The 44,185-nt window shown below is 68.0% G+C and carries 41 protein-coding genes, 1 tRNA gene and 1 pseudogene; 21 read left to right on the top strand and 22 right to left on the bottom strand.

The features are described from left to right. Positions 1–1,020, bottom strand: a pseudogene (locus MOQ72_RS35745) (hypothetical protein); the annotation flags it as partial. A 491-nt stretch (positions 1,021–1,511) separates the two neighbouring features. Here MOQ72_RS35745 and MOQ72_RS35740 point away from each other — a divergent pair. Further along, complete coding sequence (locus MOQ72_RS35740; protein WP_242190260.1) at positions 1,512–2,315, top strand: SGNH/GDSL hydrolase family protein; 804 nt, start codon at positions 1,512–1,514, stop codon at positions 2,313–2,315. A gap of 735 nt (positions 2,316–3,050) precedes the next feature. Here MOQ72_RS35740 and MOQ72_RS35735 read toward each other — a convergent pair. Further along, positions 3,051–5,897 carry an AfsR/SARP family transcriptional regulator gene (locus tag MOQ72_RS35735; protein ID WP_242190259.1) on the bottom strand — a complete coding sequence of 949 codons (2,847 nt, stop codon included), beginning with the start codon at positions 5,895–5,897 and terminating at the stop codon, positions 3,051–3,053. Between the two features lie 327 nt (positions 5,898–6,224). On the opposite strand from MOQ72_RS35735, the gene MOQ72_RS35730 reads away from it, so the two are divergent. Then, positions 6,225–7,259, top strand: coding sequence for an ADP-ribosylglycohydrolase family protein (locus MOQ72_RS35730; RefSeq protein WP_242190258.1), 1,035 nt, complete (start codon positions 6,225–6,227; stop codon positions 7,257–7,259). Positions 7,260–7,307: 48 nt separating this feature from the next. Here the strand turns inward: MOQ72_RS35730 and MOQ72_RS35725 are convergent, their stop codons facing one another. The 5 genes from MOQ72_RS35725 to MOQ72_RS35705 all read right to left on the bottom strand — a co-directional run bounded on the left by MOQ72_RS35725 (position 7,308) and on the right by MOQ72_RS35705 (position 11,842). Further along, the gene (locus MOQ72_RS35725; RefSeq protein WP_242190257.1) at positions 7,308–7,817 is read right to left on the bottom strand and encodes an ion channel; all 510 of its coding nucleotides are present in this window, start codon (positions 7,815–7,817) and stop codon (positions 7,308–7,310) included. Positions 7,818–7,872: 55 nt separating this feature from the next. Next, positions 7,873–8,751 (bottom strand): metal ABC transporter permease, encoded by an 879-nt coding sequence (locus MOQ72_RS35720; RefSeq protein ID WP_242190256.1) that lies wholly within the window; start codon positions 8,749–8,751, stop codon positions 7,873–7,875. Beyond that, positions 8,748–9,593 (bottom strand): metal ABC transporter ATP-binding protein, encoded by an 846-nt coding sequence (locus tag MOQ72_RS35715; RefSeq protein WP_242190255.1) that lies wholly within the window; start codon positions 9,591–9,593, stop codon positions 8,748–8,750. The genes MOQ72_RS35720 and MOQ72_RS35715 overlap by 4 nt, the downstream gene beginning before the upstream one ends. 3 nt (positions 9,594–9,596) lie before the next feature. After that, the gene (locus MOQ72_RS35710) at positions 9,597–10,550 is read right to left on the bottom strand and encodes a metal ABC transporter solute-binding protein, Zn/Mn family (protein WP_242190254.1); all 954 of its coding nucleotides are present in this window, start codon (positions 10,548–10,550) and stop codon (positions 9,597–9,599) included. Between the two features lie 197 nt (positions 10,551–10,747). After that, positions 10,748–11,842, bottom strand: coding sequence for an ABC transporter ATP-binding protein (locus tag MOQ72_RS35705; protein WP_242190253.1), 1,095 nt, complete (start codon positions 11,840–11,842; stop codon positions 10,748–10,750). A gap of 187 nt (positions 11,843–12,029) precedes the next feature. Here MOQ72_RS35705 and MOQ72_RS35700 point away from each other — a divergent pair, with 187 nt between their 5' ends. Further along, the gene (locus MOQ72_RS35700; RefSeq protein ID WP_242190252.1) at positions 12,030–13,130 is read left to right on the top strand and encodes a LacI family DNA-binding transcriptional regulator; all 1,101 of its coding nucleotides are present in this window, start codon (positions 12,030–12,032) and stop codon (positions 13,128–13,130) included. A gap of 49 nt (positions 13,131–13,179) precedes the next feature. Here MOQ72_RS35700 and MOQ72_RS35695 read toward each other — a convergent pair whose 3' ends face one another. From MOQ72_RS35695 to MOQ72_RS35660, 8 genes are all read right to left on the bottom strand, one after another. Continuing rightward, a complete protein-coding gene (locus MOQ72_RS35695) occupies positions 13,180–14,832 on the bottom strand; it encodes a polyamine aminopropyltransferase (protein ID WP_242190251.1) in 1,653 nt (550 codons plus the stop codon). Positions 14,833–14,839: 7 nt separating this feature from the next. Continuing rightward, positions 14,840–15,265, bottom strand: a complete 426-nt coding sequence (locus MOQ72_RS35690) for a DUF350 domain-containing protein (RefSeq protein WP_242190250.1) — start codon at positions 15,263–15,265, stop codon at positions 14,840–14,842. 33 nt (positions 15,266–15,298) lie between these two features. Beyond that, positions 15,299–16,264 carry a hypothetical protein gene (locus MOQ72_RS35685; protein ID WP_242190249.1) on the bottom strand — a complete coding sequence of 322 codons (966 nt, stop codon included), beginning with the start codon at positions 16,262–16,264 and terminating at the stop codon, positions 15,299–15,301. After that, positions 16,261–16,698 (bottom strand): DUF4247 domain-containing protein, encoded by a 438-nt coding sequence (locus MOQ72_RS35680; protein WP_242190248.1) that lies wholly within the window; start codon positions 16,696–16,698, stop codon positions 16,261–16,263. The genes MOQ72_RS35685 and MOQ72_RS35680 overlap by 4 nt, the downstream gene beginning before the upstream one ends. 3 nt (positions 16,699–16,701) lie before the next feature. Then, positions 16,702–17,313: a DUF4178 domain-containing protein gene (locus MOQ72_RS35675; RefSeq protein WP_242190247.1), complete on the bottom strand. Its 612-nt coding sequence runs from the start codon at positions 17,311–17,313 to the stop codon at positions 16,702–16,704. A 159-nt stretch (positions 17,314–17,472) separates the two neighbouring features. Further along, positions 17,473–20,022: a trehalose-phosphatase gene (gene otsB / locus MOQ72_RS35670; RefSeq protein WP_242190246.1), complete on the bottom strand. Its 2,550-nt coding sequence runs from the start codon at positions 20,020–20,022 to the stop codon at positions 17,473–17,475. 136 nt (positions 20,023–20,158) lie between these two features. Further along, positions 20,159–21,598, bottom strand: coding sequence for an alpha,alpha-trehalose-phosphate synthase (UDP-forming) (locus MOQ72_RS35665; RefSeq protein ID WP_242190245.1), 1,440 nt, complete (start codon positions 21,596–21,598; stop codon positions 20,159–20,161). 142 nt (positions 21,599–21,740) lie between these two features. Next, positions 21,741–23,183, bottom strand: a complete 1,443-nt coding sequence (locus MOQ72_RS35660) for a threonine/serine exporter family protein (protein WP_242190244.1) — start codon at positions 23,181–23,183, stop codon at positions 21,741–21,743. Between the two features lie 233 nt (positions 23,184–23,416). Here MOQ72_RS35660 and MOQ72_RS35655 point away from each other — a divergent pair. From MOQ72_RS35655 to MOQ72_RS35645, 3 genes are all read left to right on the top strand, one after another. Next, positions 23,417–23,489 (top strand) — tRNA-Thr (locus tag MOQ72_RS35655). A 156-nt stretch (positions 23,490–23,645) separates the two neighbouring features. Further along, a complete protein-coding gene (locus tag MOQ72_RS35650; RefSeq protein ID WP_242190243.1) occupies positions 23,646–24,122 on the top strand; it encodes a DUF2127 domain-containing protein in 477 nt (158 codons plus the stop codon). Positions 24,123–24,182: 60 nt separating this feature from the next. Further along, the gene (locus MOQ72_RS35645) at positions 24,183–24,494 is read left to right on the top strand and encodes a DUF3099 domain-containing protein (protein WP_242190242.1); all 312 of its coding nucleotides are present in this window, start codon (positions 24,183–24,185) and stop codon (positions 24,492–24,494) included. Positions 24,495–24,515: 21 nt separating this feature from the next. Here the strand turns inward: MOQ72_RS35645 and MOQ72_RS35640 are convergent, their stop codons facing one another. Further along, on the bottom strand, positions 24,516–25,289 hold the full coding sequence (locus MOQ72_RS35640; RefSeq protein WP_242190241.1) for a VOC family protein: 774 nt from the start codon (positions 25,287–25,289) through the stop codon (positions 24,516–24,518). Between the two features lie 203 nt (positions 25,290–25,492). Between MOQ72_RS35640 and MOQ72_RS35635 the strand changes: the two genes are divergently transcribed. The 5 genes from MOQ72_RS35635 to thpD all read left to right on the top strand — a co-directional run bounded on the left by MOQ72_RS35635 (position 25,493) and on the right by thpD (position 30,019). Further along, complete coding sequence (locus tag MOQ72_RS35635; RefSeq protein WP_242190240.1) at positions 25,493–26,218, top strand: S1 family peptidase; 726 nt, start codon at positions 25,493–25,495, stop codon at positions 26,216–26,218. Between the two features lie 328 nt (positions 26,219–26,546). Beyond that, the gene (ectA, locus tag MOQ72_RS35630; protein ID WP_372495615.1) at positions 26,547–27,113 is read left to right on the top strand and encodes a diaminobutyrate acetyltransferase; all 567 of its coding nucleotides are present in this window, start codon (positions 26,547–26,549) and stop codon (positions 27,111–27,113) included. A gap of 87 nt (positions 27,114–27,200) precedes the next feature. Beyond that, complete coding sequence (gene ectB, locus MOQ72_RS35625) at positions 27,201–28,448, top strand: diaminobutyrate--2-oxoglutarate transaminase (RefSeq protein ID WP_242190239.1); 1,248 nt, start codon at positions 27,201–27,203, stop codon at positions 28,446–28,448. Positions 28,449–28,499: 51 nt separating this feature from the next. Further along, positions 28,500–28,910, top strand: a complete 411-nt coding sequence (locus tag MOQ72_RS35620; protein ID WP_242190238.1) for an ectoine synthase — start codon at positions 28,500–28,502, stop codon at positions 28,908–28,910. A gap of 206 nt (positions 28,911–29,116) precedes the next feature. Further along, on the top strand, positions 29,117–30,019 hold the full coding sequence (gene thpD, locus MOQ72_RS35615) for an ectoine hydroxylase (protein ID WP_242190237.1): 903 nt from the start codon (positions 29,117–29,119) through the stop codon (positions 30,017–30,019). Positions 30,020–30,104: 85 nt separating this feature from the next. Here thpD and MOQ72_RS35610 read toward each other — a convergent pair whose 3' ends face one another. Together MOQ72_RS35610 and MOQ72_RS35605 are read right to left on the bottom strand one after the other, a co-directional pair. Continuing rightward, on the bottom strand, positions 30,105–31,388 hold the full coding sequence (locus tag MOQ72_RS35610) for an alginate O-acetyltransferase AlgX-related protein (RefSeq protein ID WP_242190236.1): 1,284 nt from the start codon (positions 31,386–31,388) through the stop codon (positions 30,105–30,107). A 43-nt stretch (positions 31,389–31,431) separates the two neighbouring features. Next, complete coding sequence (locus MOQ72_RS35605; RefSeq protein WP_242190235.1) at positions 31,432–32,475, bottom strand: 2,3-butanediol dehydrogenase; 1,044 nt, start codon at positions 32,473–32,475, stop codon at positions 31,432–31,434. A 110-nt stretch (positions 32,476–32,585) separates the two neighbouring features. Between MOQ72_RS35605 and MOQ72_RS35600 the strand changes: the two genes are divergently transcribed. Then, on the top strand, positions 32,586–32,936 hold the full coding sequence (locus tag MOQ72_RS35600; RefSeq protein ID WP_242190234.1) for a VOC family protein: 351 nt from the start codon (positions 32,586–32,588) through the stop codon (positions 32,934–32,936). Between the two features lie 4 nt (positions 32,937–32,940). On the opposite strand, the gene MOQ72_RS35595 is transcribed toward MOQ72_RS35600, so the two are convergent. After that, positions 32,941–33,561 carry a TetR/AcrR family transcriptional regulator gene (locus tag MOQ72_RS35595; RefSeq protein ID WP_242190233.1) on the bottom strand — a complete coding sequence of 207 codons (621 nt, stop codon included), beginning with the start codon at positions 33,559–33,561 and terminating at the stop codon, positions 32,941–32,943. A gap of 68 nt (positions 33,562–33,629) precedes the next feature. Here MOQ72_RS35595 and MOQ72_RS35590 point away from each other — a divergent pair, with 68 nt between their 5' ends. Continuing rightward, positions 33,630–34,301, top strand: coding sequence for a class I SAM-dependent methyltransferase (locus tag MOQ72_RS35590; protein ID WP_242190232.1), 672 nt, complete (start codon positions 33,630–33,632; stop codon positions 34,299–34,301). 306 nt (positions 34,302–34,607) lie between these two features. Then, complete coding sequence (locus tag MOQ72_RS35585) at positions 34,608–34,772, top strand: hypothetical protein (protein ID WP_242190231.1); 165 nt, start codon at positions 34,608–34,610, stop codon at positions 34,770–34,772. Between the two features lie 220 nt (positions 34,773–34,992). On the opposite strand, the gene MOQ72_RS35580 is transcribed toward MOQ72_RS35585, so the two are convergent. Further along, complete coding sequence (locus tag MOQ72_RS35580; protein WP_242190230.1) at positions 34,993–36,228, bottom strand: tyrosine-type recombinase/integrase; 1,236 nt, start codon at positions 36,226–36,228, stop codon at positions 34,993–34,995. Between the two features lie 9 nt (positions 36,229–36,237). Further along, the gene (locus MOQ72_RS35575; RefSeq protein WP_242190229.1) at positions 36,238–36,786 is read right to left on the bottom strand and encodes a hypothetical protein; all 549 of its coding nucleotides are present in this window, start codon (positions 36,784–36,786) and stop codon (positions 36,238–36,240) included. Between the two features lie 108 nt (positions 36,787–36,894). Between MOQ72_RS35575 and MOQ72_RS35570 the strand changes: the two genes are divergently transcribed. The 7 genes from MOQ72_RS35570 to MOQ72_RS35540 all read left to right on the top strand — a co-directional run bounded on the left by MOQ72_RS35570 (position 36,895) and on the right by MOQ72_RS35540 (position 39,653). Beyond that, complete coding sequence (locus tag MOQ72_RS35570) at positions 36,895–37,098, top strand: helix-turn-helix transcriptional regulator (protein WP_242190228.1); 204 nt, start codon at positions 36,895–36,897, stop codon at positions 37,096–37,098. Continuing rightward, positions 37,095–37,277 (top strand): hypothetical protein, encoded by a 183-nt coding sequence (locus MOQ72_RS35565; protein WP_242190227.1) that lies wholly within the window; start codon positions 37,095–37,097, stop codon positions 37,275–37,277. Before MOQ72_RS35570 ends, MOQ72_RS35565 begins: the two co-directional genes overlap by 4 nt. Beyond that, positions 37,274–37,489, top strand: a complete 216-nt coding sequence (locus tag MOQ72_RS35560) for a hypothetical protein (RefSeq protein WP_242190226.1) — start codon at positions 37,274–37,276, stop codon at positions 37,487–37,489. The genes MOQ72_RS35565 and MOQ72_RS35560 overlap by 4 nt, the downstream gene beginning before the upstream one ends. After that, on the top strand, positions 37,486–37,704 hold the full coding sequence (locus MOQ72_RS35555) for a hypothetical protein (RefSeq protein ID WP_242190225.1): 219 nt from the start codon (positions 37,486–37,488) through the stop codon (positions 37,702–37,704). Before MOQ72_RS35560 ends, MOQ72_RS35555 begins: the two co-directional genes overlap by 4 nt. Continuing rightward, on the top strand, positions 37,701–38,804 hold the full coding sequence (locus tag MOQ72_RS35550) for an AAA family ATPase (RefSeq protein ID WP_242190224.1): 1,104 nt from the start codon (positions 37,701–37,703) through the stop codon (positions 38,802–38,804). Before MOQ72_RS35555 ends, MOQ72_RS35550 begins: the two co-directional genes overlap by 4 nt. A gap of 175 nt (positions 38,805–38,979) precedes the next feature. After that, positions 38,980–39,423, top strand: a complete 444-nt coding sequence (locus tag MOQ72_RS35545; protein WP_242190223.1) for a helix-turn-helix domain-containing protein — start codon at positions 38,980–38,982, stop codon at positions 39,421–39,423. Further along, a complete protein-coding gene (locus tag MOQ72_RS35540) occupies positions 39,420–39,653 on the top strand; it encodes a hypothetical protein (RefSeq protein WP_242190222.1) in 234 nt (77 codons plus the stop codon). The genes MOQ72_RS35545 and MOQ72_RS35540 overlap by 4 nt, the downstream gene beginning before the upstream one ends. Positions 39,654–39,888: 235 nt before the next feature. Here the strand turns inward: MOQ72_RS35540 and pglX are convergent, their stop codons facing one another. Continuing rightward, positions 39,889–43,248 carry a BREX-2 system adenine-specific DNA-methyltransferase PglX gene (gene pglX, locus MOQ72_RS35535; RefSeq protein ID WP_242190221.1) on the bottom strand — a complete coding sequence of 1,120 codons (3,360 nt, stop codon included), beginning with the start codon at positions 43,246–43,248 and terminating at the stop codon, positions 39,889–39,891. Positions 43,249–44,185 lie beyond the last annotated feature (937 nt).

The raw sequence follows: 44,185 nt of genomic DNA, 5'->3' as shown, positions 1-44,185 counted from the left end.
CCCGGCGCGCGGCCCGTCGGGCGGCGGGCCGGGAGCGGCTGGCGGCCGGGGCGGCGGAGCGCCCATCGGCGGCGCGGGGATTCCCACCGGAGGCGACGGCGGACCCTGCGGAGCAGGGGGACGCGGCGGTTCCGCCATCGGCGGGCCGTCGACCGGCGGCGGCCCGGCGAGCCGAGGCCCGGTAGGCGGCACCGGACCGTCGGGCGGCGGGCCGACCTGCGGCATCGGGCCGCTCGGCGGGCCGTCCAGCGGTGCAGGACCGTCGGGCCTCGGCGGCGCGGGCGGTGCATCGTGCCGTTGTGGTGGACCTGCCTGCGGCAGCGGACCACTCGGCGGGCCAGCCTGCTGGAAAGCGCCACTCGGTGGCCCGACCTGCGGCAATGGACCGCTTGGTGGGCCGTCCTGCGGTGCTGGCGCAGCTGCCGGGCGGTCCTGCGGCACCGGCGGCAGCGGGCCGTCCCGTGGTGGTGCGGGCGGCGGCGCGTCTTGCGGGGTGGGCGGCGGCAGCGAACCGCTCAGGCCGCCCGCGAAACCAGTGGGACGCTGCGGTTCTTCGAGCAGCGGCTCCGGTTCGAGCGAGCCGGAGAGCTCCGCCGCGGGTTCCGGTCCAGCGGGTCGGGGTTCCGGCGGTTCGTCGAATCCACCGAGATCGCCGGACAGCGCCGACACCCCACCGGTGGGTTGCTTCAGCGAGTCGGGCCGGTCCAGCGCGGGCGCCGATCGGACTTCCTGGACCTGCCTGCGCTGGTCCTGCTCGAAGCGGTCGGGGAGCTGCTCGGCGCGCTGCCAGAGCGCGAACGGATGCGGTTCGCCCGCCAGTGCGGCGAACTCCGCTCGTGTGTCGAAGCGCATCGGGCGCGGTGCGGGCCGGGGCCCGCCCGGCGCAGGCGGCACCTCACCGCCGAGCGAGCCGCGCATCGGCGCGTCCGCCCGGCGTCGTCCGCCGGGACCGGCGGCACGCTGTTGCGCGTCGAAGCCCGCTGGCCCCGGCGCGGACGCCGGATTCTGCGGAGACGTCACGATTCCCCCAGATATTCGGGACGGTCGGGGCACCGCACCGGATCCGGGCGGACCCGGCCGATGGGCGCATTGGAACCGACGCGGACGTGCATGCTGTCGTTCCCCAACTCAACCGACCGCGATGGCGCGAAAGGGCGGACGACGCTGCGTCTCCCCGAACGCACATCGAGCTGTCACCTGCATCGATCGCGGCATCGCGGGCCCCCTCATTGCTTCTGCTACCGCCGATGGACAGTAGCAGCTGCCGTTCACCCGTACCGGTGTTTCGGGGAATAGCCGCTCAGTTGCCGCCGCAATGCTGGAAAAGTGCGGCGCGACAACGAATTACGCCAAATTCGAGCAGCGGACCGGGCGAACCGGACAGAAAAACTAGACCTTTCAGTGCCGTTAATCACTCGGGTGAAACCAACGGTGGCGCAGGTAGCGCTTCGAGAGCCAATGTGGGTTCGAATCATCGCCGGTGCGGAGGAATCGAGGAAGGACACAGGCCGATGGAATCGCAGCGCAGCGTCGGCTCGACGCGCTGGGACAGCTTCGTCGCGATGGGCGACAGCTTCACCGAAGGACTGGCCGATGCCGATCCGAACGGCGGCTTCCGCGGCTGGGCGGACCGGTTGGCCGAGCACCTGACCGCGGTGAACCCGGAACTGCGCTACGCCAACCTCGCGGTGCGCGGCAAGCTGATCCGCCAGGTCGTCAGCGACCAGGTGCCGCAGGCCGTCGCGCTGCGCCCAGCTCTGGTCGCCCTCAGCGCTGGTGGCAACGACATCATCCGCCCCGGCAGCAACCCCGACGAGGTCGCGGAACTGTTCGACGGCGCCGTCCGCGAGCTGCGCGCCACCGGGGCCGACGTGCTGATCGGCACCGGTTTCGACACCCGGGACACCCCGGTGCTGCGCCGCGTCCGCGGCAAGGTCGGCACCTACAACTCGCACCTGCGCGCCATCGCCGACAAGCACGGCTGCTACGTCCTCGACCTGTGGTCGATGGGGGTGCTGCGGGACGCACGCGCTTGGAGCGGCGATCGACTGCACCTGTCCTCCGCAGGCCACCGCCGGGTCGCCCTGCGGGCCTGCGAAGCGCTGGGCGTGCCGGTCACCGGGGATTGGCGCGAGCCGTGGCCAGCGGCGCCCGGCGTGTCGTGGCGAGCCCAGCGCGCCCAGGACATCCGGTGGGCCAGTACCTACCTGGTGCCGTGGGTCGGCCGCCGCCTGCTCGGCGTGTCCAGCGGAGACGGCCGCGGGCCGAAGCGCCCGCAACTGGAGAAACTCTCCGCGACCCAACCATCGCAGTGATCCTGGCGGCACCGTTTCCCTGGTCGAAGCAGACGGGCGTGCCTGGACATGGACTTGATTTCGTCTTTCAAGCGGCGCCAGCCGCTTAGCCCACCCTCGCAACCGGCACCGCCGCGGGTTCTCAGAAGCCTTCTCGGAGGACAGCCACGACGTGGTGTTGGACGTACATGATGTCGGGGATCCCGGACCGAGAAGGCTTCTGAGGTTCCGCCACCCGCACCGCCACCCAAAACCAGCCTGGAAGGTCGAAAGAATGACGAAGTGCGGACCTTCGGCAGGATCACCCAACTCCCGCAGCCGAAAGCCCGCACTCACCCCCAACGTCCATCCGGGAGGAACCGCCCCGAATGTCGAACCCCCTTGCGGCCGCCCCGGCCGACAACGAGTGCCGACCGGGACGACCGGGCGACAATCCCCCCTAGGACTCCCCCCAGAGCCGCCCGTTCGTGCGGACCATGCACGGCTTGATCCGCACGCACAAAACCTCCCAGCGCGCACTACACACCCGCTAAACGTCGACTAAACAACCCGTCTTCTCTTCGAACTCGGTTTGCGTGGCGGTGCCAGTGGCGGAACCTCAGACGCCGTCTCGGTCCGGGATGCCGACATCATGTATGCCCTCACCACGTCGAGGCTGTCCTCACGACACGACGTGGGAGAACCCGCCGCAGTGCAAGCTGCGAGAGTGGGCTAAGCGGCTGGCGCCGCTTCAAAAACAAGAACAAAGCCAGGCACTCAGCGGGACGCGGCGGCTAGATCTTCCAGTCGCTCGCGAACATCGGTCACCCGCGGCGAGCCCTCCGCTTCGAAGATCGCCAGCGCGGTCTCCCAGCGGGTCCGCGCCACCTCGCGGTCGCCGCGCGAGCGGGCCGCATCACCGAGGCCGAGGTAGGCGGACGCCTGCCGCACCGCGGAACCGCACCTCAACGCGACGTCCAGGGCCTCGTGGTGGAAGCGCTCGCCGTCGGCGATCCGCTCCAGCTCGATGCTCACCTCGCCGCAGTTGTTCAGCACCATCGCCAGCGTCTCCAGGTCGTCGGCGTCCCGGTACAACGCCTCGGCCTCGCGCAGGTGCGCCAACGCCTCGGCCAACTCGCCGTTGACCTGCTCCACCATCGCGAGGTTGTTCAACGCCCCGGCCACGAAGTACCGGTCCCCCAACGACCGGTAGACCCGCAGCGCGTCCTGGCAGTGCGCCTTCGCCTCGTCGTAGCGCTTCAGCCGGAACAGCACGCTGCCCATGTTGACCTGCGTCATCGCCAGCCGAGCGGGGTCACCGGTCTGCACCGCGACGCGGTAGGACTCGTCGTAGTGCGCCAGCGCCGCGTCCAACTGGCCGGACCGCGAGTACGCCACCCCGAGCCCGGCCGACATCAGCACCTTGCCCGCCGGATCGTGCACCGCGCGGGCCGAAGCGAGCCCGTCGGTGTAGATCCGGATCCAGTCCTCCCAGGGGCACCGCACCATCAGGTAGTTGAACTGCAGGCGCACCAGCGGCCAGGCGAGCTCGTGCATGCCCTCCGCGTTCGCGGCCCGAATCGCGGCGACCAGGTTCGGCCACTCGGCGTCGAACCACTCCAACGCCTGGGACCGGTCCGCGATCTCCGGACGGGGCACCTCGGCACCGCTGGAGAAATCCAGGTCGTCCCGCGCCGGGCGGAGGAAGCGGCGCGCGTGGTCGGCCGTGACCAGGTAGTGCTTCAACAGCCGACGCAGCGCCTCGATGTCCGCGCCGCGATCCGCCGAACCGGGCGAGGCGAGCAGATCGCGGGCGTACACGCGCAGCAGGTCGTGCATCCCGAACCGGTCCGGCGCCTGTTCGGTGACCAGGTGCGCGAGCGCCAGCGCCCGCAGCCGCCGCTGCGCACTGGGCGGGTCGGTGTCGCACAGGGCCGCGACGGCGTGCGCGGTGAAGGTGCCGCCCGGCACCAGTCCCAGCAGCCGGAAGGTGTCGGCGTGCACCGGGTTCAAGCTCCGGTAGGAGATGTCGAACGCGCGGCGAACGCTGGTATCGGCGTCGTCCATGTCCAACGCGTGCAGCCGGTTGCGCTCATCGGTGAGCTCGTGCACCAGGTCGGACACGCCTCGGGCCGGGTTCGCGGCCAGCCGGGCAGCGGCGATCCGCAACGCCAGCGGCAGACCGCCGCACAGCGCGGCGAGCTGGGCCGCTGCGGCCGGTTCGGAAGCCGACTTGCCGGGCACGCCCGCGCGGTCCAGCAGCTCGATCGCGGTGGCGGTGGGCAGGGTTTCCAGCGGCAGCACCCGCGCTCCGCTGTGCACCACCAGGCCGTCCAACCGCCGCCTGCTGGTCAGCAGCACCAGCGACTCGGAGCTGCCCGGCAGCAGCGGCCGCACCTGCTCGGAATCCCGGGCGTTGTCCAGCAGCACCAGCACCCGCCGCTTGGCCAGCAGCGAGCGGTACAGCGCGGTTCGGTCGTCCAGCTCGACCGGGATCGCGTTCGCCGCGACGCCGAGCGTCTTCAGCATGCTGGTCAGCGCCTCGCCGGGGGTGAGCGGCTCGCGCTTCGAGTCGAAACCGCGCAGCTCCGCGTACAGCTGGCCGTCGGGGAATTCGTGCTCCACGCGGTGCGCCCAGGTCAGCGCGAGCGCGCTCTTGCCCACCCCAGCGGTACCAGTCACCACCGCGAGCAGGCTGGAGCCGGATTCCCGCCCGGCCAGCATCCGGTCCAGCTCGCCGAGCTCCCGGTGGCGGCCGACGAACCCGGCCGGGGCCGGGGGCAGCTCGGCCGGGATCGGCCGCCGGATGCCGAGCGCGGGTTCGATCCGGCGCTGCGGGTTGCGCAGGGTCGGGTCGTCGCGGAGCAGTCGCTCGTAGAGTTCGCGCAGCTCGGGGCCGGGATCGAGGCCGAGCTCGTTGGACAGCCGCTGGCGCAGCGCGTGGTAGCGGGCCTGCGCCTCGGCGCGATGGCCAGCGCGGTAGTTGGCCAGCATCAACTGCCCGGTGAGCCGTTCGCGCAGCGGGTACCGGTCGACCAGGATGGACAGTTCCAGCACCAGTTGGTGGTGCCGACCGAGTTCGAGGTCGGCCGCCACCCGCTCCTCCACGGCGAGCAACCGCAGCTCGTCGAGGTTGGGGGCGACCATGCGGTACAACCGGCTGCTCGCGATGTCCGACAGCACCGGCCCCTGCCACAGGGTCAACGCCTCGGCCAGCACCCGCGACCGTTCGGCGGGTTCCAGTCCGTGCGCCCGGCCGATCAGCGCCCGCGCGCGATGCGCGTCGATCCGATCGCTGTCGACCCGCAGCAGGTAGCCGGGCGCGCGGGTGACGATTTCCGGCCGTTCCGGGCCACCCTCGGCGAAGAGCTTGCGCAGCCGCGAGACGTAGCCCTGGATGATGGTGCGGGCGCTGGCCGGTGGGTCGTGGTCCCACAGCGTGTCGATGAGCCGGTCCATCGACACGACCTGGTTCGGTTCCAGCAGCAGGCAGGCCAGCAGGGCGCGGACCGGGGTGCTGCCCAGTGGCCGCGGGGTGCCGTCGACACGCACCTCAAGCGGACCGAGCAGGCGGAATTCGAATCCCGTGCTCGGTGCCTCGATCGGGCTGCCGTGCGGCGCCATGTTCCCCAAATCCGACTCTCGTTCGTGTTTTTGTTGAGCCTTCATCCAGTCTCGGTCACCACTCACACCGAGTCCACACCCCAGATCATCCGCACCGGCGAGGCCCGCGCCTCCGAAGCCCGACACACCGTAACGACCCTCCGCCGAACGTGGCGTGACCACCGGTCCACGTTTCACCCCAATGGCGCTATGTCCGGTTTCCACCAGGGCGTACCGTTCCGCGGCTCGCCGTTGCGGTGAACATCTCCCGGCAAACCGATACGGCAAGTAAAGTCTGAACTCGGCCGATCACTCGTACGAGGACACTGTGGAAGGAGAGCCCCACCCGTGCGCACGCCGTCCACAGTGGTCGATCGCGCGGTGGCCTGCCTGCTCGGCGGGGCATTGGGCGATGCGCTCGGTAGTCCGGTCGAGTACGCGCAACTGGACGACATCCGAGCCGAATTCGGCCAGGAGGGCGTCGCCGAACCGCCACCTCAGGCCCTGCTGGGCGACGCCACGCAGCTGTCGCTGTTCACCGGCGAGGGCTACCTGCACGCCTGGACCAGCGGCAACAACGGCGGCCAGTGGCGTCCGGTGGAATCCACGGGTGCCGCCTACCGGCGGTGGCTGATCACCCAGCAAGAGGACAAACCGCCGCCCGGCGTCACCGGTCTGCTGGCCGAACCCGAGCTGTACGCCAACCGGGCGCCCGGCCTGACCAGCCTCCGCGCGCTGCAGGAGGACGAACTCGGCACGCCGGACCGGCCGCGGAACAGCTCCAAGGGCTGCGGCGGCGTGGACCGCAGCGCACCGCTCGGCCTCGCGCCGACCGCCGAAATGGCTTACCAGTTGGCCTGCCAGTGCGCCGCGCTCACCCACGGCGGGGTCGGCGGCTGGGCCTCGGCCGGAGCGTTCGCGCTGATCGTGCACCTGGTGGCAGTGCAGCAGCGGCGGCTGCCAGCCGCGGTGGACCAGGCCGCGGGGCGGGTGCTCCGCGAGGACGCGGAGACCGCTTCAGCGCTGGCGGAGGCGTCCACGCTGGCCAGGTTGGGCGCGAGCGTCGGCCACATCGAGCGGCTCGGACAGGGCTGGATCGGCCCGGAAGCGCTGGCCATCGGCGTCTACTGCGCGCTCGCGCTGCCGAAGCCCGAGCAGTTCACCGACGCCCTGCGGCTGGCGGCCAACCACTCGGGGCACAGCGACTCCACGGCGGCGGTCACCGGCAGCATCCTCGGCGCCCGGCACGGTACGTCGGTACTGCCCCGCTCCTGGCTGGCCAGGTTGGAAATGGCGGACGTGATCGAGCGCATCGGCCACGACCTCGGCGCCTCCTGCGCGGGCGAGAAGTTCAACGAACGCCGCTACCTCGGCCTCAGCTGACGGGCGGCGCGCGAAATCGCCCGGAACTACCGCAAGGCGAGGTCACCGTCAGGCCCCGTCGGGGCGCTTCGCCCTGACCCGGACTATCGCGACGGCCGCGCCGAGGAATCCGATGTTGAAGGCCATGTGCAGTGCGGCGATGGCGCGGGCGAGCTGGGAAACCGCGTGCACGTCGCCGAAACCGACCGTGCTGGTGATCGACAGCGCGAAGTAGAGCGCGTCGGTCTTGGTGCGCAACACCGTGATCGATCCCGGATCGTGGTACGCGAGTCCGAAGTAGACGGTCGAGAAGAACAGCACCGCCAGGTACAACGCCGCCACCACGCCAGCGATGGAGCTGCTCCGGCGCACATCGCGGGTCCGGAACCGGCGCACTTGGAAGACGATCAGCGCGGCCACGGCGGCCAGTCCGATGGCGAACGCGACGACCCAGTTCACGGTGCCCGCGACACCGAACCGGCCGATCGGCAGCAGGTAGTACCCGACGGTGCTCAGCACCACGGCGGCCAGCGCGGTCGCCAGGTTGATCAGCACTTTTCTCCGGACGGTTCCGGGCACGAGCGCCAGCGTGGGTCACCGCCGAGCCTGCCGCCATTCGGTTCGGACGCCCGGCTCAGGCGGGGACCGGGGTGCGGGCCAGGCGGCCGAGTCGGCGGTTGCCGACGATCCGGCACACCAGGTAGATCACGAACGAGATGATAGTGACGAACGCGCTCACCGGGGCTCCCGGTGCCAGCGACAGGACGATGCCACCGAGCACCGCCACCTCGGCGAACACCACGGCCAGCACGGTCGCCTTGACCGGACTCGCGGTCACCCGCGCCGCCGCGGCCCCCGGCGTCACCATCAGCGCGAGCACCAGCAACGCACCAACGGTGTACACGCCCAGTGCGGTCGCCACGCCGACCAGCACCGCGAACAGCGGCGTCAACAGCCGCGCGGGCACCCCGCGGGCCGCCGCGACATCCGGGTCGACGCTGGCGAACAGCAGCGGTCGGTACACGAAGGCCAGCACCAGCAGCACCACCGCCGCGCAACCGGTCAGCAGCAGCACGTCCGACGAGTCGACGCCGACGATCTGCCCCACCAGCAGGCTGAACTTGTTCGCGGTCCGCTCCGGGTTCAGCCACAGCAGCAACACGCCAACGCCGAGCCCGAAGGACAAGATCGCGCCGATCACCGAATCGCGTTCGGTGCCGCGCTGCCCCAGCAAACCCAGCAGCAACGCGGCGACGACGGCACCGGCCAGCGCCCCGACCCCCACGCCGACGCCGATCAGCAGCGCGGCCGCCGCGCCGGTGAAGGCGAGCTCAGCGGTGCCGTGCACGGCGAACGACATCTTCCGCGCGACGATCAGCGGAGCCAGGCAACCGGATACGAGCCCGAGCGCGGCGGCGGCCAGCAGCGCCTGCTGGACGAACGGGTAGCCGAGCAGGTCCACCGTGGTCGAGAAGTCCAGGATCCTGCCCAGCGCGTCGATGAATGCGTTCACGCCTCGTCCGCCTCTTGCACGTGGTGGTCGTGATCATCGGTGCCCGCCACCACCAGCCGACCGCCCACCCGGGCGACCTCGACATCGGTGCGGTACAGCTCGGAGAGCGTGGCGGAGTTCATCACCTCGTCCGGCGGACCGATCCGGAACCGGCCGTCGACCAGGTAGAGCACCCGGTCGACCAGCGGCAGCACCGGGTTGATCTCGTGCGTGACGAACAGGACCGCGGCGCCGGTCAGCCGCGCCTGGTTGGCGATCAACCGGCTGACCTTGCGCTGGTGCGAGATGTCCAGGGACAGCAGCGGCTCGTCGCACAGCAGCACCGACGGGTCGCTGACCAGCGCCTGCGCCACCCGGAGCCGCTGCTGCTCCCCGCCGGAGAGCAGGCCCAGCGGCATCCGGGCGTACTCGGTCGCCTCGACCGCGCGCAGCGCCGCGGCCACCCGGCGCTTGCGCTCCCGGCGGCTGCTGATGCCCATGCCCCAGTGGTGCCCGTCCAGCCCGAGGCCGACCAGATCGCTGCCGCGCACCGTCACGGTGGCTTCGAGAGCGCGCTGCTGCGGGATGTAGCCGATCCGGTTGCTGCCGCGACGGGCCGGTTCACCGGCGATCTCGACGCTGCCCGTGGTCAGCGGCTGCAACCCCAGCAGCACCCGCAGCAGGCTGGTCTTGCCGGATCCGTTCGGTCCGAGCACGGCCAGGAACTCGCCCGGTGCCACGTCCAGGTCCAGGCCGGACCACAGGGCGCGGGGGCCGTAGGAGAGCCCGGCGTTGCGCAGCCGCACCGCAGGGGCGGTGTCGGTGCGGGTGACGACCAGCTCGGTCTCGGGTTTGGCGGTCATATCTCAGCGATTCTGGTTCAGGGCGTTCTGCAACGCAGTGATCTGGGCGTCCATCCACTGCACGTAGGTCTTGTCGGTCGGCAGCGTCTCGGTCAGCTCCACCACCGGGATGCGATTCTGCTCGGCGGCGCTGCGCACGTTGCGGGTGACCGGCGATTCGGTCTGCGGGTTGTAGATGACCGCCGCGATCTGCCCGGCGTTCACCACGTTCTGGACCTCCGCGACCGCCGCCGCCGACGGATCGGTCTCGGCCTCGATGGCGTTGACGAACGACGGTGGGGTGATGTCCTGCAGCTTCGCGGCCTCGACCAGGTAGTGCGCGACCGGCTCGGTGACGATCACCTGCTTGCCCTGGTTGGCCGCGGCGATCTCGCCGACCCGTCCCTCCATGCCGCTGATCTCCTGCTCGAACCGGTCGGCGGCCTGGTTGAACTGCTCGGCTTCGGCGGGCCGGAGCTTGCCCAGCTCGGTGGCCACCTGGTCGGCGACCTCGTGCACCACGTGCAGGTCGTACCAGACGTGCTCGTTCACCGCGTGGTCGTGCCCCGCGTGCTCGTCCGGCGCCTCGTGCGTGGCGGGCTCGCCCTCGTGCTCGTCCTTGACGGCCTCCACGGTGGGTTTGCCCTGGCCACCGCTGCCGAGGATCTGCGTCATGAACTCGTCGTAGCCGCCGCCGTTGAACACCAACAGGTCGGCGTCGGTGACCTTCGCGGCGTCCTGCGGACTGCTCTCGTAGGAGTGCGGGTCGGCGCTGGGGTCGCGGATGATCGACTCCACCTCGACGCCATCACCGCCGACCGCCTGCACCACGCTGCCCCACACGCTCGTCGAGGCGACGACCTTGATCTTGTCCCCGCCGCCGGGTGCTGCCTGCTCGCCGGTACCGCAGGCGGTCAGTGCGAGAGCGGTTGCGGCGAGGCTGGCTAACGCGGCAGCACTTCGGCGGCGAACGGTCATCGGATGCACTCCTCGGTGATCGACCTCTGGCGCAGCGGACTGAGCCCTAGTTGCGAACGGTAACGGAAACCGTTGTCAACTACAGTCTAAGCACCCTTGAGCACAACGTTCCACCGACCGGGTTATTTCGACTGCACGCACAACGACGCCCCCGCCAGGACCAGCGGGGGCGTCAGCCTTGGGGTGATCTGCGAAAACTAGGCGGTGAGGCGGACTCCCGTCTCCGGGTGGAAGAGGTGGATCTCACTGGTGTCGCGCAGCGCCACGGTCACCTTCTGGCCGAGCGCGGGCGGCGTGCGGCCGTCCCCGCGGACGACGAAGCGCTCCTGGGAGCCGTTGATCTCGATGGAGCCGTGGATGAGCGCGTCGGCGCCGAGCTCCTCGACCAGCTCGACGGTCATGGCCAGCCCCTGCTCCTCGCCGGAGGTCAGCGACAACGCCTCGGGACGGACGCCGAAGGTGATCTCCTTGAGGTCGCCCGCGGCGGAGACGGCATCGCGCGGCAGCGGGATGGTCGTCCCGTCCAGCACTGCTCCCTCGCTGCTCAGCGGCACAGTCTTGAGGTTCATCGCGGGCGAGCCGATGAAGCCCGCCACGAAGGCGTTCGCCGGGTTCTCGTACAGCTCGCGCGGCGTGGCGACCTGCTGCAGCAACCCGTCCTTGAGCACCGCGACGCGGTGCCCCATCGTCATGGCCTCGACCTGGTCGTGGGTGACGTAGATCGTGGTGGTGCCCAGCCGCTTCTGCAGCGCCGCGATGTTGGCGCGGGTCTCCACGCGCAGCTTGGCGTCGAGGTTGGACAGCGGCTCGTCCATCAGGAACACGCTCGGCTCCCGGACGATCGCGCGCCCCATCGCCACCCGCTGCCGCTGCCCACCGGAGAGCGCCTTGGGCTTGCGGTCCAGGTACTTCTCCAGGTCGAGCATCTTGGCGGCCTCGGTGACCTTCTCCTTGATGACGCCCTTGGGGGTCTTGCGCAGCTTGAGCGCGAAGCCCATGTTCTCGGCCACGGTCATGTGCGGGTACAACGCGTACGACTGGAACACCATGGCGATGTCCCGCGACTTCGGCGGAGTGTTGGTGACATCGTTGCCACCAATGGTGATCCCACCCTCGTCGACGTCTTCGAGACCGGCGAGCATTCGCAACGCCGTCGACTTGCCCGAGCCCGACGGGCCGACCAGGACCAGGAACTCGCCGTCTGCGACATCCAGGGCGAGCTGATCGACAGCGCGGACCGGCGGATTCCCCTGGTAAACGCGCGAGGCGTTGACGTATGCAACCTCAGCCATCTGTGACGCACCTTTCACCGAATCGGTCCCGAAGAACGTAACCGCAAAACGGCTCGCGGTCAGCCCCTTGAATGAACCATTTCGGAGCGTAGTTACTCTGCGTCGCTCCGTGTTCATGATTCGAACGTGAGTGGGATATGCATCATGCTCGCTTCACCCTACGGTACTGAACCGTTACGGTTCCTCCATGGCGCGGTCAACGAATGCCCGGCGGCCTGCGACGCTCGCCTCGCTCGCTGCGGAACTCGGGGTCTCCCGGACAACGGTGTCGAATGCGTACAACCGTCCGGACCAGCTCTCCCCGGAGCTGCGCAAGCGAGTCCTCGAAACGGCTCGCCGACTCGGCTATCCGGGCCCGGACCCGGTGGCGCGGTCGTTGCGGACCCGGAAGGCGGGTGCGGTCGGGCTGCTGCTGACCGAGAACCTCTCGTACGCCTTCCGCGATCCGGGCGCGGTGGGCTTCCTCGAAGGACTTGCACTGGCCTGCGAAGATGCTGGTCAGGGCCTGTTGTTGATCCCGGCGAGCCCGGAACGCGAGGACGTCGCGGCGGTGCACCGCGCCGGAGTGGACGGATTCGTCGTGTACTCGGTCCCGGAAGATGACCCGCACTTGGCGGCGGTGCTCGAACGCCCGGTTCCGGTGGTGGTCTGCGACCAGCCGCGGCTGGACAACCTGGACTGGGTCGGTCCGGACGACGGGAAGGCCATCAAGACCGTCGCCGATCACCTGATCGGGCTCGGGCATCGCCGGATCGGGGTGCTGTGCATGCGCCTGGCCCGCGGTCGCAACGACGGGCCCGCGTCGGTGCAGCGGCAGGCCAACGCCAGCTTCCACGTGCAGAAGGCCCGGTTGACCGCGCTGGCCGAGGCGTTCAGCGAGGCCGGGGTGGACTGGACGACGGTGCCGGTGGTCGAGCGCTTCGACCACACCACGGCCTCCGGTGCGTCGGCGGCGGCGCAGTTGCTGGAGATCGATCCGGAGATCACCGCCATCGTGTGCACTTCGGACATCCTGGCGCTCGGCGCGCTCAGCGAGGCCCGCAACCGCGGCCTGCGGGTGCCCGAGGACCTGACCATCACCGGCTTCGACGGAATCCCGGATGCGGAGCGGGTGGGCCTGACGACGGTGCGCCAGCCGTGGCTGGAGAAGGGGCGCGCCGCCGGACGGCTGCTGCTGGAGGCCAGCGAGCCGGGCCGACCCCGCCACATCCAGCTGGAAACCCAACTCATCACGGGCAGCACGTCAGCCCCGCCCCGCTCAGCCGAAGAACGCTGGTTCGGCCCGTAGCGGTGCCGAACTTCCCTGAAATTGGGATTTCGCCTGGACATTCGACGGGTCAGTAGTTCGTCCACTCGCCTTGGGCGTACTGGAGGATCGTCGGGTGCAGCAGGGTCGAGGGCTCCATACCGGGGATCCGCGACCGGTCCGGTGGGAACGTCGCCGCCGCTTGCAGCGTCGCCGCGTCCAGCGAGCGCAAGGGCGGAGCATCCACGGGCAACCGCAACGGCGGCGCGCCGGGCGACGCGAGCGCGCTACCGCCGCTGGCCGCCGCGCCCGCTGACGGCGGGGTGGCCGCCGAGCCGAGGTGGAAGCCCCACTCTCCGAAGCTGGGCACCGACACCTCGTACGGCACGGTGTTCAGCCCGGCCGAGCGCATCGTCGATTCGGTGCACCAGAACGCCTTCGGGGCGAAGAACGGCGAACCGGCCTGGACCACGACTCGCGCGTCGTCGGACATCGCATGCCGGACCAGTCCGTAGAACTCGGCCGAGTACAACTTCGCGGTGGCCGTGGAGTCCGCGTCGGGCATGTCGACGAGCACCACGTCATACCGCTCCCGGTTGTCCCGCAACCAGCTGAAGGCGTCCGCCGACACCGTCCGGACCCGCGGATCGGCGAAGCTGTGCGCGTTCAAAGTGGACACTCGCGGATCAGTTCGGGCCAGCGCCAGCACGGCCGGGTCGAGTTCCACCAGCGTGACCTCGCGGACGTCCGGGTAGCGCAACAACTCCCGCAGCGCCAGCCCGTCACCGCCGCCGAGCACGAGCACCCGCCCGTGCGGCCCGGCCATCGCCGGATGCACCATCGCCTCGTGGTACCGGTACTCGTCCACCGAGCTGAACTGCAGATCCCCGTTCAGGTACAGCCGGGTGTCGGGGTTGCCGCTCAACGACACCGATTCGGTCAGCACGACGTCCTGGTAGGGAGTGCGCTCCGAGTGCACCACCGGGTCCGCGTAGAGCGCTTGGCGCGCGGTGATCTCGAAATCGTCGGCGAACGCACAAGCCCCGACGAGCACGCCGCCCACCAGCAGGGATGCGCTGGTCAGCAGCAAAGTGGCGCGTTTGGACAGTTCCCGGCGGAAAACGGTCAGCACCAGCCCGAGCCCGGCCGCGGCGTTGAGCATGCCGACCAGCAACGCGCCCTGCACCTGCCCGAACAGCGGCAGCAGCAGGAACGGGAAGGCCAACCCGCCGACGAGTCCGCCGACGTAGTCGGCCGCGAACAGGTCCGCGACCGCGGAACCCGCGTCCTGCTGCCGAATCCGCTGCAACAGCACCATCAGCAGCGGGATCTCGGCGCCGATCAGCACGCCCAGCACGAGCGCGGTCGCGATCAGCGCCGGTGTGTACAGGCTCAGCCAAGCGAACGCGGCGTACAGCCCGAGCACGCTCAGCCCGCCGAGCAGCGCGAGCAGCAGCTCGATGCCCGCGAAGGCCGGAGCCGCCCAGCGTTGCAGCGGTTTCGCGGCCAGCGCGCCGATGCCCATCGCGAACACCATCAGCGACAGCACGATCGACGCCTGGCCGACGGTGTCGCCGATCAGGTAACTGCCGAGCGCGACCAGCGCCAGTTCGTAGACCAAGCCACAAGCGGCGCAGATGAACACCGCCACCAGCACCGCGGTCCGGGCGATCCGGCCGCGTTGCTTGCCGGGCGCGACGTCCGGTTCGGCGGGCTCGGTGGTGGGCTCGGCATTCACCGACACGCGCTGATCACCAGATCGCGGCAGCGATGAGCACGGCGATCACCACGTGCGCGGTCGCCGACACCCAGCTGGCCGGGTGCAGGTTCGCAGCGGCCAGTTCGTCGCCCAGCTTGCCCGGCGTCACCGCGTCGATGAGCAGGAACGACAGGCTCATCAGCACCAGTCCGAGGATCCCGTAGGCGAGGGTGCCGATCAGTCCGGCGACCAGGTCGTCGGCGCTGGCCGCGATCGCGGTGGTCAAGATGATCCCAACCCCGAGCAGCCCGGAGACCAGCAGCAACGCCGCGTTCGGGTTGCGGCGTACCCAGATCAGGTCGCGGAGCTTGCCCGGCGTGGCCAGGTCGACGAGCAGGTAGCCGAGCGCCATCATCGCCACGCCGATCACCCCGTAGGCGACCGCGGCGAGCAGCCCGGTGAGCAATTCCTGGAGCAAGGTCGTGTCCTTCTCGTGTCGTGGTCGGTGCGGTCAGCGTCGAGGGCCCGCTGGCGGCGGCCCCTGCGGTGGAGGTGGTGGCCAAGGCGGCGGTGGGCCACCGCGCGGTGGACCAGGTGGCGGCGGTCCGGGAGGCGGTCCGGGCCAGCCCGGCTGCGGCCGACCACCCGGCGGCGGCGGTGGCATCGGAGCTCCCGGCGGCGGTCCCGGCGGCTGCGGGGGCCTCGGTGGTGGTGGACCGGCCGGGGTGTCCGATGTGGACTTCTGCTTGGCGCGGGCCCGGAAACCCAGCAACAGGCCGAGAACCACGACGACGCCCAACCCGACGAGCCACGCCCAGGTCACCCAGTTCGACCCCGAGCCATCACCCTGCGGCAGCGGCGGAACCGAGGCGTTGCCCGGCGGGTTGTCCGGCACCTGCGGTGGTCGCAGCGCGCCGCTTTCGACCATCAGCAGCGGCAGTCCCAACGCGGCCTGCCCGGTCACCGTCACCGTGTCCTCGGCCAGCGAGTCCGCGGTGACACCGAGGTTCACGAAGTCCGCGTTGTCCGGCAGCGAACTGAACTCGTCCGAGCCGTCGACCCTTATCTCGGCCGCGTCCTGGTCGTCGTCGGTGGCCGCGGCGGCGACGAAGACCTGGGTCTCGGCCCAGCGCGGGCAGGTGTTGGCGGGCACGTTCGCGCCCCGGCTGGACCCCTGGTCGAACTTCTTGGTGGATCCGTCGACGAGCTTCCAGCCGAAGCACACCCCGTGCTGCTTCTCGGCCGCGGCGAGGCCCTGCGCCAACTGCTGCGCATCGGCCGGGGTGAACCGCTGGATCGGCGGACCCGAGTAGGTCTGGGTGTCCGAGTAGTAGGTGGTGTCGTCCGAGGTGAAGGTGCGCTGCGCGGAACTGCCGAACAGCCCCGAGACAGCAACGCTGCCGACGAGGAGGAAGAAGCCGACGACGATCGCGACTATCCACAGGCGGCGAGCCGGTTTCCCAATGGTGGTGGTCATTTGCCAGCCCCCGGTCCTCTACCGCGGAAGCTCTCGCCGTGCGGGCTGCCCCAACCCCAGAACCCGCCGACGTGGCTGTGGTAGCGGCGGTAGGCGTGGTCGACGTCCATCACGTGGATCACCGAACCCGGCGCCTGCGGCTTGATCACCACGGCGTCGTCGGAATACCGCAGGTAGATGCCTGACGAGTCGGTGTACTGCGACTGCGGCCGCCACTTCGAGCTGATCTGGTAGGCGACCGCGCTCGGTAACAGCGTGCTGGTGTAGGCCCGGTTGTCGGAGTCGCCGGGCAGGTCCAGGTGGGCCGCGCGGGTGTAGGTGTTCGCGACGTAGCCGCGCGGCCCGGTGCCGGTGGAGAAGATCGTCACCAGCCCGATGATCAGCGCCAGCACCGCAGCGGCACCGGCCAGCACGAACCAGAACTTTGGTTTCACAGGTCAGTCCGCCGTCGGGTAGATGAGCACGTCGTAGCGGCTGAGCTCCTCGCCGGTGCTGGCCTCCCAGTCGGCGCCGCCGTAGGACTCGAAGCCCAGCTTCGAGCCGTCCGATGCCTGGTAGTCGTGGTAGCGCACGGTGCCCCGCTCCGCCAGGCCGGTGGTCGCCTCGCTGCGGAACTCCGCGCTGCCGGACTCCTCGGAGTGGTAGGTGCGCCCGGCGAAGTCGACGGTCTTCGCGCCGGGTTCGCCAGCATCGGCGACCGGCGTCCACAGCGACAGGATCAGGTCCGGGTCCTCCTCCACGGCCAGCCACACCTGGGTGTCCTTGGCGTCGTCGAGCAGGTGCTCCGACCAGTTCCAGCCGCCTTCGGAGAGCCGGACGCTGCCGCGCACCGTGTAGGTCTGGCCGCGGACCTCCACGATGTCGCCCGCCTTCAGCGCCCGCGGGTCACCGCGCAGCGAGTCCTGATCACCGGTGTGGAACGGGTCGGTCGGCCGACCTTCCGGTTTCCGGGCGGTGCGCCTGGCCCGCAGGCCCAGGATCACGGCGACCGCCGCGACGATGATCAGCACGATGACCAAAACGATCAGCGTTGCGGTCAGTCCGTTCACCCGTCCGCCCTTCCCATCGCGTGTCCGGCACAGAGCGTATTAGCCACCCCCCGATGGGATGGCCCCATTCGTCTAAATCGTGATCGATGCCGAAACAGGCCTAAGGGCACCTTTCACCAAGCAACTTGGTAAAAGGTGCCCTTCACCTCGCTGAAAGAGCTACGCGGACAGCAACTGGGCGCAGCGGATCAGGCCCAGGTGGGAGTACGCCTGGGGGTGGTTGCCCAGGGAGCGCTCCGCGATCGGGTCGTACTCCTCGGACAGCAGTCCCGTCGGGCCAGCGGTGTCCACGATCTGCTGGAACAGCTCCTCGGCCTCGGTGCGCCGCCCGATCAGCAGGTACGCCTCGATCAGCCACGCCGCGCACAGGTGGAAACCGCCCTCGTCGCCCGGCAGTCCGTCATCGCGGCGGTAGCGGTACACAGTGGACCCGCTGCGCAGCTCGGACTCGATCGCGGTGACGGTCGCCTGGAACCGCTCGTCGGACGGGTCGATCAGCCCGGACAGCCCCACGTGCAGCGACGCCGCGTCCAGGTCGGAACCCTCGTAGGCGGTGGTGAACGCCTGCACGTCCGGGTGCCAGCCGTTCTTCACCACGTCCTGGCTGATCTGCTCGCGCAGCGGCTCCCAGGACGGGTCGGCCTTGCGGTCGTAGGCGGCGGCCAGCTTGAGCGCCCGGTCCAGCGTCACCCAGCACATCACCTTGGAGTACACGTGGTGGCGCGGCACGTCGCGCTCTTCCCAGATGCCGTGGTCGGGTTCGGACCAGCGGTGCGAGACCGCCTCGGCCATCGCCGTGACCAGTTCCCAGTCGACGTCCCGAACCCGGCCGGTGGCCTGCGCCAAGTGCGCGATCAGCTCCACCACCGGGCCGAACACGTCCAGCTGCACCTGCTGGTCGGCGAGGTTGCCGACGCGGACCGGCCGCGACCCGGCGTAGCCAGGCAGGCTGTCGATCACGGCCTCCGGGCCGAGCCCGGTGCCCTGCAGGGTGTACAGCGGGTGCAGCCGCTCCGGTCCGGGCAGCGTCTCCAGCACCCGGTGCAGCCAGTTCAGGAACGCTTCGGCCTCGGCCGTGGATCCCAGCGTGACGAGCGCCTGCGCGGTCATCGCACCATCGCGCAGCCAGCAGTACCGGTAGTCCCAGTTGCGCACCCCGCCGATCTCCTCGGGCAGCGAGGTGGTGGCGGCGGCCATGATGCCGCCGGTGTCGGAGTTGCACAGGCCGCGCAGCGTCAGCGCGGACCGGGCGACCAGGTCGCGCTCGACTTCGGGCAGCGACAGCGTGCCCATCCACTCCGACCAGTACTGGTCGGCCTCGGCGCGGCGCTCGGCCTCCGCCGCCGTCGGCGACAGGTCGTCGGTGCCGCAGCGCATCTCCAGCACGATCGGGCTGTCCTCGCTGGGGTCGACCACGGCGTGCGCGGATTCGTGCATGCCGTCGGAGGTGATCTCCCACTGCACACCCGGCGAGTACAGCACCATCGGCTCGGCGGTGCCCTGCACCCGCAACCCGCCCGCCTCGGCGGTCAACCGCACCGGCACCTGCCCGAACTCCGGGCGCGGCGCGAACTCCACCGCCGCGCGGGTGCTGCCGCTGATCACCCGGACCAGGTCGGTCCGGTGGCCGCCGGTGCCGTGCGCCAGGTAGTCCGTGACCAGCAGTCGCGACCAGCGCGTCTCCACGATCATGGTGTTCGGCACGTAGCGCTGCCCCAGCGGCAGTGGGCTGCGCTGGGAGCCGTTGCCACCCTGCGGGCGGATCGAGAAGTGCCCCGCGCCGGGGCCGCCGAGCAGGTCGGCGAACACCGCGGCCGAATCCGGCCCCGGGTGGCACATCCAGGTCAACCGCGCGTCCGGGGTGAGCAGTCCGACGGTGCGCTCGTTGGACATCATCGTCAGCCGCTCGATCGGCGGCGCCTGCTCGCCGTAGAGCCAGGTGCGCCGCTCCTCCATCAGGAACGCCAGCACGGTGGCGACCTCGGTGGTGCTGCCGATCCGGTACTGCGCGAGCGTGTCCCCGTCGCCGACCTTGATGCCCAGGTCGGGTCCGTGCAGCCGAGCGAACGCCTTCTCATCGGTGACGTCGTCGCCGAGGAAGACCGCCGCGGTAGCGCCCACCTGGTGGCGCAGCGCGTCCAGCGCGTTGCCCTTGTCGGTCTGCACCACGGCCAGCTCGATGACCGCTTTGCCCTCGGTGACCTGCACGCCCGCCCAGGTCGCCGGACCGGTGCGGACGGCCTCCAGCACCTCCTCGGCCACCTCCGGCTCGGCCCGCCGGACGTGCACCGCGACGCTGGCCGGTTTGGCCTCCAACGTGACGCCGGGCTTGCCGCGCGCGATGTCCTGCAGGCCGACCTGCAGTTCGGTGCGCAGCTGGGTGGCTTCCGGTTCGAGCTCGTGCACGAAGCCGACGTCGAACTCGGAGCCGTGACTGCCGACCAAGTACACCTCGGCGGGCAACCGCGACAGGGTCGCGAGATCGCGCAGCGCGCGACCGGAGATCACCGCTGTGGTGGTCGCGGGCAGCGCGGCCAGCGACCGCAGGGCGTGCACCGATTCGGGCAACGGTTTCGCCTGGGTCGGGTCGGCCACGATGGGGGCCAGGGTGCCGTCGTAGTCACAGGCGACCAGAAGTCGCGGTGTCCGCGCGAGCTGCACGATCACGCGGCGCAGCTCGGCAGGCAGGGCTTCGGCGGTCAACGCCATACTCCTAATGGGGGCGTGGGTCGGTGGGACGTGGATCGATCCGGGTCGCGTCGTCGATGGTGATCGTTGACGGCGACCGGGTTCAATCAGTATCGCTGAAGCTGTGGTGTCCGTGTTGCGGACCGGTTACTCGCAGCTAGTCCGCGAGGGGTGTGCCCAGTGCTTCGAGGAACGACCGCGCCCAGCGGTCGACGTCGTGCGTGAGCACTTGCCGACGCAGTGCGCGCATCCTACGGCGTCCCTCCGCTTCATCGATGTCGAGGGCGGCGAGCAGCGCGTCCTTCACACCATCCAGGTTATGCGGGTTCACCAGGAACGCACTCGTGAGCTCCGCCGCAGCACCGGCGAATTCGCTCAGCACCAGTGCGCCGCCGAGGTCGTACCGGCAGGCCACGTATTCCTTGCACACCAGGTTCATGCCGTCGCGCACCGGGGTCACGACCATCAGGTCGGCGGCGCAGTAGAAGGCCACCAGGTCCTTGCGGTCCACCGAGGTGTGCAGGTAGTGCACGGCTGGATGGCCGACCCGGCCGAACTCGCCGTTGATCCGCCCGACCTCGCGCTCGATGTCCTCGCGCATCTGCTTGTAGTGCTCGACGCGTTCCCGGCTGGGCGTGGCGATCTGGATCATCGTCACGTCCTCGGCCTTGATGTGGCCTTCGGCGAGCAGTTCGTGCACCGCGTGCAGCCGCACGTCGATGCCCTTGGTGTAATCGAGCCGGTCGACGCCGAGCATGATCTTGCGCGGATTGCCCAGTTCCGCGCGCAGCGTCCGGGCGCGCTGCTGGATCTCCTTGGTGCGCGCCAACCGGTCGAGTTCGGTGGCGGCGATGGAGATCGGGAACGCGCCAACTCGCACGGTGCGGTCGCCGACCTGCACCACGCCCGGCCGGGACCGGACGCCGACCTGACCGCGGCTGGGCTCGAACCCGGCCAGGCGGCGGGCCAACCACAGGAAGTTCTGCGCCCCGCCCGGCCGGTGGAAGCCGACCAGGTCGGCGCCGAGCAGTCCGCGCACGATCTCGGTGCGCCACGGCAGCTGCATGAACAGCTCGACCGGCGGGAACGGGATGTGCAGGAAGAACCCGATCCGCAGGTCGGGTCGCAGTTCCCGGAGCATGGCGGGCACCAGCTGCAGCTGGTAGTCCTGCACCCAGACCGTCGCGCCCTCGGCGCTGACCTGCGCGACGGCCTGCGCGAAGCGCCGGTTCACCCGTCGGTACGCGTTCCACCAGGCGCGGTCGAAAACCGGCGGCACGACCACGTCGTGGTACAGCGGCCACAACGTGGCGTTGGAGAAGCCCTCGTAGTACTCCGCGAATTCGTCCGCCGTCAACGGCACCGGATGCAGGTGCAGGCCGTCGTCGGCGAACGGCTCGACCTCGATGTCGGCGACGCCCGGCCAGCCGACCCACGCGCCGCGCCGGGCGCGCAGGAACGGCTCCAGCGCGGTGACCAGCCCGCCGGGGCTGTGCTTCCAACGTTCGGTGCCGTCGTCGAGGCGTTCCAGATCCACCGGCAGTCGGTTCGCGACTACGACGAAATCCGCTCGGTCGGGCGTACTGGCCCTGCTCACCGGTATTCCTCCCGCCGTGTCATCCACCTGTCGCGAGGCTAGCTAATCGAGCCCGCGCCTGCGTACTGCGTGTGGTGCAAACGCCGACCGCCCGCCGTGAGTCGTTTGGCCGGAATTAGCAGGCCAAACGCGGCACGGCTGATCAATCCAACCGCCGCCGGGTGGGGCGCAGCGGACCGGACATCCGCGGCCCGGAAATACGGCGTTCCAACCTACCGAGGCTGGTGCGCACCGGCTGGGCGAGGTACTCCCCGAGCACCACACCAGCGCCGAGCGCGAGTCCGGTGGCGACCGCGAGCATCAGCGTGGCCACTCCCGACGGGCTGCCCAGCACGGACAGCTCGTACAGCCCGCGGTAGGTCGCCAGACCGGGCAACAGCGGCGCCACGCCGGAAACCGCGATCACCAGCGCGGGAATCCGCAGCCGCCGCGCGATGATCCCGCCGACGAAACCGACCACGGTGGTCGCCACCGCACCGGCCAGCACGGTGTGCACGTCGGCCACCGTCGTCAGCAGCGCGTGCACCGCCGCCGCGACACCTCCGCCGATGCCAGCCGCCAGCAGCGGTCGCGGCGGCGCATAGCTGGCGAGCGCGAAGCAAGCCGACGTGGACGCACCGGCGAGCATCTGCACGGGCAGGTGCAGTCCCGGCGCCAACACTCCGGCACGTCCGATGGCCTGCGCGTCGAGGCCGCTGACGGCGTCGCCACCGATGCGCACACCGACGTAGAGCGCCAGCACGACACCGGCGATCAACCCGGCCGACATCAGTCCGAGCTCCGCTGTCCGACCCGCGGCGGTCACGTTGTACCCGGTGACCGCGTCCTGCATGGAGCCGACCACGGTCATCCCGGACAACAACACGATGATGCTCGCCGCCACCGCCAAGTCAGCGTTTTGCAGCCAGCCGAGGGAGTAGCAGCCCAGGGCGACGCTGGTGGCGATCGCGCCGCCGACGATCTGCTGGAAGAAGAACGGCAACGCGCGCCTGTTCAGCAACCGGCCGATCCGGTCCACCAGCGCGGTCGCCGCGGCCGCGATCAGCGGGAGCTTCCAGTCCGTGCCGCCGCCGAGCAGCACCGCCAGCGAGGCGGCCATGCCCGCCCAGGCCAGCGTCGCGACCCAGCGCGGGAACGGGTGCGGCGCGGTGGTGATCCGGTCCAGCTCACGGTAGGCGTCGGAGGCGGTCACCTCCCCGGCGGTGATCCGCCGGAGCAGCGCCTCGACATCAGCGAGCCGGGTGTAGTCGATGGACCGGTTGCGGACCACCCGCAGCGAGGTGATCGGCGGCAGGTCGGTGCCCCGGTAGCAGGACACCGTGATCGACGTGTAGATCACGTCCACCTCGCAGTGCGGCAGACCGTACGCGTTGACCACGCCGATGATCGTCGCGGTCACGTCCGAGGCGCCCGCGCCGCTGGCCATCTGCACCTCGCCGATGCGCAGGCCGAGGTCCAGGACGAGGTGGAGGGTGGATTCATCGGGCAGCGCGGGCCCGTGGACGACGTTGCGCGCACCCGGCGGGAGGGTGGCCTCCGGATCGCGCCGCCGCAGCACACCGCGGGCGCGCTGCGTGATTCCCACTGCTGGTCTTCCTTCCTGCCGCGCCGCCCTACCAGCGGATCGCCGTGCCTGATCTTCCCCTCGGGCATCGCCTGTCATAAGCCGACCGTTGCACCCACCATCTGTGGCGTCCATCACTGAATTTCCGGAGGTCGCCGCCGCGACGACGGCCATCGTCCGCTAGAAGTCGTAGCAGCCGCTTTCCAACCGCGCCGGATCGACGCTTACGATGTCCCCGCACGAGGAAAGTGCGTGCCGCTGTAGCTCAGCTGGTAGAGCGCCCGCCTTGTAAGCGGACGGTCAGGGGTTCGAGTCCCCTCAGCGGCTCCGAGGCTACCTGACCAGGTCTTTTGACGAACCTCTCCTGATCTGTCAGGTATCGCACACTTGCGGGCCGCCGGGTGCCCAGCAGCCGCCGCGAGTCGATCGACAAGTTTGGCCAGCAAGATCGCCGTGTTGGATCCCGGCGCGCATCATGGAGCGGTGAGTGCGCCGAGCACGCTGACCGACAAGTTGTTCCGAGTCGCCGTCTGGCTGAAGGGCCTGGACGGCGCGACGCAACTGGTCGCCGGAATAGTCCTGATCTTCCTGCCCCCGGCCGTTGTGAGCCGGTTCGCGCACGCGGTCGTCACGCGAGATCTGCTCGGGCCGCCCAGCGGCGCGCTCGCCGGGCATTTCGAGGTGGCGGTGCAGCACTTCGTGGGCGGCAGCCGCACGTTCGTGATCATCTACCTGGTGGCGCACGGAGTGATCAAACTCGGCCTGGTGATCGCGCTGCTGCGCAAGATAGTGCCGATGTACCCGGTAGCGACAACGGCACTGGCGCTGTTCGTAATAGCCGAACTCCTCCGAGCGATCCAAACGCACTCAGCGGTCCTACCCCTCTTCGCCCTGCTGGACGTGGTGATCATCGTGCTCGTCCAGAAGGAGTACCGCGAACTACGACGCCAGTCCCAGTGATCGTGCTTTGGGTTGGGGCTCGTTGGGTAGGCCGTGGTGTGGCCCGGTTGGGAGGTGGCCGTGTGGCGTAGGCGGCATCGCGACGAGCCGGTGTTGATCACCGATGCGGCACCGTCCTTCGATGCTGAGCAGCGCCATCGCAAGCGGGTTTACGCCGTTCTCATGGCGGTGCACCTGGTTGGCTTCACCGCCGCCGGGCTGCTCGCGCACATCTGGTGGCTCGCGCTCGGCATCGTGGTCGTCACCGGGGCGCTGCCGTGGGTCGCGGTCGTCATCGCCAACGACCGGACTTCCGAGCGCGGGCAACGTCGGCTCTACCGCGGCGAGAAGCGGGCCATCGAAGACCAGCACCACGACCAGATCGACAGCTGACCTCGCAAAGTCCACAATGGACTACGGCGCCCGGAGCTTGAGGACGCCGAAAGCCGCGCCGTGCGGGTCGGCGACCACAGCGAACCGGCCCGGCCCGATGTCTTCTGGGCCGTAGAACACCGCACCGCCGAGTTCGCGGACTATTTCCACGGCGGTATCGGCGTCGTGCACCGCGAAGCAGACCATCCAGTGCGGCGGCACCTCGGCTGGCCAGTTCTTGCCCATTTTCATCATGCCGCCGATGGGCTGTTCCACGTCGCCGAGGTGCCACATCGAGTAGGGCGCCTCCGCCATCGGCACCTCACTGGTGGACCAGCCGAAAACCTTGCCGTAGAACGCCTTCGCCCCCTCCGGGTCGCGGGTGTCGAGTTCGTTCCAGCACACCGCACCCGGTTCGTTGACCAGCCCGGAACCCGGCATCCGGACGGGCTGCCAAGCCGCTACCACCGCACCGGTGGGATCCGCGAAGACCGCCATCCGCCCCTGGTCCAGGACATCCATCGGTTCCAGGAACACCCGGCCGCCCGCGTCGCGCACCGAGCGGGCCGTGGCGTCGGCGTCAGCGACCGCCAGGTAGGTGGTCCACACCGTCGGGACGCCCTCCTGGAACTGCGGCCCCATACCCGCGACGCGCTTCCCGCGCACCGTGGCCAACTGGTAACCACCGGATTCCGGCCCGGCGTCCTCGTAATCCCAGCCGAGCAACTGGCTGTAGAAGTTCTTCGATGCCGCCATGTCGGGGCTACCCATATCGACCCAGCACGGCATACCCGGCGGGTACGCGGTGATCTCCATCGCGGTTCCCCCTCATTACGTGAAATACGGGAATTCGATCCGATTGTTCGGCCCCCGCGAGCAGCGGGCATCTTGATCAAATTCGATCATTTCGCCAGGAATTGGCGACTTGTGCTCAAGCGATGGACAGCATCACTCGATCGAGTGAAGAGTCTGTTTTCGGTTCGAACCAGCTGCGTCCTCGCGAACCGAAGGAGATCAGCGTGTCGCTCGCCCGAAATCTCGCCGGTGCCGCCGGGGTGGCGTTGGCCGCCGCGGCGTTCGCCGTTCCGGCCCAGGCGGAACAGACCCCGCCGCCGGACGTGCATACCAACATCATCGACGGACGGGAGGTGGACAGCGCGCCGTGGGCGGCGCGGTTGTTCGTCGACGGTCAGGAGACCTGCACCGCCACGATCATCGCCCCGGAGTGGGTGCTCACCGCGCAGCACTGCGTGGAAGGCGCCGGGGACAGCGTCAGCTTCAACATCGGCAACGTCGACCAGACGCAGGGCGAGCAAGCCTCGGCCAAGCCTGGCGGCGTGCACATCCACGACACGGCGGACCTGGCGCTGGTCAACATCGACCACGCGGTGCAGACCGAGTACGCCCCGCTGGGCTCGGTCGGCGACGTCGAGGTCGGTCAGACCGTGCAGACCTACGGCTGGGGCGCGACCTGCACCGATCGCCCCGAGATCGAGTGCCAGTCGCAGATCCTCAAGGTCGCCGACGTGGACGTGACCGATATCGCGTGCAGCGACTACCGCGGCGGCACCGCGGTCTGCGCGAGCCGCGGCGACGGGATCCCGGCCGGGGGTGACTCCGGCGGACCGATGTTCTCCGGGAACGTGCAGGTAGGCGTGGCTTCGACCAGTGACCGGCAGACCACCACCGCCTACACCAACATCACCGAGTACCGCGACTGGATCCAGTCCTTGGCGGGCGTGTAGCACCCGCCTCCGCAGGCGGTCCGCCCGGAAGGGGGCGGGCCGCCTGCGCTTTGCTGTTCACCCGATTTGAGCAGTCATTTTCAAGTATTGGAATTCTGCGCCCCGAAGCCGTGCGAACGCTCCGAAAAAATCCATGTCTTCGCAGGTCAGCGCTGTCCTGAATGCATTGATCAAAGAAAGTGGCCACAGCCGGTTAGCACCGCGCCGGAGCGCGAAGCAACGTTTCTGTAGTGCTTCTCACGTGTAAAATCGCGTCTCGCCTGGTAGAACGATCTCGAAACGCATGAGAAGCTGACGCGTTTCGGATGTTCTGTTAAGTTGGCAAAGCATGACCGGCGACAAACCGAGCCATGACATCGACGAACGGAATGGCGCAAGCGGTTCAGCCGGGCCGTTGGAGATCGACACTCCGGTCGTCGCGGACGGCCCAGAGCTCTACCGAATCACCTGCGATTCGGCAGTGCTCGATGTGAACTCGCCGTACGCGTATTTGTTGTGGTGTCGGGACTTCGCGCAAACCTCCGCGGTGGCACGCATCGACGGTGCGGTGGTGGGATTCGTGACCGGCTACATCCGGCCGGACGCGCCCGACACGCTCGTCGTGTGGCAGGTCGCCGTCGATGCCTCCCAGCGCGGTGGTGGCGTGGCAGGTCGGCTCCTGGGCCACCTGGTGGATCGCGTGCTGCCGCGCGGAGTGCGGTACCTGGAGACGACGATCACCGCGGACAACGCCGCCTCGATCAACCTGTTCGCCGCGCTGGCGCGCAAGCGCGCGGCGAACGTGGAGCGCAGCGAACTGTTCTCCGCTGACCTGTTCCCGGATGCGCACCTGGGGGAGGACCTGTACCGCATCGGGCCGTTCGCGGTGGCACCGGCCGTCGCGGCCGGATCTTGACCGCCACCGCCGTCGCAACCGGCACGAAATCTTGTTCTTGCAGTGCCGGGCCGCGCGACCACGCGCTGCCTGGCCGAACGGAGGATCGTGAACGACATCTTCGCAACCCTGGAATCAGAAGTCCGCAGCTACAGCCGAACCTGGCCGACGGTCTTCGACCGCGCGGGCGGCAGCTACCTCTACGACGAAGACGGCACCGCGTACCTGGACTTCTTCGCCGGTGCTGGCGCGCTCAACTACGGGCACAACAACCCGCTGCTGAAGCGGAAGCTCATCGACTACATCGAACGTGACGGGGTCACCCACGGCCTCGACCAGTCAACGGTGGCCAAACGGCAGTTCCTGGAGACCTTCCGGGACACCGTGCTCAAACCGCGCGGGCTGAACTACAAGGTCCAGTTCCCCGGCCCGACCGGCACCAACTCGGTGGAGTCGGCGCTCAAGCTGGTCCGCAAGATCACCGGGCGGGAATCGATCATCAGCTTCACCAACGCCTTCCACGGCATGACGCTGGGTTCGCTCTCGGTCACCGGCAACTCGATGAAGCGCGGCGGCGCCGGAATCCCGCTGGTGCACGCCACGCCGATGCCCTACGACAACTACTTCGACGGCCAGGTGCCGGACTTCCTGTACTTCGAGAGACTGCTGGAAGACAGCGGCAGCGGGCTCAACGAACCGGCCGCGGTGATCGTCGAGACGCTGCAGGGCGAGGGCGGCATCAACTCGTCCCGGCCGGAGTGGCTGCGCGGGCTCTACGACCTGTGCCAGAAGCACGGCATGCTGATGATCGTCGACGACGTGCAGATGGGCTGCGGGCGCACCGGCCCGTTCTTCAGCTTCGAAGAAGCCGGTATCCAGCCCGACATCGTGTGCCTGTCCAAGTCGATCGGCGGCTACGGGCTGCCGCTGGCCCTGACGCTGATGAAGCCGGAGCACGACGTCTGGGAGCCGGGCGAGCACAACGGCACCTTCCGCGGCAACAACCCGGCGTTCGTCACCGCCACCGAAGCGCTGAAGCATTACTGGACCGACGACAAGTTGGAGAAGTCCACCATCGCCAAGGGCGAGCGCGTCGGTGCAGTGCTGACCGAAATCGCCACCGAGCACGGCGGTGCGGTGGCCAAGGGGCGCGGGCTGGCCCGCGGGCTCGGCTTCGAGGACACCAATGTCGCGGGCAAGGTCTCGAAGGCGGCCTTCGACCGCAAGCTGCTGATGGAGACCTCCGGCCCGGACAGCGAGGTCCTCAAGATCATGCCGCCGTTGACCGTCTCGGATGACGAACTGGAGCAGGGACTGCGAATCGTGCGCGATTCAGTGCACGCTGTCCTGGCCTGACCGACCCGCCGCACGCGGCGCAGAACTGATCGAAGATCCACTGGAGGAGATGTGATCGTCCGGCACCTCTCGGAGATCGAGGACACCGAGGCCGACATCAAGACGGAGAACTGGCGCAGCAAGCGCATCGTGCTGGCCAAGGAGAGGGTGGGCTTCTCGGTGCACGAGACCACGCTCTACGCGGGCACGGTGAACGACTTCTGGTACGCCAACCACATCGAAGCGGTGTTCATCGTCGAAGGTGAGGGCGAGATCGAGGACAAGGCGACCGGCGAGGTGCACCAGCTCGAGCCGGGCTCGCTGTACCTGCTGAACAACCACGACAAGCACCAACTCCGACCGCGGACCCAGATGCGCACGGTGTGCGTGTTCAACCCGCCGGTGACCGGGCGCGAAGTGCACGACGAGAACGGCGTGTACCCGCTGGTCATCGAGGACGACGAGACCCCGGTCGCGGGCTGATCCGCGGGTCGCGCTTGTGAACAGCGCGTGGCGGGTAACCGGTGCCGGTTACCCGCCACGCGCGTTGACTGGTCTTCCCCGCGCGCTGCCGTGGGGAATTGCGGGCGCATTTCGATGTGCCGCTTCTAACCGAGGAACCGAGAAATGGCGGCGGTGCCACCCGGCACCGGCCGCTCCGGCGGGAATTCGCGAAGGAGGCGCAACCCATGACCGTCGCTGATCTGAGCACCCAGGATCGTTATCCGACCCGGGTGAACGCCGAGTCGGCGCTGATCGGACGTGCCGATCCCACCGTCTGGCCAGGCGTGACGGCTGGCCCGGCGACTGCCGAGGAGCTCGCGGGCCACGAGGCCAAGGGCTACCACGTCGTCGAGGGACTGCTGTCCCCCGCCGAGGTGCAGACCTACTGGCAGGAGTTGGAACGGCTCACCCAGGACCCGCAGGTGCGGGCCGACGAACGCACCATCGTGGAGCGGACGTCCAACGAGGTCCGCTCGATCTTCGAGGTGCACCGGCTCAGCGGGCTGATCGCCGAACTGGTGCGGGATCCGCGGGTGCTGGACCGGGCCCGGCAGATCCTGGGCTCGGAGGTGTACGTGCACCAGAGCCGGATCAACTACATGCCCGGCTACCGCGGCACCGGCTTCTACTGGCACTCCGATTTCGAGACCTGGCACGCCGAGGACGGCATGCCAGCGATGCGCGCGGTGAGCATCTCGATCGCGCTGACCGACAACTACCCCTTCAACGGCGGGCTGATGATCATGCCCGGTTCGCATCGGACCTTCGTGTCGTGCGTCGGTGCGACGCCGGACGACAACTACAAGTCGTCGTTGCAGGCGCAGCGGGTCGGGGTGCCGACCGAGGACGACATCACCAAGCTGGCCTACGAGCACGGCATCGAGCAGTTCACCGGCCCGGCCGGATCGGCGCTGTGGTTCGACGCCAACTGCATGCACGGATCGGGCAACAACATCACGCCGTTCCCGCGTTCGAACATCTTCATCGTGTTCAACAGCGTGGAGAACGCGCTGGTGGACCCGTTCGCGGCGGAACATCCCCGCCCGGAGTTCGTCGCGGCCCGCGACTACACCCCGGTCCTGCGCTAACCGGCGGCCCAGAAGTGCCCCGCCCACCCGGACGGGGCACTTCACTATTCGTTCCCACGCTAACGGGAATCCGCATCGTGGAAGGTCAGCGGATGGGGTGGGCTGCGAGGTAGGCGCCGACTTGGTCGGCTATCGCTGGGTCGAGCATCGGGTAGCGGCCTCCGGCGACGAAGCGTTCCGAGAGCTCGAAGGTGACGATCTCGCCTTCGGCCAGCAGCTGCGCCGCCGCCACCGGGTCCGCCGCGACGGTGTCCGGGTGCACGATCGTGACGTTGCTGAACGTCGCGGCCAAGTACGGGCTGGCGAATTGACTGAACGAGTCCCCGACCATCCGCATCGGCCGGGTGATCATGCCCGGCTTCGGCACCGATTCGAGGTGCAGCGGCTGGTGGAAGTCGCTGGGCCGGAACTGGGTGTTGTCCTCGGCGCCGCCGTCGGGTGCCAGCGAGTACGCCTGGATGGGCACGGTCCGGTCCTGCCCGAGCAGGTCGGGGATGTCGGCGCTGTGCGGGTAGCGCCGGGACGGCAGCACCTTCCAACTGCTCGTCACGCCCGGCTGCAGCCGTTCGGCGAGCTGGTAGGTCATGGTGATGCCGCCCTCGTGGGTCCAGTGCGTGTCGACGTCGTGGTAGATCGGCCGCTGGTTGCGCGCTGCCACGGTGCGCAGCTCGTTGCGCAGGTCGACCGCGCCGGTCGCGGACGGCACCCGGCGCCAGAACTCGTCGCGGGCCCGGTTCGAGCAGTCCTTCCCGGCGTAGTCCGGCGGCATGTTCTCCGGGTACACAGTGGACTTGTCCGGTGCGATGACCAGCTGGAACTTCCGGCCGGAAGCCTCCACCGCGGAGCGCCAGCGGCGCAGCCCGGCGATCACCTGGTCCAGGGATCGCTTCGGCACGCACTTGTAGGACACGTCGTGCCCGAGGTACAGCCAGCCGTTCTCGCCTTCTATGACGGCGGGGAACACGTTCTCGTCGATCGGCGGCTTCGCGTCGGCCTGTCCGGCGCCGATCGGCGAGGTGTGCGAGCCGCCCGCCAGCCGGGCGGGCTCCCCGAACAGACCCCGGCTGAGCGCGTCGACGGACCGCACGGCCTGCCTGCGCAACGGCAGGTGGTCGGTGGCCCACGAGCCCAGCCCGGTGAAGAAACCCCAACCGTCGGTGACGCTCGGGAACTCCGCCAGCGGCCGGTTCTCCAACTGCTCCGCGCGTGCCCCGAACGCCCAGCTCAGCACCGGAGCGGAGAAGAACAGCACCGCACACACCAGCGCGGCGAGTTGCCGCTTGCCGTGCCGGGGGCGGTGCAGCGGATGTTCGCGCGGCAACCACGCTTCGTGGACCGGGGGAAGATCGGTGCGTTCCTGCCGCGACACGGCACCCACGGTATCGGGGCACGCAGCGCGATCGATCGGAAACTCACGGATCGACCAGGACCTTCATCTTCCGCCCGGCGCGCAGCGCCGCGAAGCCCTCCTCGACGACCTGCTCGATCGGGATGTGGGTGACCCAGCCGGTGGTGTCGTAGTGGCCGCGGGCCATCAGGTCGATCACGGCGCGGTAGTCGACCGAGGTGTAGCAGAGGGAACCCTGGATCAACGACTCGTTCATGATCAGCTTGAGCAGTTCGGTGCGCACCGGCTGCTCGTAGATCGCCACCGCCACCAGCCGCCTGCGCGCGGCCAGGCAGGACAGCGCGCTTGAGATGCTGGAGACCACCCCGGCCGCGTCGAAGGCCGCGTCCGCCCCGTGCCCGCGGGTGCGCTGGGCGATGTGCTTGGCCGGATCGGTCCGCGCCGGGTCTAGCACGTCGATGGCGCCCAGCGCGGCGATCGCCTCGCGGCGGGTCGGGGAGGGTTCGACGATCGTGACGGCCTCGACGCCGATGCCGCGCAACGCGAACCAGATGCCGATCCCGATCGGACCAGCGCCGAAGATCACCGCGCTGTTGCCTTCGTGCACCTCGCTGAGCCGCGTGGCGTGGTAGGCCACCGACATCGGTTCGACCAGCGCCCCCAGGTCCGGACTGATCGAGTCCGGCAACCGGTAGGCCATCCACGCTGGCACCACGGTGTACTCGGCCATGCCACCGGGCGCCATCAGCCCGTGGAAGCCGATCCGCTGGCAGATGTTGTAGTGCCCGAGCTGGCAGGACGGGCACTTCCCGCAGCGGTAGACCGGCTCGATGGTGACCCGGTCACCAACGACGACGTTGCGCACGTCCTCGCCGGTTTCGACGACAGTTCCGGCGAATTCGTGGCCCAACGTGAGCGGCAGCTGGTAACCGGTCAGCGGATGCGGCTCGGTGGGGACGTAGATCGGCCCGGCGTAGAACTCGTGCAGATCGGTGCCGCAGATCCCGTTGTGCGCGACCCGGACCTTGACCGAGCCGGGGGTGCAATCGGGTTCGTCGACGTCCTCGACGGTGAGCTTCTCCCGACCCCGGTACACCGCAGCGCGCATGGCGTCCTCCTCCAGCCGTCGCCCCAGCACACTGCCTTTCCCACCCAACGGCAACCGCTGCCCGGTTCCGAAGAGCGACGAATGTCCGGGTTCGGCGGTACCGTCCGCGCATGTTCCGCGAAGCCTTCCCAATCCTGTCGACGCCCGACCTCGGGCGCGCGGTGCGCTTCTACTGCGACAAGCTCGGATTCCAGCCGAAATACCAGTTCCCCGCCGAAGGTGAACCGGAGTTCGTAACGCTCCGCCTGGAAAGCCTGGAACTCGGCCTGAGCAAGGACGCCAACGCGGAGCTCGGCGGCCACTTCGCCCTGTGGCTCTACACCGACGATGTCGACGAAGCGGTAGACCGCCTCCGCGCAGCCGGTGTGCCGGTCCGCCAAGAACCCCAGGACATGCCCTGGGGCGAACGCGTCGCGACGGTCGCCGACCCCGACGACAACGCGATCCACATCGGGACCTGATCGTTCAGGCACCACCCGCGCGATCGCCCCGCGCCCCGAAGAGGTCGTCGAGGTGCAGTTCCAGGGCCAGCCGCGCCTCCGCCGGGGAGTGGTGCTCAACCAGCGCGTGCGCGGTCAGCCCGTCCAGCATGGCGAGCAGGGCCACCGCCTCCCGGCGCGCGTCGCGATCGGCGGCGACCTGGCCGACCCGCTGGCCGACCTCGATCTGCTCGATCAGGAAGTCCCGGAATTGGTCGTAACCGGCGCGCAGCACCTTGGCCAACGCCGGAACCACGGCGGCCCGCGCCAGGTACGCGAACGCCACGTGCGCCTCCGTTCGGCGTTGCTCGTCGAGGGGCAGCATTTCGACCAGCACGGCGCGCACCAGCGACCGCGGCTCCGACTCTGCCGATTCCGCGATGCGCGGGCCGATTCGAGCACCGAGCTGTTCGCTGACCCGTTCCAACGCCAACATCAGCAGTTCGTCCTTGCTGGCGAAGTAGTGCTGGACCTGCCCGAGCGAGACACCGGCCTCGGCGGCGACGTGGCGCATCGTCACGGCTTCCAAGCCGTGCCGCACGATCAGGCGCCACACCGCGTCCACGATGTCCGCCCGCCTTTTCGGGTGATCGACCTGTCTGGGCATGGACTCCTTTCCAATACGAGTGTACCGTTCTCACTGTAATACACCTGTATTGATATGGGGGATCTCGCGTGACCACCGAAACCAGACCAACCCGCGGCCACCGCTTCTGGGACCTGACGAGTTCCGCGATGGGCGTGGCCGAGCGATTACCAACAGCCCGGACCATGCATCAGGCCATGCGCAACGCCACCGGGCTCCACCCCGGCGCGGCGGTGCTCGACCTGGGCTGCGGAACGGGTTCCTACTTCGAACCGCTGCGCGAGGCGATCGGCCCCGAGGGACGGCTGCTCGGAGTCGACAGCAGTCCGGGGATGCTGCGGCGGGCCCGGAAACGCGTGCACCGGCACGGCTGGCAGAACGTCGACGTGCAGCAGGCCGACGCGACCACCACGGATCTGGGGACCGCGGAATTCGACGCAGTGTTCGCGATGTACTCGCTGAGCGCGATGCCGGACACCGCCGCCGCGACCCAGCGGATCCACACCGCACTGCGACCAGGCGGCGTGCTGTTCCTCGCGGACGTGCGGCTCGTCCCGGAAGGTCGTGCCGCTGGCCTGGTCCGCCTGCTCCGCAGCGCGTACCGGAAGTTCTCGCACGCCACGGGAGAGGACGTCGTCCCGCACGTGCGGCGAACCTTCGGCGCAATCCAGACCGTGGACCACGATGGGCGCCCCGGACCGGACGAGCTGCGATCCTGGCCCCCGCTGGTCATGTTGACCGCGAGGAAGGAGCCCGCGTAATTGTCGGTGGTGTTCTCGCCCTTCCGCGAGAGGTAGGAAAGGCACTGGCGCCCAACGGAGCAGGCTGAGCTCCGGCCGGATTATCCGTACCGCGGTGTTCTACGTGGTCGGAGCTGCGCTCAAGCCGAGCCCGTTCGCCGCCCCCACCTCCGTGGGGGGCCACCGCAGGTGCGGGAGATTCGCTCGATTGCTGTGGCTGCACCACATCCGGCCGAATCGGATGATTCGTCATTCACGTGATCGACATGATTAGCACGGCTTACGATGCGAATTGTTCAGCCCATTTTCGGCGGGGAGGAGAAAGGCATGGACTCAGGATCCAGCGGCACGTCCAGCTCGATCGGTGATCCGGATGACAACCACCCGAATCCAGTCGGCGACGCCGTGGTGAAGGGCGTGCGGACTGTGTTGAACAAGGTTGGCCCGGTGGGCAAGAAGGCGGCCAAGCACCTGCCGAAGGGCGACAAGTAATTGGCGAGTGGCGGTTCCTACGCCTGCGATCCGACTCAATTTCGGGGTAACCGGGATCACCCGCCCGGTCAGCCCGGTGCCGAACGCTTCGGGCGTGCGAAGTCGCGCTTTTGCGTTCGGCACCGCCGCGGGCGGACGCCAGCTTCACCACCCGCAGCAGCACTCGGACGAAGTTCCGGGACCGGCCATCAGAACTGGTAGTTACGAACCGTGCCACAGGTCAGACGCTCGCAGCCTCGCCTTGGGGCACATCTGGGGCACTCGCCATCGAGCGGAAAGCCTCGTCGATCGCCTTCCGCGTGCGATCCTCGCTCGTCGGCATCAGGTGTGTGTAGGTCTTCAGCGTGTACCCCGCCGATGCGTGCCCCAGGTACTCGGACACGGCCTTGATCGACTCCCCAGCGTCGAGCAGAACACTTGCGTAGTAGTGCCTCAGCGCGTGGCACCCATTCTCCCGGCTGGCGGGAATGCCCACCCTCTGCCGAGCCGGACTCCATGCCCACTGATTGAACGTGGGGCGCTTCAACGCCTCGCCGTTCGAGTTGGTCATCACCAGCGGCGCAGTTACCGACTTCTTCGCCCCTGGCGTCTCCCAGGGCAGCGTCACCACCTGCGCCGGGAAGCGCGCTAGGTAGGCCGCGAGTTCATCCCGCACGCTCGGCGGCAGTGGGACCTCTCGGATCTTCTGCCCCTTCGGCAGCGCGAACACGAGCCGCCCGTTCACGAACTTCACCTGTCGTTGGACCGTGACCCAATAACGCAGGAAATCCACGTCATCCGGCGAGAGCCCGAACATCTCCCCCTGCCGCAACCCGAGGCCGACGCCGAGCGTCACGGCGACCTTGTACCGATCCGGCAGTTCGGCTCGCATCCCCGAAACCCATTCCGCGGCCCAGGGCACAACACCGCGGTCGGGAATCTTCGGCAGGACGACCGACGACGCTCGGCAGGGGTTCTTGGCGATCATGCCGTCATCGACCGCCGCCGATAATGCCGTCGAGAGGTGCGCGAACACCACACGGATCGTCGTCGGCGCAAGCCCCTTGTCCCCGAGGTACCGAAGCCAGGATTGCACGGTGCTCGGCCTGATCGAGTTCAGCGGCGCTCGCCAGATCGAGTGCGGTTCGATGTACAGCCGGAACCGGTTTTCCATGCCTTCGAGGGTTGAAGGGTCGCTGTTCTGCGAACCTCGCCACCGTGTTAGGTACGGCCCGGGTGTTTCCTTGCCGGCCTGCGGGTCGATGTAGCTACCCCGCAGCTTGTCGGCCTCGATCACGGCCTTTTCGGCCTCCGCACCAGCCTTGCGCGCGAAGGACTTCTTGCGTGGGGTGCCGTCCGGGTCGCGCCACCGCAGCAACCAGCGCTTGCCCTTTCCTTGCCGATCGGTCTCGACCTTCTCGACGCTGCCGTCGGCCTGCTTGACCTCCCGGTACCAACGATCCTCAACGCTCGCCATGTCGTCCTCTCATGCCCCCGCCTTGCCTGGCCCCTCGGCTGGCCCGAGGAACTCCCGTTCGCGCGCCTTGGCGACCCAACGATCGGCGGTGTACCGGGGCACATCGAAAGATTCCTGCACCGCCTTGGTCGGTGCATCTCCCGTGGCGAGCGCGGCGCGGTAGATCACGGACACCCACCGGAGGGTTTCGGTGACCGGCCCGGCTTCCTTCATGCGGTCGCGATCTTCAGCCCGCAGGAGCCCGAACGCCACGCGCCGGACTGGGTCGTAGTCGTCAGCCTCCCCCGGTCGCAACTCGTTGCTGGCGATGAAGGACCGCCGGAGGAACTGCCCGACAGCGATCGAGCGGAGAGCCTCGCTGGTCACCGACGGACCGCCGACACGCTGCTTGATCTTGAGCTCCGACACGCCCAATCGTCCATTTTCGAGCCTGATCACGGCGTCGACGTCGAAGTCTTGGTATTCGCGCGCTTCGACGCGCACCTCGTTGTACAGCGGCAGGCCAGGGGCGATCTCGGTCGTCCCGGCGTCGGGATTCCCGACGTACCTCGTTTTCATGCCGGTCAGTGTTCCGTTGTTGCGGTTGGTTCGTCAAGACCACTGCCTTAATGCGGTGGTTGAGCGTGGCCACTTGCCCACTGCCGGGTGATGTGCAATGGTTCTGACGTGACCACAGCATCGATGGCGAACCGGCTGCTCTCGGCCAACGAAGTCGCCGAATACCTAGGGGTTCCCCTGCGGACCCTGTACCACTGGCGCCGCCTCGACGAGGGGCCGCGCGCCTACCGAGTTGGAAAACGCCTGCGCTTCCGCCTCGCCGACGTAGACGCGTGGCTAGAGCAGCGAGCCGACAGCGATCCGGCTGCATGACCGGACGCGAAAACCCGTCCGAGACAAGAAGAAGCGGCGCCCCCCACCAAGAGAACGCCGCCTCGAAAGATCTGGAGATCACCACTTTGACCACCCAAACCGCGACCAGTATCGCAAACCGCGCCGACGTCGCACAGGCACCGTGCGGCACCGATGCCGCCGAGGAGGCGCGGACATGACCACCTGCGAGCGCCCCGCCGAGCCGGGCGAGCTGTGCACCTGCGGACGGCAGGCCGTGACCGTGTTCATCACCGAGTTGTTCGGTGAAGTCGGCTACTGTGGCCGGCCCGATGGCGGCGAACAGGCCGGACCGTGCCCGTTCTGTGCCGGAGAGCGGCACGAAACCCGCTGCCTGCAGTACCGCCTCCGCATCGAGGAGGTGCCGGGATGAACGGACCGCAGATCACGCAGCTCACCGACGACGAGTTGAAACAGCGGGTCCGCCAGTTCGACCGCGCCGCTCGGGCCGCGAAACGCCGCCCGGACATCCATGAGGCAGCCGAATTGATCACTGTCGCAGGGCTGCTGCGGCTTGAACAGCGCCGCCGTGCCGACGAACGCGAGATCACCGCCGCACTCGTCGTCCTCCGCAGGGAGACCGCGTGACCCTGACCCCCCAGCACAACGGGTCGGTCGACATCGACCAGTTCGACGCGGAGCCCGTCAGCCCCGAAGCACTCGCGCTGCTCGACGGGCTCCGAGACGGCGCATGGCTCGACCAGCAGACCTTCCCTCCCCTGCGGTACGCCGTGCCCGGCGTCCTGCCCGAGGGATTCTCACTGCTGGTCGGGCCGCCGAAGGCCGGAAAATCGTGGATGGTGCTCGACATCGCCCTCGCCGTCGCCAGCGGTGGCCGCGCCCTCGGTCACATCGCCGTGGGCACGGACCGCCCAGTGCTGTACCTCGCCCTTGAAGACGGTGACCGGCGGATGCAAGCCCGATGCCGGGAGTTGCTCGACACCGCCCCGATTCCCGCACGGTTCGAATACCTCACGCGGATTCAGCCTGCCCGCGTGATCGACACTGTGCGCGCATGGTTGGCGCTGCGCAGCGGGGACACCGCGCCATTGGTAATCCTCGACACCCTCGGCAAGGTCATGCCGCCCGCGGTTGTCGGGGAATCGGCCTACCAACGGGACTACCGGATCGGCTCGGCGCTCAAGCGCGTTGTCGACGACTACCCCGGCGCTTCCCTCGTCGTCATCCACCACGACCGCAAGGCCACGTCCGACGACTTCGTCGAAGCGGTGTCGGGCACCAACGGACTCGCCGGAGCTGCCGACACGATCGTCGTGCTCGTCCGCCCCAGAGGCGAAACCGACGGTCTATTGAAGGTCACCGGCCGCGACGTCACCGAAGCCGACTACGCACTCACGATGGCCGGCGGTACGTCCTGGCGACTCGACGGCACCGACCTCGACGCTGCTGCCACCACCGCTACCACCCGCAAGGCATCCGACGGACTTGGCGACCGCTCCACCGAGATCGTGCGGCTCATCGGCCAACACCCGGACGGCATCGGCCCCACCGCTCTCGGCCAACTCATCGGCGTCGAAGCCAAGCACGCAGGCGAGTACCTGCGTCGCCTGGCCAGCGCCGGACGTGTCGTCAAGACCGGACGCGGCGTGTACCGATCCCCACACATCCCTGTGGAAAGCGTGGAAACCGTGGAAACCAACCCGCCACAGCTGGGGGCCGTCTCGTGACCGGACCCGCCGATTTCCACAGCTTCCACGCTTTCCACACGACCACAGGTGCCGCCACCCGTGACGCTTCTCCGGGCGTGGGCACGTTCCCGCCCGTCCCCGCGCGCACGCGCGCGAAGCGGCGGGGCACCTGGGCACTTCAACAGCCACCCCGATCCTGGAAGGAGGTAACCGGATGGCCGAGCCGCTGACCGACGAGCAGCGTGATCGTGTGCTCGCCCTGGCTCGTGCCGGCGAGCAATCCCGCGCCGCGATCGCCCGTGAGATCGGAATCAGCCCATCGAGCGTCTCGCGCATCTGCAAAGCCGCCGGACTCCCCGGCGACCGATCCAATACCGCAGCCGCGACGCAGGCCAAAGTGATGGACGTACGCCACCGCCGCGCCGAAGCCGCCGCCGGCCTGCTCGACGACATCGAGCACGCCCGCGCCGCCCTGTGGAAATCACAGAACGCGCAGGACCTTGCCTACAGCGCCAAGGCGGTGTCGTCGCTGGTGTCGGCCCACGTGCGGATCTCCAATGTGGACACCGAAGCAGAAGGCACTCAGACCGCCCGATCCATGCTCGGGGAGTTGGCCGCCGGTCTCGGGATCGCCTCCACGCAGGCGGACCCGTCATGACACCGGCCGAAGCCGAACGGCAGGTGTGGGCGATCGTCACGGCCGTCATCGCCAAAGATCACGACGGGCTCAACGTCCTGGTCGACGACCTCGACCTCGACGACGCCCGCGATCTGCTCGTCGGGCTCGCCGCAGTCACGGCCGCCGCGTTCAGCCGCTACGCCGATCAAGAGCAGGTTCTCGCCGTCCTACGTGCCAGCCTTCTCGACGCCGAACAGCGCTCAACCTGACCAACCACGTACCGCCCTGAACAAGAAAGGCAACGGAAGCGCGGATACTGAATCCGCAGGACACCAGGAGGGTAAACACGATGCCCAGCTACTACCGGATCACAGCCCCCCAGCAGCCAGCTCGTTCACGGCCCGTTCCAGCTCGATCAACCCGACACGTTCTGGTTCATCCACGGCGTCGCCTACCTCGACGCCGACACCTACCGACGGTTCGCGGACTATTTCCACTCTGTTGTTAGTTACTGGACGGACGTTCGACAGCGGTTTTCCGAGGGCGGCCCCTCTTAGGCTTCGCTGGCCGCCAGGCGGCGAGGTCGGATTCAGTCAGACCCGCAACTCGCAGGCCCTCGGCTAGAAATGCGGCGTAGCGACTTACCAACTCGGGGTTCCATTGGCGCAGCCATGGCAGGGTCTCACGTAGCCCGCCGAGCAAAGGAATGAGCCAGTCGCGATCAAGATTGCAAGAATCTGTCCTTCGCTCGGAAATGAGGTCGATCAAGACCTGTGCGCGCTCTGTGTAGTCCCATCCTGCCCATCCGATCAGTGGGTCAGCTCCCGCTGTGAACCGTGCGTTTGGGAACGAGATGAAGCGTTCATTGGGCACATCAAACTTGCCACGCAGCGACCAGTAACCGACTTTGAGGAAGTCAGCCGCCGAATATTTGCTTGGAACGGGGATTTCGTCACGTTGTTCGATCGCCGCAGCTTCACATCTACTGGATCGAGCTTCATCCTCTTGCCGCTGCAACTGCCAGACCTGTTCCCATTCGGAGCGTTTACGCAGGCCTGACTCGCGATAGCGCAGGGCAGCTAAGTAGGGGACCTGCGCGGTGCCAACCAGGTCGGCAAGTATCTCGGTTAGCTGCCGTCCCGGCGCATAGATTTCAGCCGCTTCGACCACCTCGTCGTCGGCACCTAGAAGCCCGGCCAGTTGATTGACAGTGAGTGGGCGCGGATGTTTGGTCCCGGCGTTGTCATTGAACCACAAAGCAGGCGCTTCACAACGGTCGAGCAGCCAGTCGCGCAACGCCGCTTCCTGCATCTTGTCCCAGCCGTCGGTCACCCAACGACGCTTAAACTCAGGCCGTTCGATGGTACCGATCCTGGTGAACTCCTCGATGGCGTTGATGCGGCGTTGAACGACGTCGCGATACCCCGGCGGCCAGTGCTCCGGCAGTTCGGTGACCGGTGTCGATCCGTGTCGATGGAACCATTCCGTGGCGTCGCCTTCGGCAGTCTTTCGAGCGAGTACGATTTCGAAAGCTCGCTCGCCAAGGTTCAGTGGTGGAACCGTTTCGGGTGGGGCGAGCAGCTCGCCGTTGTGCGGTAGCAGCCCGTAGAGGTCATAGACTTCCCAGTCCAGTTCCTCCTGCAAAGCGATCATCCTGGACCGCACCGTTTCCCAACGCTGACGGGCTTCCGCTAGGTGCTCGCGTGTGGGTGAGACCGCTGAGGGGATTAGTCGGGTGAGTTCCTGTGCCAAACAATCAAGTTCCGTTGTATGCGCGGCTGGAAGCTTAGAAGGCAGTGGCAGCTCCGCAAGGCGGCTGGCCGTAAACTCATACATGTCCATCCAGGGCTCCTCATTCCCGGCCTTGTTTGCGCGAGAACGCCCCTTGCTATTACTGTGCTGTTTCAACCAGAAGCAGATTGCTGAACTGTTGAGCAGGGAAGTCAGTTCTATGTAGTCCTGCGGTTTTGCATCTGATGAAAGTTTGATCACTGGTGCCGACTGCAGCGGCGCGGCCCGTTCGCGCAAGATGGCGAAGTGGGCATGCGTGGCCACCCAGGAGAACGTTATTGACCACGGATGTGCGTCCTTCGCGGCAGTCACGAAATGCCAGTCATACCACACGCGACCGTCTTCGAAGAATGATCTCGTTGAGTAGTTCGGACGATTTCCGAGTAAATTTCGATATGGCCAGAGACGCTTGAAATGACCCGGATACTGCCTGATATCTACTGGCTTTCGATCTTCATCGAGAGGAAAGAAGGCCTCGCGCTTAGATGCCGCAGCCCAGTCCCGCACCTCAGAACCAGTGATCACAGGGATCAGTGTTCGGCCACTCTCTGTCTGTAAGCGTCGAAAAGATGCTGCAGGTCCAGTGAAGATATCATCCGACCCTGTGTTCGCAAAGTAGCCGATACGGACAACAGAATCGTCGAGCGTATTTACATTGTCCGACATAATTTTCACCACGTCGGCTGTTCTCGTGTTAGTGAGGATCCACGGAAAAACCCCAAAGAGACGACGGTTTAGGTATAGCGACTCCGTCCACTCATCGCTCTGGTTTGGGCGGAGTGAGTTGCGCTCGATAGACTGCCATACGAGACCCTGACTAGGAATTTTCGGAAGCTCTGGTTCGCCGTGAACCCCGAGTACTGTAAAGACTTCGTCCGATTCGACCGGAGGGCAGTTTCGGCCGATAAGGATGACTGTTGGCGTGCCGTGACCCGGAATGAAAGCACCGGAGGTGTCGACAACGCGTGTAAGATTCACACGTTGAGCATAGAAATCCTCGATCAATTTGCGACCGAAGTCGCGTTTCATAAACGAATTCGCCGTGAGGTACCCGACGTAACCTGCCCGCTTTAGGTCCTCAGCCGGAACCGAAAGCCGAAAGAATTGTTGGGCGAATGGGACCGTCAAAGAGTACTTCCCTGAACATGCGTCATACCGTTCTCGATACTCTTCATCGAGCAGTCGATCCTTCACTGCGATATACGGAGGATTGCCGACAACAACGTGGTAGCCGCCCTGCCGCAGCGGCTTCGCATGTGTCTCGAGGTCGAGCAGTGCATCACCTGTGGCGATGTTCAACTTCCAAGCTGTCTCATTCATACTGTCGAAGGTGCTCAATCCACTAGCCTGCAGCGCCCTCATCAGGAGTCGGAACCGGGTAATGGTAGCGGCAAAGGGATTGATGTCGACGCCGTGCACTGATTCGAGTGCGGACAGCACCCTTTGCCCGGGCGAGAGTTCTGGCGCCCAGTGCGTCCACGCCTCTAGCAGTCGCTCGAAGGCACCCAGTACGAACTGACCCGATCCGCAGACCGGGTCGATTACGCGGACCGTGTCATATCCAAACTCCTCGATGGCAGGCAGCAGCGTGTGGTCGAGAATGAAGTCCGCGACGAATTTGGGCGTATGGACTAGTGCGTACTCTTTATGAGCCGACTCAGAGATGTTCTCGTAAACGTCAACGAGAAAATCGGTTTTCAGGTCTGGATCGGTGAAATCGTATACGCGACTACCACTGCCGTCTCGTCGATACCAAAAGGCAATCAGATCCGTGGCGGCGTCCTGCGAGATACTGACTTGATACCTAGGGTCGTGTTCACGGTCGAACACAAGTTGCCATGCTGGCGTGGCAGCGATCCGGTCGAACGCCGAGAGCAGCGAATCGCGATCGGTCGGCGCCGGCCCAGCTGTTAGCCCATTGTCCGCTGCGAAGCGGACGAACACGGTGCCCAACACCCACGCGACGGCGAGTTGGGTCAGCTGCTCGTCCGCGGCCCCCTGACCACGAAGGTCAGCCTCCAGCGACCGCGCCCGCCGGCTGAGATCAAGCGACAATGTACGGGAGTCGATCACTCTGCGTGCCTCTCCGGTTACCCAAAAAATTCTGGGAGGTGTCAGTTTGTCTGATAGAACTGTAGCAGCCGCCGCTGGGGAGCGGTGACACCAAGCAGGGGCCGTACCCCCTGCCGGGACCGGGAGACGTCATGGTTGAACAACCCCACCTGTCTGGCAGGGGCAAGGCACTTGGGGCTGGGGGCTTAGCGGCCTCGATCGCCTACTTCGGGGCCGGCAGCATCCCTTGGCACGTCTCGTTAGTTGCACTAGTTGCTGTCTCACTGTGGGGTATGCGCGAGCTCTTCCGTCATCGTGAGCGGATGAAGGCGCTGGACAGGGCCTCCGACTCGCCGGTGGCAGACGTCGTCGGCAAGTTCGACCTTCGATAGTGCGAACGCCGCAGGACATCCACTCGGCGGTCCACTCCACAAGCCAACGTGGGGTCGGTCCTGATTCCTCCACCGTGTAGTAAGCAGCACCTGCAGGCACGTTCCGCGTGTGCCGCCGGATACTCCCCGCACAGCGGAACATCACACGCCGCAGAGAACACCCACCAGTTCGTTGCAGTATTAAAGGAGCTTCATGTCGTTCTCGTCATGTGACGCTGTAGATGTGGTGTTCGGCGAGCGCTTGTACTGCTCCTGGTCGGTCAGCGAGACGCTCGGCTACGGTGTCGGTGGCCAAGTCATCCGGCAATGCAGCGGAGAATTTAAGTCCATGCAACGCCTTCGAGTCCACAGCTGGAGCATGAAGCTCCGCTGGGTCGAAGGACGACAGTGCTTCGTCGATATTCTTTATCGACATGTCTGGCCACAGTCGCAACCCTTGGTGGGGCGGGGGCCGGGGGGGGGGGGGGGGGCGGGGGGGGGGGGGGGGGCGGGGGGGGGGGGGGGGGGGGGGGGGGGGGGGGCGGGGGGGGGGGGGGGGGGGGGGGGGGGGGGGGGGGGGGGGGGGG

The sequence above is a fragment of the Saccharopolyspora soli genome (assembly GCF_022678645.1).
Lineage (GTDB): Bacteria > Actinomycetota > Actinomycetes > Mycobacteriales > Pseudonocardiaceae > Saccharopolyspora > Saccharopolyspora soli.
The sequence above is the reverse complement of the archived record's forward strand: the minus strand, read 5'-3'. Positions and strand labels throughout refer to the sequence as shown.

Excerpts from the sequence above, each read along its gene's own strand:
- MOQ72_RS35545 (WP_242190223.1), top strand. The coding sequence starts at position 38,980 with ATGGCCGAGCCGCTGACCGACGAGCAGCGTGATCGTGTGCTCGCCCTG.
- MOQ72_RS35540 (WP_242190222.1), top strand. The coding sequence starts at position 39,420 with ATGACACCGGCCGAAGCCGAACGGCAGGTGTGGGCGATCGTCACGGCC.
- MOQ72_RS35580 (WP_242190230.1), bottom strand. The coding sequence starts at position 36,228 with ATGGCGAGCGTTGAGGATCGTTGGTACCGGGAGGTCAAGCAGGCCGAC.
- MOQ72_RS35600 (WP_242190234.1), top strand. The coding sequence starts at position 32,586 with ATGTTCCGCGAAGCCTTCCCAATCCTGTCGACGCCCGACCTCGGGCGC.
- MOQ72_RS35555 (WP_242190225.1), top strand. The coding sequence starts at position 37,486 with ATGAACGGACCGCAGATCACGCAGCTCACCGACGACGAGTTGAAACAG.
- MOQ72_RS35640 (WP_242190241.1), bottom strand. The coding sequence starts at position 25,289 with ATGGAGATCACCGCGTACCCGCCGGGTATGCCGTGCTGGGTCGATATG.
- thpD (WP_242190237.1), top strand. The coding sequence starts at position 29,117 with ATGACCGTCGCTGATCTGAGCACCCAGGATCGTTATCCGACCCGGGTG.
- MOQ72_RS35560 (WP_242190226.1), top strand. The coding sequence starts at position 37,274 with ATGACCACCTGCGAGCGCCCCGCCGAGCCGGGCGAGCTGTGCACCTGC.
- MOQ72_RS35685 (WP_242190249.1), bottom strand. The coding sequence starts at position 16,264 with ATGACCACCACCATTGGGAAACCGGCTCGCCGCCTGTGGATAGTCGCG.
- MOQ72_RS35740 (WP_242190260.1), top strand. The coding sequence starts at position 1,512 with ATGGAATCGCAGCGCAGCGTCGGCTCGACGCGCTGGGACAGCTTCGTC.
- MOQ72_RS35575 (WP_242190229.1), bottom strand. The coding sequence starts at position 36,786 with ATGAAAACGAGGTACGTCGGGAATCCCGACGCCGGGACGACCGAGATC.
- MOQ72_RS35605 (WP_242190235.1), bottom strand. The coding sequence starts at position 32,475 with ATGCGCGCTGCGGTGTACCGGGGTCGGGAGAAGCTCACCGTCGAGGAC.
- MOQ72_RS35710 (WP_242190254.1), bottom strand. The coding sequence starts at position 10,550 with ATGACCGTTCGCCGCCGAAGTGCTGCCGCGTTAGCCAGCCTCGCCGCA.
- MOQ72_RS35700 (WP_242190252.1), top strand. The coding sequence starts at position 12,030 with ATGGCGCGGTCAACGAATGCCCGGCGGCCTGCGACGCTCGCCTCGCTC.
- ectA (WP_372495615.1), top strand. The coding sequence starts at position 26,547 with ATGACCGGCGACAAACCGAGCCATGACATCGACGAACGGAATGGCGCA.
- MOQ72_RS35585 (WP_242190231.1), top strand. The coding sequence starts at position 34,608 with ATGGACTCAGGATCCAGCGGCACGTCCAGCTCGATCGGTGATCCGGAT.
- MOQ72_RS35715 (WP_242190255.1), bottom strand. The coding sequence starts at position 9,593 with ATGACCGCCAAACCCGAGACCGAGCTGGTCGTCACCCGCACCGACACC.
- MOQ72_RS35595 (WP_242190233.1), bottom strand. The coding sequence starts at position 33,561 with ATGCCCAGACAGGTCGATCACCCGAAAAGGCGGGCGGACATCGTGGAC.
- MOQ72_RS35565 (WP_242190227.1), top strand. The coding sequence starts at position 37,095 with ATGACCGGACGCGAAAACCCGTCCGAGACAAGAAGAAGCGGCGCCCCC.
- otsB (WP_242190246.1), bottom strand. The coding sequence starts at position 20,022 with ATGGCGTTGACCGCCGAAGCCCTGCCTGCCGAGCTGCGCCGCGTGATC.
- MOQ72_RS35705 (WP_242190253.1), bottom strand. The coding sequence starts at position 11,842 with ATGGCTGAGGTTGCATACGTCAACGCCTCGCGCGTTTACCAGGGGAAT.
- MOQ72_RS35735 (WP_242190259.1), bottom strand. The coding sequence starts at position 5,897 with ATGGCGCCGCACGGCAGCCCGATCGAGGCACCGAGCACGGGATTCGAA.